Genomic DNA, 57,671 nt, shown 5'->3' with positions numbered 1-57,671 from the left:
CGCTGGTGCTCCCGAATCGACCGCGGTGGCGGGCACCGCAGTAGCCGCGGCGCTGGTGGTGGCTCTTACCACTGTCTTTGCTCGAGCCACACGTATAAAGACCGGCGAGAGCGGATAGTCCAGGTGGTGGAGGAGGAGTGGTGACTGTAGAGGACCGCGTGGTTGTCGTCGGGGCCGGCATTTCGGGTCTCGTGGCGGCGAGACAATTGCAGCGTGCAGGGCTGTCGGCTGTGGTGTACGAGGCGAGTGATGAGGTGGGCGGCCGGATCCGCACCGATATCGTTGACGGGTTCCAGCTCGATCGCGGGTTTCAGGTTTTGTTGCCGGCATATCCTGAACTACGCCGGCAGGCAAGCCTCACCGATCTGAAATTGCGTGCCTTCACGCAGGGAGCCGCAGCCGCCACAGAAGACGGTCTACGCTGGCTAGCTGGACCGTGGCACGGGCGGTCGGCGCTCAAAGGCAGTGTCTCATTTGCCCTTCGCTACCCAGCGGCTGCCGTAGCGCTTTCGGCCCTGGCGGCGCGGGACGCGGTCGCTCCAGCATCCTGGCTGCGTCGCCCGATCCCTCGCAGCACGGGCGAGGAGCTGCGGCGATGGGGAGTATCCCGAGGCGCCATCGAGGAAGTCATGCGGCCTTTTCTGGCCGGAGTATTCCTCGATCCGGCGCTCGAGACTCCAGCGCGGCAGTTCCACCTGATCTGGCGATGCTTCATGCGCGGCGGCGGCTCTGTCCCCGCCGATGGCATGCAGGCGCTCCCACGGCAATTGGCTGCCGATCTCACGGAAGGCTCAGTGATCACTGGCGCCGAGGTGGACGAAATCACCGAATCTGGTGTCCGTCTGCGAAGCGGGGAGGACGTTTCCGCAGCCACTGTCATTGTCGCGACCGACGGCAGCACCGCCGCTCGTCTCTTGCCGGAGGTTGCTGCTCCGCAATGGCATGCGGTCACCACTTTCTACTACCGCGCGCCGAACACCGTCTTCGATTCGCCGACCCTGCTGGTCGACGGTCGAAGCGAGCTTCTGCTTAACACAGTTGTGCTCAGCGATGCTGCCCCGGAGTACGCCCCGCCGGGGGAGGCGCTGGTGGTCGCGTCGGTACCGGGGCACGCAGATGAGTCGCTCGAGTCGGCCGTGCGTCAGCGGCTGGGCGAGCTATACGGCTCCACCCGCGGGTGGGAATTGCTCGCCACCTATCCGATTCCGCGCGCATTACCCGTCTCGAATCCGAACCAGAGCTTGCGGCAGTCCGTTCGGGTGCGGCCGGGCCGATACGTCTGCGGCGATCACCGCGATACTAGTTCGATCCAGGGAGCGTTAGTCTCGGGCCGCCGCGCGGCGACTGCGGTCCTGAAAGACCGCGGGATGCTACCGCAGTAGGGAATTCAGGGGGTCTCATGCCTTGAAGACTCGAACTCAGTGGTGTCGATGTCGTCGATTTCGCGATGCTGTGTGTCCTCATGCGGCATGTACAGCGAAACAGCAGGATCGTCGTCTGCGGCGGCTTCATCTTCGACTGCTGTTTCACCCTCAGTCTCCCCGGGCTCTGCGGCAGACTCGTCGCGGCGTGACGCGGAGATGCCCATGAGTATTCCGAAGCCAGCCGTCAGCAGCCCGAAGAATCCAACAAGCCAGGGAGCGGCAACGGAGACGGGACCGACACTCCACACGAGCCCCACCCGGTCACGTTCTTTCTGCGCAATCGAGAGCATGCTGCTCACTGTGCTGTCGGTGTATCGGGTGTCGTAAGAGATGACCGGTACCGCGACATCGTCCGGGCCGGTGCCGAAGAACTGAGTGACCTGCTCGCGCGAATCGACAATGACACCGCTCGCCGGTTCAACCCACAGATCGCGCGTGGTCGTTGAGAACCGATTCATGAACAGGATTTCACCGCCATCAGCGTCGCCCTCTTCGCTGACACCCCAGACATCGCGGGTAAGGCCGACTCGGTTCGTCTGGTCTCTTGTTGCCCGGAAGAGATCTACCGGCTCAAGTTCCTGCTGATAGTGATACACGGTCACACCGTCGATCGATGTTTCGTCGACAAAGTCGATTTCTGTGGTTGACCGCGACATCACATCAAAGAATGGGTAGCTCCGCTTTCCCGCGCCGTAAGGGAACTTGTACTGCAGGCCGTCACGTGGAAGTGCCTCAGCGGGTCGCTCCCGGTCTGTCTGGAGCGACCCCGCAGGGTCATTAGTCGGCAGCGCAGTAGAGCGATCGACAGTGACCCGGTCGATGCTCGCGCTAAGAAGACCTCGCCCGGGCGTCGTGTCTGCGCGCAAGAGGGTCAGGCCGCCCTGCAGCGTCGCGACATCACTGTCCGCTGGATCTTCGACTGTGACGTACAACTGCTGACGAAGTGGGATGTCCGCGTCGACTGCGTCCTCCCCGTCACCCGACAGCAACGCCGCCGCATCGAGGAATTCCCCGGTCCCCTCTGACACCTGAACTGCTTCGTAGTCGAGGGGCAGCTTCTTGAGTTTCGGGATCGTGTAGAGCGGAAGCAGTACAGCGCTGACAAGGAGGAAAACGCCGAGGCCCACGAGCACGGACGCGATCAAACGCTGCGAGCCCCCAAGGCGTGATGTCATTCGGTTTCTCCTCTGAAATCGTTCAGCGCAGTCGAGCGCGCCCCGACCCTAACAGGTTCCCAGCAGGAAACGTCGAGACGAAAGCACATCAGGGCTGCATGTTGGACTCAATTCGATACCTATCGCTGACCGGATATGTGTATGATCTGCTGTTCCCCGGCACACTGGATGGGAAATGAAGGTCAAGCAGCAGGAGCGCAGCCCCGATTTACGGCCTGCGGTCGCGGGGTCAGCGGGTTTCTTGCCCGCTTTCGAAGGGATGCGCGGCGCCGCTGCGCTCGGCGTGCTGCTCACCCACGTTGCATTCCAGACCGGTGAAGTTACCGATACGGTCCTGGGCCGAGTGTGGGGGAGATTCGATCTTTCGGTCGCCCTGTTCTTCGCGCTTTCCGGGTACCTGCTGTGGCGGCCGCATTCGCGTGCGGCGCGGGGCTTTTCGGATCCGCCACGAATTGCCCGATATGTCCGCCATCGGCTGGTTCGCATCATGCCGGCCTATCTCGTGGTGGTCATTCTTGTCCTGGTGCTGCTCCCCGAGGCGCGTACGTCGAACATGCAGGTGTGGTTCGCCAACCTGACGCTCACGCAGGTGTACACGCCTTTCACTCTCGTCGAGGGCCTCACGCAGATGTGGAGCCTGTCGGTGGAGATGGCGTTTTATCTCGCGCTGCCCCTCATCGCTGTCCTGCTTACACGGCTGCGCGGACGGTACGCGGGTTGGCGAATACCCGTGATTCTTCTCACGGCCGCCGTCAGCCTCTCCTGGAAGTATGTGCCGATCGAAACAGCCGCCGGGGTGCACCACGACAATTGGCTCCCGGGTTATCTGTCGTGGTTCGCTGCGGGGATGGTCCTGGCTGAACTGGCCGTGGCGCCCGCACCCGCGATTGTCAGGATCGTTCGCGCGCGGTTTGTGATGCCGCTAGCTGCGCTTACCGCGTTCGCGGTCGCGGTCTCGCCACTTGCAGGTCCACCAGGCCTGGTGGAGCTGCACCCCCGCGAGTACGCGGTGAAGATCTTCTGCGGAGCAATGCTCGGTTTCGCGCTGCTTGCACCGATCGCTCTTGCGGAACCTGGCCACAGGCATCGCATTCTCGCGAGCCCCGCCGGGCTCATGGTAGGGCGGTGGTCCTACGGGATCTTCCTCTGGCACGTCGCGATTCTGATGGTGGCGTTCCCGATTCTGGGCGTCCCAGCGTTCTCCGGTTACATGATTCCCGTGCTCGCAGTGACGGTGGCGCTGTCTCTGGCGGTCGCGTCGGTGAGCTACGCGCTGGTCGAAGAACCGTCACGCCGCGCGCTGCGCGGATGGGAAGCACGAAAAAAGGAACGCAGCGAGCGGTCCTCGGTCGTACGCGCGGGTCACGTGCTGCCGGAGCCTCGCCGCCAGGGCGGCAAGGCTGCGATCACGACAGCGGTGACGGCTAGAAAGGCCAGCAACTGAAGCCACCCCGAATGGCCCAGGTAGCCCGACGGGGCACGCCACGGGCCGGTGGAGAGTGCCGCTGCTGCGGAGCCCATTGCCAGCGCGGAAATCCCCGTGAGGAGGCGAGAAGCGGTAGCGGGTCCCCAACGCTTCGTCACGGCGACGGCGGCGGCCGCCAGAAGCGCGGCGATGGCTGTCCCGACCGGGCCCGCGATGACGTAGACAGCGATGAGTGCGCCGAACGGGGCGATGAGGTGCGGCCTCCACGGCGTAGCCGCTTCCCTGGGACGAGCGGGACGTGTGGGTATCACAGTCAGGAAGATGAGCGGCACAAGGAGGAGGAGGCCACCAAATAGTGCCGTGCGGTATATCTGGTCGTAGCCGAAGGTCAGCGTGACCTCGCCGGAAACCCCGGACGGCACGATCCAGCCCTGCTGCCACCCGTTGACCGGCACCGGGGTCAGGACCGTCCCATTGGAATCCGTGGCTATCCACGCCTCGTTGTAGCTTTCCGGCACACCGAGGATCCGGTCTGTGTCGGCAGCCGGGATCGCCACGGTACGTTGCGTTTCTTCCCAGTTCACAACGGCAGGTGCGACGGCCGTGACTGCGCCTGGTGCCGTAGGTTCGGCAGCGAGCGTCAGAGTGTCGACGATGAAAGGCGAGCCGGGGTCTGCCGTGACTTCTACCTGGCCTGCGGGCAGGGAAAGTGTCTCTTCCCCGCACAGTTCGGCGGGTACAGGGGCTCCGGCTCGAAGCTGGGAAGCCCTAGCCGAAATTGACATCGGGACACTCGCAGTGCCTGACGTTACTTGGGGGCCGTTCTCACAACCGATTTCGATGATTCGGTCTTCATCAGCTCGCTGGACAGGGATTTCATCGTCTTCACCGAGAACCGCTAGCTCAGCGAGACCCGGTGGCATGACAGGAGACCAGCCGAACAGATCCGGTGTTCGGACCTGTTCCCAGTCGGTCAGCGTCACAGTGACACTGCTCGTGACGCGTGGTTCCATCTCGATGACCGAGTCTTCGCCCGCGCGCAAACTTGCCGTGACAGCGCTATTTCCGTTACTGACCCGGACTTCTGTCGGTCGTGCGGGGGCCGGACCGGCAGCGGGCGTGATCCGGACGGCCCGCACCATCTCAGGCTCAGGGAGTCGCAGCGTAAGGCTGGGCCGCGCGTCATCGGCGGGAGTTGACCCCAGGGGGGCGTACCACACCGTAGTCGGGTCACCGTCTGCCGCAGCGAACGCGTTCCCGCGAGGATCGTCGATGCTGCTGGCGCCTTCGACGGAAAGGGCGCTCTCGTCCGTGAGAAGCTCATCGAGCCCATCGCCGGGGACAGCGCGGACCGTCATCTCTGGGGTCACTTCGACCGGCTCTTCGACAACGATACGGCGGTTCAATTCGCCTGCTTCTTCGGGGGCGAGGGCTAAGTCCGGCGCGCACAGGACCTGGTCTGGTCCGTCAACGCAGGCACGCCTGCCCGGAAACTCCTGACCCAATTCCCAGGCGGTGACTGGAGCCTGGGTGGTTAGTGGGGGCAGTGTCTGGATACGGCGAACGGGGACCTCACGACCGTTGGCTTCTACTGCGACGTTCGCGATGCCGAACTGATCCCCCCGCGTTCCAGTGTCGGTGCTTCGCGCAGTAATGCGAACCCAGTCAGTAGGACCCGCGGGGACTGCGACAGTGACCGGTTCTCCCGGGGACTCGACGATTGCGGTTGTCGACCCGTTTGGCGTAGTCACGTCGAGTACCCGTACGGTCGGGCCAATCGCCTCCGGGCTCGTCGTAACTCGTAACAGGACCCGCTCCAGCGGTTCGGGGAAATCCAGGCGCAGCCACTGTCCCACCGCAGCCTGAAAAGTGCTGCTCAGCCACGATGTGTCGGGATTTCCGTCCACCGCAGACGCCGGCCCACGCCCGGGCTGCACGGCACCAAGCTGGGCGGCGTCGCCCGCTGAGGAGGAAACGGTGACACTCGCGCCTTCGGACTCGGCGACGATGAGCGGGGCACTCGCGGCATAGTCGGGGACCCGGTTCTGGGTACGGCGCGGGTCCTCAGGCGCGAGCACCGCTGAGCGCTGGTGGTCTACCCTGCCGAAGTCGGTCTCGCGGGCTCGCGGGGTGTCGGTGACGGTCACCCCGCCGATCGGAAGCTCGGCACGTTCAGCGTCGCTGCTGATCAGAATGGGCACCGGCGCGCCGTCCGTTTCCGGTCTTTCGTTAATCCGGACGAGGCTCTCTGGGCCACCTTGAACGATCGGGACGGCATCACTGTCAACCAGGTACGGCCCTGATGGCCATTCGCTCCCCACCGTGACGCGGTAGATCTCCACCGCGGGGAGCGGAACACGCAACCCCGCGCCACGCACCGCCGTGTTGCGCGCCGCAGCGTCGCCAGAGTCACCGAATTCGGCGACCTTCTCGAACCCCGGAGAAGTCTGTAGCGACTGCCTAACCAGAAGGGGGGGAACCGTGCGCGACGTTTCGGGATCAAGATCATTTCTAACGACAAGGTAGCGATACCCTTGAGCGAGCAGTGCCGGTGCAAGCCCAGGGGACGACCGGCCGTCGGCCAGAACCCGCTGCATGGCGTCGAGCGACCTGATGCCACCGGGCGGAATCAGCGGGATCACATCCCGCACTCCCCATGGGGTCTGAGTGAGCGGCTGGAGTGGTTCATCGCGCGTCAGGCCCCAAGTCTGCGACCCGAACGGTGACGCGGGAACGACCAGTGCGCGGTCTGCTGTAGCACCGTCTCCTGAGTTGTCAGCGAGCCAGACGGCCGCCTGCTCCCAATGGTCAGGAATCTCGCTGTATGCGCCCCGCGGCGCGAGCTTCCCTGTCCACGCCACAGAAGTGGCCACGACGAGAGCAATGATTGTCAACGTGCCGACCGCGACGAGGGGGTGACGCTCCGGGCGGGCGAAGGCAGTCCGCCACTCGTCGCTCCGGACCGCACCCGGGAGCGGCACGCGTCCGAGCAAGTGCGCAATTCCAAGCACGATCGGTAACCTGATCAGCGGCTCGATCTTGTGAACGTTTCGCAGCGGCGCACCGCTGCCATCGAGGAACGCGCGGACCTGATCCGCAATGGGGGAGCCGAGATCCCCGGCGTAACCCGCCCCAATGCCGGCGAGGCCGACAACCAAGATGAAGACGAGCCGCCCTTTCGCTGGCATACCTCGCATACACAAGCCAGCTAGCCCAGCTGCCGCGACAGCGCCGGTTGCCAGCACGGTCACCGGTTGCGTCACAAGGGCTGCTCCAGCGACCCGGTCGGGTGACACGAACGGTGCCCAGCTGTCGGTTCCGCGCAGCACCTCGACCAGCGATGTCCAGCGCGTCGTCGTCCCCGCTGACTCGATATAGTCCAGGAACGGTGGACTTACCGCCCCCATGAGGAAGAGCGGGATCACCCACCACAGGGTCGCCATCAGGCCAAACGGAACCCACCATGCGGTGAATGTGAGCCAGCGCCGATTCGGGCGATGGGCAATCCACCAGAGCAGAGCGAGCGCGGCGCCGCCCGCCGTCGCGACCGCATTGATCGCGCCCATGCATGCCACCGCGAGAGCGGACCCAGCTGCGAGCTGCCACAGCGGACGACGTGATGTCCCGCCAAGAGCGAGTATCACGGGGAGCAGCGCCCACGGAGCGAGCATCATTGGTGTGGTCTCCGACGAGATCGCTCCGATGGTCGTCAGCACACGGGGTGACAGCGCAAACGCTGTCGCGGCGATGACACGCGAGGGGCGGCTGCCGATCCCTAGAGCTTCCGCAACACGGATGATCCCCCAGAATCCCGCCGTAAGGAGGAGCGCCCACCACAGTCGCTGTGCCACCCAGGCGGGGATGCCCACGGAATCGAGCACAACAAAGAATGCACCGTGGGGGAAGAAATAGCCGTAAGCCTGATTCTGTACCTGGCCGAAGGGTGACAGACTGCTCCACAAGTGTGCCGCGCGACCGAGAAAGCCCTGTGGATCGACCGAAAGGTCAAGCTTGGTGTCTGCAACAATCAGGCCAGGCGACTGCGCGAAACTGAGAAGCAGAGCAACGCCGAACGCAAGAAACAGCCCACGCCGCGGCAATGGACTGCATGATTGGCGGGAAAGCTCGGGTGTCAAAACCCCTGGATGCCCCGGTCGCTGCTAGCGCGTTCCGTATTCGGGCTGGTTCAGCAGACTGTCCTGTTCCTGCACCACACGGTCGATGTCGGGGCGTGCGCTCTGCTCGGCAAACGTCGTGCCCGTGATCACCAGAGCGAACGCGAGAGTCGTGCCCGCGAAGGCACTAATTGCCCCGGGGATCAAAAACCTCATATGAACTCTCCTCGTTGCTCTGCCTGACCAGATCCAGAGTAGTGCCTCCGGCTAGCATGGCCCAGCATTGCTGTGATGTAACCCATAGACGTGTCGAGCGTGTCCTTAGGTAGTTTTTAGCATCTTTTCACCCTCGGCGCTGAAAGCGCTGAGTAGTGTGCGCAGTTTCACCGTTGTTTCGGCGAGTTCGTCGTGCGGTCTCGAACCTCGGACAATCCCCCCACCAGCGAAAGCGCGGGCGGTGTTGCCCCGAAGTTCCGCACAGCGGATGGCCACCATCCACTCGCCGTCACCGGCCGCGTCACACCACCCGACCGCCCCAGCGTAGAAGCCCCGGCTGGCTTCGTGCTCATTAATCGCGCGCATCGCGGCATCGTGCGGGGTGCCGCACACCGCTGGGGTGGGGTGAACCGCCAGCGCAAGGTCCAGCGCTGTGGTTCCACTGTCGCGCAGCTCACCAGTGATCGGGGTGCCGAGATGCCAGACGTCCGGAGTGGCGAAGAGCGCAGGCGTATCCGCAATCGCGAGTTTCCTGCACAGGGGCGTGAGCCGGGCGCGCATCCAGTCGACGACGAAAGCGTGTTCGTGCTGATTCTTCACTGAGGAGAGCAGATCTGCGGCGCGGGCTTCATCGACGGCCGGATCTGTAGAACGCGCCGCCGTCCCTGCGAGCGGCCAGCACGAAACGGTGGTGCCTTCGCGGCGAATGAGGGTTTCGGGGCTAGCTCCGACCAGGTAGCTGTTGGTGTATGACGCACCCGCCGGCGAGAGGTCTGCGCAGAATCCGTTCCCCACGTGGTCGAGTTCGACAAGACGTGCGAGTAGCGACAACGGCGGAATGTCGGCACCACAACTCACGAGTACAGATCGCGCGGCCACAACTTTCTCCAGCACTCGCGCGTCAACCATCGCCAGAAGGTTTTCAACGACTCGGATGTGCTCACTAGGAGTGGGGCTTTCGGCAACGATGCGCCCGTGTGGAAGTGGTGGCAGACCAGGCGGAGCCTGCCACGGGCCGCTGTGAAACTCGTGCCGTTCGGGGCTGAGAAGAGCGCAGCGATCTTCTGCGCGGAAGGGGATCGCACCGACGACAATCGGGGCTGATCCGGTTCGCAGCGCAGACCGGGCTGCGGTGATATCCCCATAGGTGGCGCGCACCCCCGACGCGACCAGGGTTCGGTGCGGCCGCGACAGCACAAATCCGGCGTGATCCACATTGGTGAGTATCGCGTGACCGCTCGGCGGCGTGGGCGCCGGGTCTGGTGAGGTCAGCGTTCTTCGTTGGGCGGAACGATCAGAACCGGGCGGTGACAGTGCTTGAGTACCTGGTCAGCAACGCTGCTGTGCAGCAGTGCCCGAACACCCGTGGCACCGCGCGTGCCCGTGACGATGATTGCTGCGTCCAATTCGTCAGCGGCATCGACGATCGCCGCCCACACGGTGGTTTCCGTTTCGACACAGCGGCCGTCGGCCTGCAGGCCGGCCTCTTCCGCGAGCCGCACGCCCTCGGCGTTAACGGCCTTGGCGTCGGTGAGGGCAGCGTCTTCTTGCTGGATGTCGGGAACCCAACCTGGCTGCATCACGCCGCTGAGACCAGAGATGCGCGCAGCCTGCCGCGCCAACGGTTCCCAAGCGGTCACGACAAGCGCGCGTCCCGCGCTGAGAAAGTGCCCGGCATATCGAATCGCGCGTTGTGCGTTCTCGGAGCCGTCGTATGCGACAAGGATCAGATCAGCTGAGCTGGGCGCCATCGCTTCCCTCCCAACAACATGGTGCCTCGCGGGCAGCTATCGGACGAATCCGGCGATGCAGTCGAGCCTACCCTGCGCAGCCGTCGTTCGGCAGCAACCTCAGCCCGCGCCGGTAGGATTCGGTGCAGTCGGCCGAAAGGGAGAACGGATGAAGCTGTACAGCCGGGCAACGCGAGCGCTCGCACGACCCGTCGCCGCTGCTGCGATTGCATCGGCCCTGGCTGCGTCGACGCTGGCGTGCACAGCATCGGACACCGAAGAGGGTGGCGCACCGGCTACAGATACCTCGCCCGCAGCACTGACGACAGGCAATGCGTCACCGGCGCCGACGTCGGAACCGCCTGCGGTAGCGGCATGTTCATCCAGGGACGAGTTCCTTGCGCAACTCACCACACGCCAGAAGCTGGCACAGCTGCTGAACGTCGGTGTCACCGGGAAGGCTGACGCGCTGAGCGTGGTAAACGGCGAGAACATCGGCGGAATCTTCGTCACGAGCTGGGCCGACCCGAACTTCCTCGCCAGCGGTGAAGTCCGCGACGTGGCGGCGGAATCAGCAGTGCCGCTCATGGTGACGATCGATGAGGAAGGCGGGCGTGTAAGCCGCGCTTCCCACGTAATCGGTCAGGCGCCCTCGGCCCGTCAGGTGGCGCAGACACTGACGGTTGATGAGACTTACGAGCTGGCGAGGGAACGCGGTGGTGCGCTGCGCGAGCTAGGAGTCACTGCCGACTTCGCCCCTGTCGTGGATGTGACCGTCCAGGCTGACAGTGAGGTGATTGGGGACCGCGCATTTGGCGCCACCCCCGAAGCCGTCACGGAATACGCCGGAGCATATGCCCGTGGCCTGCGCGACGCGGGCGTCCTTCCAGTCCTCAAACATTTCCCCGGGCACGGGAGTGGGACGGGCGACTCGCACTATGAAGGTGTGACCACCCCACCGCTCGATGACCTCATCGAGTGGGACCTCGTGCCGTACCGCAACCTCATTGACGTGGGTGCGGCCGTCATGGTCGGCCACCTCACTGTGCCCGGACTGACCGAAGAGGGTCTGCCGTCGAGTCTCAGCCCGGCGACGATGTCGCTGCTCCGCGACGGCGAAGGCTATGGCGCTGAGCCTTTCGATGGTTTGATCTTTACTGACGACCTGGGAAGCATGCGCGCGGTCACGGACCACTTCGACATCACCGAGTCGGTACTTCGTTCATTGCAGGCCGGAGCAGATGTTGCCCTCTGGATCTCGACTGACGCGGTGACCGACGTTCTCGACCGCCTGGAGGATGCTGTCGAAAGCGGCGAGCTGCCGCTTGACCAGGTTGAACAGTCAGCGGTACGCGTCGGTGTTGCGAAGGGCCTCGTAGACTGCTGAAGTTTGATTGGGCACGTCCGCTGCCGTGATCCGCTCCACCCCGTAAACTTACCCCCGGGTAAGTTAGGGAAGTGTGGGTGGCACATCGATGACTGGACGGCCGAAGCGATTGCCGCGAGCGATCCGTGAGCAACAGATGCTTGACGCAGCGATCGATGTCTTCGCGGAGCATGGTTACCACGCGGCCTCGATGAACGCGATCGCTGCGCGCGCGGAGATATCCAAACCGATGCTGTATTTGTATTACGGATCAAAGGATGAACTCTTCGCGTCGTGCATCCGGCGCGAGAGCACGCGATTCCTCGATGCGCTCACCGGTGCAGCCGACCCGAGCCTGTCGCCGAGAGAACAACTGACACACGGAATCAGGGCCTTCCTAGGCTTTGTGCACGAGAACCGTCAGTCGTGGCACGTCATGTACCGCCAGGCGATGTACCAGAAGAGCTTTGCTGATCTCGTCACGGGCAGCCGCGAGCGCGCGATCGAACTCACCGCCTTGATCCTGCGGTCCAGCAGTCGGGAGCCGCACAGCAACGAGCAGTTCCGGCTGATGGCATCGGCGCTTATCGGTGCGGGCGAAGCGGTAGCGGATCGCATCGCCGATGGGTCAATTGACAAAGAAGCTGCCGTAGATCTTCTCGTCAACCTCGGCTGGCGTGGTCTCGCGGGGAAGAAGCCGCAGTGATGTAGCCGTACCCACCGTGGAGGTGGATTTGGCTACATCAGGTGATATGTGCCGGAAAGCGCAGAACGCCCCGGCCCCCACGAGGGGTGCCGGGGCGCTCCAAATACGCCGTAGAAACTACCGCGCCTCGATCTTCGCGGTCAGATGAGCATGTTCCTTCTTCGGGTGGCGCAGCGCGAGTTCCCACCCGCTGTCGGTCTTTCTCGTGAAGACGGCGACCTTGGCGGGAAGCAGCACCGGCTTACCGAAGTCGACGGTGTACGTCGTTGCATCGGGAACGCGGCCTTCCAGGATTCCAAGTGCCGCTGCGCAAGTCCACATTCCGTGTGCGATCACGGTGGGGAAACCGAACGCTTTCGCACCGATCTTCGACACATGGATCGGGTTGCGATCCCCCGATACGTCTGCGTACTTCGCAATCTGCTTGCCAGTCACCTTGATGGTGGTGGTGGGCAGTTCGCCAGCAGCGCCGGGAGCCTCGTCGATCTTCTCGGGCCGGGGCTGATCACTCAGGCTGGTCCGCTGCTTACGCAGGAACGTGCTGACCTGGCGCCACGCGAGTTCGCCCTCGATCGTGATCTCGGTGACCAGATCAACGAGCAGGCCGTTTCGATGTTCACGCATGTTCTCGGCGTGCACATCAATGGTGAGGGTTTCGCTCACGGAAATCGGGCGGATCTGCTCGATCTTGTTGGACATGTGGACCATGCCCATGGCGGGCAGTGGAAAGTCCTTCGAGACGAGCAGATTCATCACAGCCGGAAAGCTCAGCACGAACGGGTAAGTGATCGGCAGGGTGTCGCGCAAGCGCAGACTGCACACCTTCACGTATTCGGCGAGATTGTTCGCGTCGATCTTCACGTCAGCGATGCGAAGAGTCCGATCTGGGAGCCCTTCTGCCTTCGCACCGGGGAGCGGCAGCATGCCAAGAACTGCCTTGGCATAGTTCTGCAGCATGCCCTGCTGGTCGAGGATCTGAATGTTCTTTTCCGCCATCATGCACCCAGGAGGCTCTGGCCGCAGACGCGTACCGTGTTGCCGGTGGTTGCACTCGAAGCGGGGCTGGCAAAGAACGCGATCGTTTCTGCGACGTCCACCGTCTGACCGCCCTGGAGGAGCGAGTTGAGGCGGCGTCCGACCTCCCGCGTCGCAAGCGGAATTGCGGCGGTCATCTGCGTCTCGATGAAACCGGGCGCTACCGCGTTGATTGTGATTTCTTTCTTGGCAAGGTCGCTTGCCTCAGCGTCGACCATGCCAATGACACCGGCCTTCGAGGCTGCATAGTTGGTTTGCCCGCGGTTACCGGCAATGCCTGCGATCGACGAGACGTCGACGACCCGGCCGCCTTCCTTGAGGCCACCGTTCGCGGCAAGGGCTTCGGTGATGCGCTTCGGCGCGAGCAAGTTGACGCCGATGACCGAATCCCAGCGTGCATCGTCCATGTTCGCAAGCGTCTTGTCGCGAGTAATACCGGCGTTGTGCACGACGACATCGAGCCCGCCGAACCGCTCAGCGGCCTCTGCGATCTTCTCTGCGGCATCGGCAGCTGTGACATCGAGAGCGAGTGCTACGCCGCCGATCTTGTTCGCTACCTCAGACAGTGCGTCACCGGCTGGCGGAATGTCAGCCACGATCACCTTGGCGCCATCACGGGAAAGCACCTCAGCGATGGTCGCACCAATGCCGCGGGCGGCGCCGGTGACAAGCGCAACCTTCCCGTCGAGTGGTTTGTCCCAGTTCGCTGGAGCAGTGGCCGACTTCTCGTTGACTCGGATGACCTGAGCGTCCACGTACGCGGACTTCGCGGAGAGCACGAAGCGAAGCGGCGCCGCGAGGCCCGAGAAATCTGTCTTCGCCTTCGGTGAAACGTAGATCAGGTTGCAGGTGGCGCCCCGCCGGAGTTCCTTCGCCACCGACCGGGTGAACCCTTCGAGGGCGCGCTGAGCAATCCGCTCATCGGTCTTGCGAACCAGCTCGGGCGTCGTACCGACAACCAGGACGCGCGCCGACGGTGCGGTTTTACGCATCAGCGGCTGGAAGAAGGTGTAGAGCTGCTTCAGTTCCTCGATCGTTGTGATGCCTGTCGCATCGAAGACGATTCCGCCGAACTTTTCGGTGTCGTCACCGGCCAGCTCGTAGTCAGAAAGCAGATCGCGGATCGGTTCGACGAGACGCCCTGAACCACCCACCAGGAGCGGGCCGGGGAGAGGCGGCTCGCCCTCCTTGTAGCGGCGCAGCGTTTCAGGCTGCGGCAAACCGACCTTGCTCGCGAGGAATGCCCCCGGAGCGGACGAAATCAGTGTTGAGTACAGATCGGAGCTTCCCTTTTTAGACACGGGCCACCTCTCGTGAGTGATGTCACTCTGTTGCCATCTTTGCAGTTTCACTACCGCGTGGATTGCCGCCGTAAACGCCGTTGTGCATGGCGTTCGCCGGTTACCCCCCGACGCGTTGTATCCTGCACGAATGTACGGCGGAATACGCGGTATCGACAACCAACTTACCGGTGAGTAAGAATACGCGGTAGTCCAACACTCCCGAATTGTATGGAGACGCAAAGTGGCAACCTCGAAGGCTAACGCTCCCGAAGGGCGTCAGACCAAGCCCGTCGCGATTATCGGCGGCAATCGTATTCCGTTCGCTCGGAGCAACAAGACGTACGCCAAGGCTTCGAACCAGGACATGTTCACCGCAGCACTGGACGGTCTTGTCAGCCGGTTCAGCCTGCAAGGTGAGCGTCTGGGACTTGTCGCGGGCGGTGCTGTTCTCAAGCACAGCCGCGACTTCAACCTGATGCGCGAATCGGTGCTTGGTTCCGCGCTGTCGCCTTACACGCCTGCGGTCGACGTTCAGCAGGCATGTGGCACCGGTCTCACCGCACTGAGCATCGTCGCCGACCAGATCGCGCTCGGCCGCATTGACGCTGGAGTCGGCGGTGGCAGCGACACAACCTCCGACGCGCCCATTGCGCTCAACGAGGAACTCCGCGGCGTTCTCCTGGACCTCAACCGCGCGAAGACCGCCGGCCAGCGACTGAAGCTGCTCGGCAACCTGCGTCCGAGCCAGATTGTGCCGTCAATCCCCGAGAACGGTGAGCCCCGCACTGGCCTATCCATGGGTGAGCACGCGGCGATCACTGCCAAGGAGTTCGGCGTCAGCCGTGAGGCGCAGGATGAGCTGGCGGTCGCTTCGCACCAGAACATGGCGTCGGCGTGGGACAAGGGTTTCTTCGACGACCTCGTCACGCCTTACCTCGGTTTAGCTCGCGATGACAACATGCGTGGAGACTCATCCGTGGAGCGGCTCGCGAAACTGAAGCCGGTCTTCGGTGTCTCGCTCGGCGACGCGACGATGACCGCAGGAAACTCGACACCACTGACGGATGGTGCGTCAACGGTGCTGCTGTCGAACGACGAGTGGGCCGCGGAACGCAACCTGCCGGTACTCGCGTACCTCCGCGACTACGAAACAGCTGCGGTTGACTTCGTCCATGGCCCCGATGGCCTGCTCATGGCGCCAACCTATGCGGTGCCCCGCATGCTTGCGCGCAACGGCCTCACACTTCAGGATTTCGACTTCTACGAGATCCATGAGGCGTTCGCGTCTGTCGTGCTCTGCACCCTCCAGGCGTGGGAGTCCGATGAGTACTGCAAGGAGCGCCTCGGCCTCGATAGTGCTCTCGGCAAAATCGACCGGAGCAAGCTGAACGTCAACGGGTCGTCGCTTGCTGCGGGACACCCGTTCGCAGCTACTGGTGGCCGCATCGTCGCGTCCGTTTCCAAAATGCTCGCTGAGAAGGGCTCTGGCCGCGCACTGGTTTCCGTCTGCGCTGCAGGTGGGCAGGGTGCAGTCGCCATCATCGAACGGTAAGAGTTTCGCCCTGAATCGTGAAGGACTTTCCCTCGTGCGGAGGGAAAGTTTTTCACGATTTTTCTGTAGGTAACACGACCGCGGTGCTGTGCGATACGCAAGTAGTCCCGCGCTGACATCCGACCCCCGACCCGGTGGAAGCGCGGGATTCTTCGTTGTGTGACACCGGGAGCCGATTCGCCGGCTTCTCCGGGCAGCGCTTACGCTAGAGCGGAACTGGGACAAAGCGCGTGTTCTTCAGCGACACCCGTATGGGGAGGCAGGGGTAGGCACAGTGGCAGGCAATGATCAAGGTGGATCAAAACGAGGTTTCCGCACGATCGTCGTCACCCTCGCTGGGCTGATCGTCATTGCCGCCGTCGCGTACATCCTCGATTGGGTAACCTCGAGCGGCAAAATCCCGAGGGGCGTTACGGTTGCCGCCGTTTCAATTGGGGGTCTGACGCCTGAGCAAGCTGAAGCCCGGCTGCGACGCGAGATCGAGCCGCGCATCGACGAGCCGTTCACGGTGGTAGGCGGGGACGTGCAAGTGGACCTCCTGCCGTCCGAATCAGGGCTCAACCTGGACTGGGACGCGACTGTGGATAGGGCGGGCAGTCAGCCGATCAATCCGCTGACTCGATTGATGGCGCTATTCCGTGAGCGCGAAATCGGATATGTCAGCGCGGTGAACGACCCCCAACTCGATGCTGCACTTGATGATGTGCGCGAAGAGATCGACCGCGAAGCCGTGGAAGGGGACATCGAATTCGACGGTGCAACACCAGTCGCGGTTGAACCACTCGATGGGCTTGTCGTAGAGCCAGAACGAGCGCGCGAGGTGATCATCGAGAACTGGCTGGCTCGCGAACCGGTCGAATTGCCTGTTGAGGTGGACGAGGTCACGGTCACCCCGGAAGGGGTCGAAAGCGCGATGCGTGAGATCGCGGAGCCCGCTGTCGCGACATCCCTCGTCGTCATCGGCGAAGATGACACGGAAGCTGTGCTCGAGCCCGAGGAAGTTGGGGACTTCCTCAGTTTCCAGCCCGATCAGGATGGTGGCCTCGAACCTCTCTATGACGTCAATGCGGCATCCACGATACTTTCGCCGCAGCTCGCGGACACCGAATCTCCAGCGGTGGATGCGACAGTGCGGGTCGGCTCGGAAGGTCCGGTCGTTGTGCCGCACCAGGACGGGCGCGGCGTGGATTGGGACGAGACATTCACCGATATCGACAATTTGATGCGTGAGACGTCGAACCGGACCGTGACCGCCACGTACAGGACCACTGACGCTCAGTTCACGACTGAAGAAGCTGAAGAACTGGGTATCAACGAAGTCATCGCGGAGTTCACGACGGGTGGATTCACTCCAAATTCTGGTGTCAACATCCGGCGCGCGGCAGAGCAAGTCAACGGAGCCGTGATCAAGCCGGGGGAGACCTTCTCACTCAATGATCACACTGGTCCGCGCGGCTACGCGCAGGGTTACATTGACTCCGGCATCATTTACAGCGGGCGTCCGTCAACAGCGGTCGGCGGTGGCGTCAGCCAGTTCGCGACGACCCTATACAACGCGGGATACTTCGCGGGTCTCGACGATATCGAGCACACCGAGCACAGCTATTACATTTCTCGCTATCCCGCCGGCCGGGAAGCAACAGTGTTCGAGGGCTCGATCGACCTGCAGTTCCAGAACCCGTACGACACCGGCGTCCTCCTCGAAGCGTACGGAGACATGTCCTCGGTGACTGTCCGGGTGTGGGGCACCAAGACGGTAAACGTGGAGTCCATTAACGGCGGACGCTGGGACTATACGCAACCGCGGCGGATCGTGCTCCCGGCTGGGCCGAACTGCCAGCCCAGTAGTGGCGGGCAGGGCTTCACGACAAGCGATACGCGTGTGATCACCGACGCGAACACCAACGAAGAGATCTCACGCGAGACACGAACAGTGACGTACGAGGCGCAGCCCGTCGTTGTGTGTGAACAGCCGACTCCGCCGCCCGCGCGGGAGCGCGACAGCGACGATGACGACGACGACAACGGTGCCCCGAGTGCCCCTCGGGACGACCCGGCACCCGAGCCGCCTCCCGCCGGAAACGGTGATGAACCGCCAGCTGAGCCCGAAGGTGAGTGAGGACCGAATGACAGTGGCCGAAACGTACTCAGCGCTCGTCGCTCGTGAGAGTGGCGATGGTGTGGTCTTAGCCGCGGAGGAGCGCAACGAATCTGATTTGCCGGCAGGCGAACTCACCATCGCGGTTCATTATTCGAGCGTTAACTTCAAGGATGCGCTCGCGGTGAGCCCGCGCGGAGGGGTAGTCCGGGAATACCCCATTGTCCCGGGCATCGATCTAGCAGGCGAAGTAGTTGCGTCAGAACACCCCGGCTTTGTCGCTGGTGACCTGGTGCTCGCCCACGGGTATGAGATCGGGGTCAGCCGCGACGGTGGATTCGCGGAATTCACGCGCGTACCGGCTGATTGGGCAGTGAAACTCACCGCCTTGTCACCTAGGGAGGCCGCGACAATTGGCACCGCCGGTTTCACCGCCGCGTTGAGCGTTGCTGCGCTGCTGGACAATGGCGTGACACCAGAGTCGGGCCCGGTGCTGGTTACCGGCGCGACTGGAGGCGTGGGCAGCGTCAGTGTGGACCTGCTTGCTGGACTGGGGTTCGAAGTTGTTGCGTCAACTGGTAAGTCCGATGCCCATAGCCTGTTGCGTGAACTCGGTGCAGCTCGGGTAATCGGTCGGCTTCCGGAAGATCCTGACGCCAAGCCGCGACCCCTCGGCCGGTCGGAATGGGCTGCCGCAGTCGATTGCGTGGGAGGGGCGACACTCGCATACGTGCTGAGCACGATGAGGTACGACGGTGTCGTCGCGGCAAGCGGCCTCACCGGTGGCCCCGGGCTCAACACGACAGTGTTGCCGTTCATACTTCGAGGAGTTCGCTTAGTCGGTATCGATTCGGTGCAACTGGGTATCGAACGTCGGCGTGAGGTGTGGGCGCGGCTGCAGACGGACCTTCGCCCGAAGCACCTTCAACTCGTCACGAACGAGGTTGCCGCGCGCGACGTTAGTGACGTCCTCGCCACCATCAAGAAAGGTGGGGTGACGGGTCGGACCGTGGTGCAGATCCAGGGTGGATTCTGATCCTCTTTAGACCTTGAGGGCTGGGTGCAGCCTCTTCATCGTCCACTCTTGTTGTCGCCGCGCAGAGATTGCCGCAACCGCGATCGACGCGACGAGCAGCCCCACCAGTACAGCGACGGAAGTCCAGAGTCGGCCGTCTGCGCCGCCGATGATCAGCTGCCGCAGTCCACTGACCGAGTAGCTCATTGGTATGTACGGGTGTATCACCTCGAACAGTCGGCCCGTCGTTTCCGTCGGGTAAAGGCCACCCGCGGATACCAGCTGGATCATCAGGAGTGCCAGAACAGCGACGCGCGCTGTGGACGAGCCAAGCACCACAAACACTGCCTGAGTGAACGCCAGGAAAGAAAGGCCTGTGAGCACGAGGAATCCGAGCATCCCAGGGCCGTTGCTGGGTTCGAGACCGATAAGATAGCGGATCACGGCGTACATCACGACCCCCTGCGCGACGCTGATCACCGCCGCTGGCCAGTACGACGCCAGCACCGTCCGAAGCCCGCCCAGGCCGGCCGCGAGCGCACGAGTCTGAATGGGCCTCATCACCATCCAGATAATGAACCCGCCGATGAACAGTGCGAGCGAGATAAAGAATGGTGCTACGCCGGTACCGAAGTTCGCAGCGGAAGCCAGGTTACGCTGGTCGAGTACCAAAGGCCCACCGATAACCTCTGCGCGCCCGGCCCGCTCCCGCTGGTCCCATTCGGGGATCTGCTGAGCTCCTTGCGCGAGGCCCGTGGCGAGCGCGTTCGCACCATCATCAAGCTGCGCCGTACCGGCACCGAGTTGCCCGACCCCGTCCACCAGCGCGTCGCCGCCTGTGGCGAGCAGCTGAAGACCAGCGCTAAGTTCGCCTGCGCCTGCGTTGAGCTCATTGGCTCCGTCCCTCAACTGGATGATCGCGTCGGTCAGTTCGCCCCCGCCGTCAGCAGCGAGCGCTAGCCCGGTGCGGAAGGGGCTAGTGGGATCTCCGAGCTGGAATGCGAGTTGCGCCGCTCCGTCGCGCAACCTGCGAAGATCGCTCAACTCGTTTGGTCCCAGACCTTCGCGGTCGATCTGTGCCCGCAGGTTCTCGAGCTCCCTAGCGGCGTCGTGCACTGCAGGGTGGGGGACCGCGTACAGGTGGTCCGCCTTGAGTTGGATGAGTCCAGTTATTTCGGCTTGCCGTGCGCCGAGGACATCTAGCTGGTCAACGAGCAGGCTCACTGCCTGACTCAGCTGAATAGCGCCATCTCCGAGTTGCCGCGCGCCATCCTCGAGTTCTCGCAGCCCCCCAGCTAGGGGCAGTACACCCTCAGCGAGCTGATCGACCCCGCTGCTGAGCTGGCCGGTGCCGTCAGCAAGTGCTGACGCTCCTTCGCTCGCGGTTCGCAGGTTCGTCGCGAGGAGGTTCGCGCCATCATCGAGTTCCGCAACGCCAGCACGGAGTTCCCCAGTGCCACCTGCGAGCTGTCGGCCTCCGTCCGCCGCCTCGACTAGGCCGCCCCGCACGGTTTGCAGACCGAACAAGACCTGATCGACTGCCTGAGCACCGATTTGCTCGGAGAGGACGTTGAGGATCCTGGACATCGCTGTTTCTGCGATTGTCGTGCCGATCGCGCTTGTTGCGTCGTTGTAGGTTACGTTGATCACCGCGCGGCGTGGATTCTCACCTGACGGTGATGTCACTGCTTCACTGAAATCTGTGGGGAATTCAACCGCAAAGTAGTATCGTCCGTCTTCCACTCCGGCCTGCGCTTCCGCGAGGGATACGCGTTCCCAGCCGAGATCTCCGCGCCGGACCAGTTCTCGTGTGACTTGCTCACCAACGCGTACGGTCACCCCGTCGACTAGCGCGCCGTAGTCGCTATTGACTATCGCCACAGGCATCCGGTCGACGTTGTCGAGCGGATTCCAGTACGCCCAGAGGTACATCGCCCCGTACAGCAGGGGCAGGAAGATGATCGCGACTAGGGCCAGGCGTGGCAGGCGTTCCCGGCTGAACCTCCGGAGCTCGGAGCCGAATGAGAATGCAGCAACCATGTCAAAGTCTCCGAATAGCCTTAGCGGGCAGCCTGCGGCGTGCGGCGAGTCTCGGTGCCGGGGTCGAGGTGACAGATCGTCTGAGGGTCACCGATGCTGTCCGCCGCCGTAGTGACGACTGCGCATGTTGACGCTATGGCCCTGAGCCGTTCCGTGAAGTAGACCCTGTCTGCGTTGCTTTCAATCTGTTCGAAATCGTCAACGGCGAGCAGGTAGGGGTCTCGAATCAGCGCGAGGGAAACCTGCAATAGCAGACGGTCGAGTTGGCCTAGCTCCCAGATGACCGTGTTTGCGGAGGGGATTGCCCGGTCGCCGAACACCAGTTCGCACACGTCAGCTACGGCAGCGTCCTTCACCTTCCGCACCGGGCGATACCAGGGTGCAGCCCACGTACGGCGCTCCCGGATCGCTTCACCGACGGTCACCGCCTCGTCGAGATCGTCGATTTCGGCGAACCCCGCGATCGCCGTGTACGACCGAATACGGCGTCCCTTCTTCGGATAGGGCAGGCCCAGGATCGTCAGGTCTCCGGTGGCTTGGCGCATGCGGCCAGTGATGGTCAGTAGCAGGGACGTCCGCCCTGAGCCAGGTGGGCCCTGAATGACCGTTAATTCTCCGTCAGGAACATCGAAAGTGCACGGCCCGTAGACTCGCCCCCGCGCACCTTTCAGCTCAATCCCTCGTGCGGACACGACTGGAGGCTCACTTCCGCCCGCATCATCGTGCTGGGAATCGTCCGCGTCAGTCATGTTTGGTGATCTTTCCACGTTGAGCACTGCTCGGCAGCGTAGTCCTCATCCTCGGACTAAGAACGAGCGGGGTGTTGCTGCGCTAGCGCGCAGCAACACCCCGCTCAGTGGAGAGAAAACTCTAGCCGGAAGCGATCAGAACGCTGCCTCGTCGAGTTCCATGATGTCGAGATCGATGTTCGCCAGAACCGTACGGATCGCGTTGATCTCCGGAAGGACGTTCTTGGCGAAGAACGACGCCACGGCAACCTTGCCCTCATAGAAGGCCTTGTCCTTGTCGCTGGCGCCCTTGTCGAGCGCAGCAAGCGCCACTTCCGCCTGGCGGAGCAGCAGCCACCCGATAAGGAGGTCACCGACCGACATGAGCAGCCGGACCGAGCCAAGACCGATCTTGTACAGCTCCTTGGTGTCTTCAGCGGCGCCCATAAGGTGCTCGAAGAAGGTGCCCAGCACCGCCTGAACGTCCTCGAGCGCGGCACCGAGGAATTCCCGCTCGTTCTTCAGGCGGTCGTCACCGTTCGGGTTATCGATGAACTGCTTGATCTCGCCAGCGACATGCGTCAGGGCGACGCCCTTGTCGCGCGCGATTTTCCGGAAGAAGAAGTCGAGCGCCTGGATGGCTGTCGTGCCTTCGTAAAGCGAGTCGATCTTCGCATCACGAATGTACTGCTCGATCGGGTAGTCCTGGAGGAAGCCGGACCCGCCGAGTGTCTGCAGCGACTCGGTGAGGTACTGGTAAGCACGCTCGGAGCCGACACCCTTAACAATCGGGAGCAGCAGATCATTGATGCGGAACGCGAGATCCTTGTCGGCGCCGGAGACGATCTTGGCGGCTTCAAGGTCCTGATGTGCAGCGGTGAAGAGGTAAACAGCGCGAAGGCCCTCGGAATACGCCTTCTGCGTCATCAGGCTGCGGCGAACGTCAGGGTGCCGGGTGATCGGTACGCGCGGGGCCGTCTTGTCGGTCATCTGCGTCATGTCCGCACCCTGCACGCGCTCCTTCGCGTACTCGAGAGCGTTCAGGTAACCGGTTGAGAGGGTCGAGATCGCCTTGGTGCCGACCATCATGCGAGCATGCTCGATCACCTCGAACATCTGGGCAATGCCGTCGTGAACCTCACCGACGAGCCAGCCCACCGCTGGTTTACCGTGCTGGCCGAATGTCAGCTCACACGTCGACGAAGCCTTCAGGCCCATCTTGTGCTCGACGCCGGTCACGAAAACGCCGTTGTGCTCGCCGTATTCGCCGGTCTCCCAGTCAACGTGGTACTTAGGCACGAAGAACAGGCTCAGTCCCTTGGTGCCTGGGCCTGAACCTTCAGGGCGGGCGAGGACGAGGTGCATGATGTTGGGGAAGAGGTCATCGGAGGTCGCGGAGGTGATGAATCGCTTGACGCCCTCGATGTGCCAGGTGCCGTCTTCCTGCTGCACAGCCTTCGTGCGTCCGGCGCCCACGTCGGAACCAGCGTCGGGCTCAGTAAGCACCATGGTGGCGCCCCAGCCGCTCTCGACGACGTGCTCGGCCCACTTCTTCTGCTCTTCGGTGCCGAGGTGGTACAGGACGTTCGCGAACGACGGTCCCGCCTGGTACATGAACGCTGCAGGCTGCGACCCGAGGAGCATCTCAGCGATCGCCCACACAACGGTGCGCGGAGCGGGGATACCGCCGATTTCTTCGGCAAGCCCCATGCGGTACCACTCGCCATCCCAGAGAGCCTTGAAGGACTTCTTGAACGACTCGGGCAGTGTGACCTCGTGGGTTTCGGGGTCGAATACCGGCGGGTTACGGTCTGCGTCGGCGTAGGCCTCAGCAAGAGGACCCTCAGCCAGTCGCGCAACCTCGGTCAGCATGTCACGGACAGTGTCGGTATCGAGGTCACCGAACTCTCCCGACTTGAGGACATCGTCCAGCTGCAGGAACTCGAAAAGGTTGAACTCCAGGTCACGGACGTTGCTCTTGTAGTGGCCCATTCTTAGCTCTCTCCGTTGAGATTGATGCGGTCGCTATACCGGCTTGGCTAGTCATTCTGTAACTACTCGCCAGTAACTTAGCTCAGTTTACGTGGTAGATCCGCTGCTGCCAATACGCCATCTTGCGAAGTGGTTCACAATCAGGTAGCGACTGTGCTTCCCGCAGCGCCCCGATAGGCCCGTCCAGGCTCACGCATGCGGGTAGCTGCGCGAATCGCTCGAACGGTGGGAACGAAGACCACTGCCGCAACCAGTGCCTCAGCGAGGAGGAAGGACCAGCCGACGGCGACAAGGCCGTATTGACCAGCGAAAATGGTCGCCCCGAGCAGCAACGTTGCGGTGCTCAAGAACTGGCTTGCGATCACTTTCCGGTAGTCCCTGCGGAGCTGGGAGAACGCCCCGTAGAACGCTTGCAGCGCAAGAAACGGGATGGCTGCCGCGGCCAGGGCCAATAGGGGCCCACCGTATGTGCGATAGTCCTCACCGATGATGCCCAATCCGGTCGGCGCAATAATCGCGAGAAACATTGTGCTGGCCAAGGTGGCCAGCACCAGGACGAAGCCGAACCGGTAGGTGAGGCCCGCCAGGTCCGTTGCGTAATCACCTGCTGCTGTGACGAACGGGCCAACCGTCGCCGACATGAGAACCGCCAACATCATCACCAATGAAAACGTCACGATGTAGTACCCCGCCTGCTCTCTTCCGAGAGTGACCATCACGATCAGCGGCAGGAGCGCCGGAACCAGGGCTGCTAGCAGGGCTGGAGCGAAAGACTTGCGGAAATCGCGCAACAACTGGCCGCGGCGGATTTGCCGGGGAGCGATCTCGGTCAGTTTTGTCGTGCCGATGCGGGACATGATTGCGACGCTCAAAATGGGTACCAGGATCGTCACCGGCAAAAACCAGGCGAGAACCACACCAATCGTGCCGAACGGCACCACCGCGAAAAGCGGAAGCAGCAGCAGTCGCATCATCGCATGGCTGACGTTTGCCAACGCTCCCCATCGAGCGCGACCCAGTCCCGAAGCGGCAGGGTCGTACAGCATCGAGATCGACAGAATTGCCACCAGGACCGGGAACATGGCGACTTCAGTGGGGCTGCCAAAAAGTAGACTCCGGGGTGCGACGATCACAAACGCAGTGCCCGTCACGAGGCTTGCGGTGAACACCGCGTAGTGACTGCGGAAGAACCAGCGCATCGCCAGCGACCCCGACATTGGCAAGTATTGTGTCGCGAGCGTCCCCATTCCGAAGTTGGATAGTGTGCTTAGGCCGAGCGCAGCACCGATGACGACGCCCGCTGATCCGACATCCGCCGCGCTGTAGAGGAACGCTGCAACCACCCAGAAAATGAGGTTCGACATCGCGCCGAAGACGTTCGACGCGAGGGACACGAGTGAATCCGCAGCGAGGACGCGCCGGGAAGGGAGTGCCCCGGCCGCCACCGAGGACGATGGCTCCCAATCTCCAGACCCAGCGATTTGCACGATTTGAGTCTAGGGGCAGCACTGCGGCTACCGGCTGTAGACGAGTGTTGTGATCGCCTCAGTTTTCGTCGCGTGCCTTCCGGGATATAACCCGTCTATCGTTGTCGGTTCCGTCACGGTCGCGCCAGACATCGAAGCCGTACAGGACAAGAAAACCGATGCACATCGGGATCGCCACCAGCAAGATCAGTGGCTGCCGCACTTCAGGAAAGACGACTGCGATCGCGGTGACAGAACTCAGGAAGACGGCGGAGATGATGACGTAGAGAATTACGTCACCGGTGCGTGGACCTTTAGATGCCATAGATATCGCCTTCACCGGCCATATTTGCGCTTCGTGCGACTCCGGCCCACTAGGACGCCGACCGCAAGCCCGAGTGCGAAGATGATTGAGAGTGCGAGCCACATCGGCCATTCCAGGCTGAGCCACAGCACGCTTATTGAAACGCGGACTGTGTTCTGGAATATCAAGATCAGCGCGAGGACGGCGAGCACTAGCGCCGCGACCCGTTTCGCGGTGAACAGGGAAGTCTTCTCTTTGCCTGGCGCGGTCATTTCCAGTCCTTTCGCGCGGCGTATTAGCCACATCGTATGACGAATCCGCGTCGTCGTGGGCTTCCGGCTGATTATTCAGGTACGTACCGCCGTCGGGAAAGTAGGGGCACCCGTGGGACCTAGGGGCACGAGTGGGCAGTTGTGTAGTCATTCTGGCGCCGAAACTCGCGCATAACCGCCCACTTGCCGGAAACCCGGGGCATGGACTTCGGGCGAATCCCCGCTACCCTCTAACGGTGCTGCTTTCTGACCGCGATATCAGAGCTGAACTCGCCGCTCGCCGCCTCCAAATCGAACCGTACGACGATTCGCTCGTGCAGCCCTCAAGCGTCGATGTGAGACTCGACCGGTACTTTCGGGTTTTCAACAACACCCGGTACACGCACATCGACCCGAAACTGCGGCAGGACGAGTTAACGTCGCTGGTCGAGGCGCCTGATAATGAGCCGTTCGTACTGCACCCCGGTGAGTTCGTTCTCGGTTCGACACTCGAAATCTGTACGTTGCCGCACGATCTTGCCGGTCGGCTTGAAGGGAAATCATCCCTGGGGCGGCTTGGGCTTCTGACCCACTCCACTGCAGGATTCATCGATCCTGGTTTCAACGGCCACATCACGCTTGAGTTGTCCAACGTCGCGAATCTGCCGATCACGCTATGGCCGGGCATGAAGATCGGGCAGCTGTGTTTGATCCGTCTTTCAAGCCCAGCAGAGCATCCGTACGGCAGTGCCAAAACCGGGTCGAAGTATCAGGGGCAGCGCGGCCCCACACCGTCGAAGGCGTACATGAACTTTCAGTAGGTGTCAGCATTTCGGCACATCTACCGCCGCGGCGGCGTCCGTGGCCAGCGGCTGGACAGGGACTCGCGCCCCACCAGGTTCGTGTCGCCTTGAGGACGACGTTAAGAAGCCGGTTCGGACCGTCGAGAATGTAGCGTCGCAGGAGCCGACCCGCTTCTGGGTTAATCGGGGATCCGTGCCCCCTGAACAAACTTCCATAGCGCTCGGTGAACGAAGGTGACCCGCTCGATCTGTTTGACAGCGTCTGGCACTGGCCATTTATAGGTGACCGCTCGCTAGCTGGAACTTGATCATCAGGAACGGGTTGCGCTGAGAAGAGTCCTAAGACCCCACTCTAGATCGGTGATAGGGTATCGGTCCTCTATTCGTCAGTATCCGGGCAAAGAGCCGTGTGATCAGCAGCGGTGTGTGCCATGCACGCGGCGATCGCCGCACCCTAGGCGGTCGAACGCTGCTTTGCCAACGTGCTGCGCTCCCTCATGCCGAGGCTCCCGCCGGCACAACAGGGGAGAGTCCGGAGTTGCGCTCGCACCGTCGTTAGCCCTCGCTCAAAGACCGCGCGTGCGAGTTCCCGAGGTTTGTGTGCGATTGTGACAATTGCTCTTCCGGAGCGACCGGCGCACCCTGGATTTCCGGACTCTCTGCATAGTTTCGGGGCGGGCCCATTCGTTCGAAAAATTGTCGTGCGTTCGAATTAACTTTCTCGCTCTGCCGGGCGTGGCCTTCGCACCACGGCTACCTTTGGTTGCGCCGCCCTATTTTCCCGATTTTGCGAAAGGCCCCCTAGATGCCGTTCTCACGCCCCGCCACGATCGCATTGGCGACTGCCGCAGCTCTCCTTATCCCTACTGCAACCGCTGCTGCCGACACCGTCGAAGCCGACGTCGATATCAGCATCACCGGCTACATCCTCGACGTATCCATCGAGAATGCGCGTGTAACGCCCGGCGGCCAGTACGCGACGGACTGTACAGTAGTCATTGCTGGCGGACCCGGAATCATCTTATCGATCCATTTTCAAGAGGGATCACCCTGGCCCGGGGAAGACGGGGTTCTTGTCCCCCATGGCTTTACCCACCCATTCTCTGAGGGTTCAGGAGGCGGCACGGCGGACCTCGCCCCTGTTTTCAGTGACCTCGCCGAGCTGATCAGCATTCCGCAATCGGCGCTCGAAGGTGATTATTTGTTCACCACATCCTGCAACTCGCTGACGGCGTCAAACACCGTCGACACGCGATCCCTTCGCATCCCGTCCAGTGGAGGTGGCGGAAGCCTCGATTTTGATTTTGTCGGAGGCCTCTTCGGCTCCATCTAAGTCGGTACGCCGAGACTGCCCCGGTAGCCGGGTAGGCGCTGCCGCATGATTCCACATCTGGAGATGCGTTGACGCACTTCCGCTGCATTCCTAACTGACCAGTCCGCGTACTACTTTGGACGCGCGCGCAGGAAGCGCTTCCTGAGGGGCGGAGGCTGCCGTGGCGGCGACAGTCGGTCTCGCGGCAGGCGAAGCGCAACGCTCGGTGGGCGCTGAGAATGGATCTCCTACCACCACCGCTCCGACTGCGGAGGAACTCCAAAGGGTCGTACCTTCACCAGCACCGACGGAGAACCAGACGAGCAGCGTCCCAAAGCCGACAAAGGCACCGGCCGTCCCACCGGCTACGAGCGCGGAGAGCCGTTGCTCATCCTCCAAACGTGGGCCAGCATACGCAAAGCACGCGGCTTCGTAGGTACTTGCGCCCAGCGGGCAGCGCCATCTCCTTCCGTGCGGGTATTAACTTAGTTTCAATAGCTTGCGCACAATAACGGGCAGCTCGATGGAAAATCTGTGCACGCGTGTACCTCGCAAAGAGATTTCTTCGTGTGGCGCACCGAGTATGTCCAAATTTTCCGCGACCCGGTCTTTCCAGGGCTGGGGGTCGCCCCATGTGCCGTAAAATTTAAAAGGAGTGAGCAGGACGGGGTTGAGCCCACCTGCGACAGCGTCCCATAGTGCAGCGCCAACCCCCGGATAGTTTGGGTGCAGATAATCGTCCACCGCGACGATGCCTTGGGGCTTGAGCAGCACCCTGGCAGAGGCAATGTCTTCTTTTGCGTGCTCGTACTGGTGCGATGCGTCGACGTGAACGAACTTGTGGCTGCCGTGACTGGCGTGGTCGGTGATAACTGAGCTGAGACCCTGGATAGTGACTGGCAACTCCGGGTGGAACCTTAAGAAGTTTTCACGAAACTTCTCGATACTGATCTTCGGTGCGAAGATCTTGTTTTCTTCCCGATTATCGTCATCAGAGGCTGGGGCTCCAAAAAGGTCCACGACCGTAAGAACCTCACCCGGTCGCATATAGCTTCCGATGAGGACTGCGCTTTTGCCGAGGTAGACGCCAATCTCAGCGGCATCTCCTCCCCCGCAAAGGTCATCAGCCTCATTAAGGAGAAACTTGAAAATTTTCTGGTCGAGCCGTGAAAACCAGCCCTTAATCTTTTTTAGTTTCTTGGGAGTGATTTCGGTGGCCATGGGCTGCGATGGTATCAGCGACACCCGGGCCATTACCGAGATCGGCGCTCCCGTCGCCGTTAATTTTCCGGACAAACGTGCAATTAGGTGAGATACGAACGCCCTGGCGGACGAAAAGACCTCTACCAGGGCGTTTCTGTGTGAGCCGATCCTGCGGCGTGCGGGTTCGCTACGTGGCTACCCGCTAGGAGGTGGAGGTGCCCTGGAGGTGCTGATGCAACCCCAGGGCGTGCCTGCTATTCGTCGGTTGCGTCGCCTGCGTTGCCGATGCAACTTGCGGTAGCGAAGGGTCCACTGGAGGTCTGCTCTGAAATGACCTGTTCACCCACCCGGATGCGGCAGGTGATCTGCCCACCCGTGTCGTAATCGTTGCTCGCCGAAAGCGAAACAGTCTTGCCGAGACCAGCGATTGTTACGTCGGTCGTCCACGGGAGGGCGACGTTTGTGTCTTGCGCGGTGTTGAAATCGCGGCCCGAGTAGGTGATGGAAGCGCTTTGCGTGTCGCCCTCGACCTCGTAGGTGACAGTGACTTCGCGCTCCGACTCCCTGTCGAGTTCGGTCGCGACCCCACCAATCAGTGCCATGCAGCCGCCGAAAATTAGCACGAAGAACAGGATGATTCCGCCGAGAATCCACGGCCACTTCTTCTTTTTCTTGGGTGGCTGCTGGTAGTACCCCGGTGGTGGCCCGTACTGCCCGCCCTGGGGTGGGTACCCGCCGGACTGCCCGCCTTGCGGAGGGTACGGCTGGCCGCCCTGCGGATACTGCCCCGGATTGGGTTGTCCGGGATTCGGTTGCTGGGGTGGGGGCTGATCTGGCACTGGCGATGGCCCTTTCGTTCACGGAAATGACGCGAGTATGACATTGGCGTTCGTACGCTTACGACAAATCGCCACGAGTGATCGATTTATTACAGGGCCGTGCCAGAGACGTCGTGATGCAGGCAGGTTTACCGCAGCGGGGTAGATCTATTTCTGCACTTTGCCCGTCTCGAACCAGCCCACCAGTGTCACCGCGAGTATTACAGCGGCTTCGGCCTCGTCTTACGTTACGTTCGGCACAGCTATGGCGGACGACCCGCCATGTCGGTCGTGCTGCCCGGTCCACAGCTCGTCTACACGCCGTGCGGGAGGTGCTGTGGAGGTGCCAGCCGTGTCCCCAAAGCATGAACCCCAGCCCAGAAACACGCTCTGAGCTGGGGTTTTGCATACGAGCCGATGACGGGAATCGAACCCGCGTATTCAGCTTGGGAAGCTGATGTTCTGCCATTGAACTACATCGGCGCGCGGCCTAAGTGGCTGCGGCTGCCGAGTCTAGCAAGCTTTCCGCAGCCATGTGTAGGCGGCACGCTGGTGGTTCAGCCGGGTGACTCTTCGTCGTCGGGAGTGGGTATCGAGCAGACCGTGACGGATGCTCCGGTCGGGTCACTGAAGCGCGCAATTCGACCGTATTCGGTGTCGAATGGTTCCTGGAGGATTTCCCCGCCAAGTTCTGCTGCTTGCTGAAGGGTCTGGTCCGTGTCGGGTGTTCCGAGATACGAATGCCAGTGCGACGGAACCCCCTCGGGAAGCGTGTCAGATGCGTCGAAGAGTCCGCAAACCTGCTCCCCGTTCACCACGACCGTCTCGTAGCGGAAATTCCCATCCTCATTGTTGAGTGGTTCGTATTGCCAGCCGAAGACGGTGGCGTAGAAGGTGCGGACCGTGTCGAAGTCACGGGTGTTGAGTTCGAACCACACGGGGGCACCGGGTTCTGCGATCACACCGAAGCCGTCCTGCTGGTCAGCCTCCCACACGCCCAGTGTCGCGCCGTCGGGGTCAGCGATGATCGCAAAGCGGCCTTCTGGCCCCACGGTCGTGGGCTCCACAAGAACCTTCCCGCCTGCTTGTTTTGCCGCGGCAGCAGCGGTCTCGGCACTTTCGACCGCTATATACAGGACCCATGTATCGGGAAAGCCCGAGTCGGCGGTGTTGGCGCCCATACCCGCGACGGGTTGTCCATTGAGGTAGAACATGACGTAGTCTTCGCTGCCCTCGCCGGATCGTTCCGAACTCCACCCGAAAAGGCCGGTATAGAAGGGCGTCACGAGGTCTGGCTCAGAACTCATGAGGTCGATCCAGCATGGCGTGCCGAGTTCGGAAGAATCTCGGTGCGGCATATTCGCTCCTTCGAGTTCAGAGTGACGTGGCTCACGTCGAAGCCTACGCCTTGAATGTGTACCCGATCTAGGAGTGCCCAAACGGTGCGGTGTTCCGTGATCTGATTCACGACAAGTGATCGGATGAACTTCAGAATGAGGATGCCTTCCGTTCACGCAGCGCCCATATTGTCCAGTCATGTCGATTCGGATGGCTGTTTTCGGAACGGGCTACCTCGGTGCGACTCATGCCGCGTGCATGGCGGAACTGGGCCACGAAGTGCTTGGTGTCGATGTTGATGCTGAGAAAATCGAACGTTTGCGTTCTGGTGACGTGCCGTTTTATGAGCCGGGACTCCCCGAAATCTTGCGGCGAAACATTGACAATGGCCGCCTCTCGTTCACAACGTCGTACGAGGAAGCCGCCGAGTTCGCCGATGTTCACTTTCTCGGCGTTGGCACGCCACAGCGGCGCGGTGACTACGGCGCGGATCTGAAGTACGTCCATGCGGTGATCGACACTCTCGCGCCGTTACTGCGAAGGCCAGCCCTGATCGCCGGTAAGTCGACGGTGCCCGTCGGGACCGCATCGGACCTCGCTGAACGTTTACGACAGCGAGCGCCCGCCGGGGATGACGTTGAACTGGCGTGGAATCCCGAATTCTTGCGCGAAGGCTATGCGGTCAAGGACACGCTCGAGCCTGACCGGATCGTCGTCGGGGTCAAACCAGGTGGGCAGGCCGAGGCGCTGCTCCGAGACGTCTACGCGACTGCACTGCACGCCGGTACGCCGTACCTCGTGATGGATTATGCGACCGCTGAACTCGTGAAGGTCAGTGCGAATGCCTTCTTAGCGACGAAAATTTCGTTTATCAATGCGATGGCCGAGGTCTGCGAAGCAGTCGGTGGTGATGTCACATTGCTCGCTGACGCGATTGGATTCGACGACCGGATCGGCCGCAAATTTCTCAACGCCGGTCTTGGCTTCGGCGGAGGGTGCCTCCCTAAAGACATACGCGCGTTCATGGCGCGCGCTGGGGAGTTGGGTGCCGATCAGGCGCTGACATTCTTGCGCGAGGTCGACAGCATCAATATGCGGCGTCGCACACGAATGGTTGAACTCGCCACCGCGGCTAGTGGCGGCTCACTGCTGGGGAAAAACGTAGCGGTACTCGGAGCGGCGTTCAAACCGCAATCTGACGATGTGCGTGATTCACCGGCGCTGAATGTCTCCGGCCAGATGCAGCTCAAAGGTGCGAACGTCAGCGTCTATGACCCCAAGGCGATGGATAATGCCCGCAAGATCTTTCCGACGCTGGACTACGCCGAATCGATCACTGATGCCTGCGAAAAGGCCGACATCGTGCTGGTTCTCACGGAATGGCAGGAGTTCCGCGACCTCGACCCGGCAGCTCTCGAGGGTGTCGTGAGGAAGAAGGTCGTGGCTGACGGACGCAACTGCCTGAATGCGCCGAAGTGGGCCGAAGCAGGCTGGACCTACCGCGCATTAGGGCGTGCCGCCGCATAACTCCTGTGCCTAGTGTTGCGATTTGACTGCGAACGGGAACGTTTTCGCATCTGAAGGGATTTGTCCCCGCACACTAACTCCCATGTGACTCGAGCAAGTTGCTAGCTCGCAGGGGAAGGGACAGTAAGTGGGAACGGTTCTGGGGATCGCAGTGGATGCGCGGCATTTACGCTCCGCGCTGCGCTACCCGGACGGTTCATGCGACGAGCAGACCGTCCCCGTCGGTAGCGAAGGTATAGGGAATGCGGTGGCGACCGCTGTCTCGCTGATGCAGGAATGGGCGGGGCCGATTCGGTCCGTGGTGGTCGCCAGCCCGAACCTCGAGCCGATCCAGTCGATCGAGGGTGCGCTTGGGTCGAACGAGGGTCGTGCGCTGCAGTTTGTCGATCTCGCGGCCGCGCAGTGGGCTTACCTGCTGGAGATTGGTGTCTTCATCGCACGCGGGGACGTCATCCTTTACAGTCTCGGCGACAACTCTGCGACCGTGAGCATCGTCGACCCGGAGTCTGGAGAGACCGTCGCGCGGGACTACCACCCGTACATGGGTCAGCGAGCTATTGATGTCGCGATTCAGCAAGTGAGCGGTTCCCGGCATCGCGTCGACGAGATGAGGAAGCTGCTCGCGGACCGCGCGACCGCCAATGTGGGTGGCGTCACAGTGCACCGCACCGATGTGACCGCTCGACTTGCAAGCCTCGCCGAGCAGTCCTTTCAGGCGGCGCTTCAGCTAGCCGAGGATGCGCAGCGCGACGTGAAGTCGATCTACTTGATCGGCTCGTCGGCCGTCCTCCTCGCGCCCATTGCGCGGAACTACCGTAGCGTTCCCATCATCGTCCCGGAAGATCCCGGCGCTGTTGCCGCAATCGGAGCGGCCAGCCTGGTTACCGCGGCGCGCGCTGCAGAACAGACTGGCACGACTCCGGCGACCGGTGTTGCGGTGGTGAAAGCTGCGCGAGTCAGCGGACAGCGGCGGCCAGCTGGCGTGTACCGCAGATCACCTAACTCGAGAAAGCTCATCGCAGGAGCGGCGGTCATCGCGCTCTTCGCAGGCGTCGGGCTTGGGGTCCACCTTGCCGCAACGTCGGCGAACGACTTTGAACGTCTGACGGCGCCGGTTGAAACTCCCGAGCCTGCAGAGAGCACAGGAGCGAGTTCCGGCGACTCGGCTGACTCCGCACGCAACCACGTCGACCGTGCGGAACCAGAACCGGTACCGGAGGAACCTCCGCCACCACCCGCACCCCTCCCTGATCCTCCCGCTCCGCCGCCGCCCCAGCCGGTCGAGCCGCCAGTTGAACCGGTGGCTCCGCCCGCTCCACCTGCGCCTCCTGCAGAACCGCTGCCAGCAGAGGTGGTCGAGCCGCCGGAGAATGTGCCCGGACGCGAGGAAGCGGCACAGCCCGTTGCGCCGGAGGACGAAGGCTCCCAAGCGGAGGGCCCGGATGGCGAAGCGAGTGATCCCGAAGACGAGTCGAATGGCGAAGATCAGCCGGACAGCGTTGACGAAGACGTGGTGACCGAGGTCCCGCTAGGATTCTGAACACAGCAGCGCGCGTACTATCCTTAGCATCGCGGGAGCCCGTTCTGAGGGCCCGTGAGGATGTCCGCCTGTCAGTGTCGCGGGACGGCTGGGTCTGTGAGAGGTCTGTACCAATACGGCGTGTCCCCGCGATTAGACATTAGTGCTGCAGGGAATCATTGTCCGCGGCGCTGCTGATGGCGTTTCTTCTTCAGAGCGGGGGCATGGTGGCGGCGACACTCGGTATCGCGCTGGGCGAGGCCAATGTGCGCTGGGCTCTGCGCACTTCAGACGGTGGAGTCGAGTACGGGTCCTTACCCGCGGCCGGGCTCTCGAATGAGCAGGTGCGGCAGTTCATTGCAGGCATCGAACGCCAGCACCGGTTGGCTCTGGCGGACGAGGGTCGGTTGCGGATCGCTGAGCCCGCCCCACACGGTCTGCTCAGCGAACTAGAGTCGGCCGGATACCGGCCGATGCTTCTACCGGGAGGCTCCGCGGCATGGGCCGGTCTAGCTGCTTCGGTTGATCTCCCACCGGAGGGGTACATCCTTGTTTGCGACATCGGTGCTGCTGCGATTTCGTACTCCTTCGTCGATGCCGCTAGTGGAGACGTAGTCAATCGCGTCGTCGACCGGGCGGCGGGCGGAGACGCGTTTGATGAGGCGATCGCCGCCCATATTCGCGATACATCCTTCGGTGTGACGCGAGATATGCACAGCCAGGCCGTGGAGATAGCGAGGGAGCTCAAGGATTCGCTGTCGCGCGGCAGTCCCGCTTCGGCAATTATTGCGGAGCAGCCCATCTCCCTCACCGCTGAGCGCCTCGCAGAGATTTTGACGCCAATCATCGCGGCATCGTTTGCGGGAGCTGCCCGTACAGTCGCCGAGTCGGACGTGGCTGTTGCAGCTGTCGCAGTCGTAGGCGCAGGCGCTCAACTTCCTTTTGTGACAGGTCTGGCTGGCGAGTGGTTCCGCGTCCCCGTCTTCCGGCCGACCGACCCTGCATACGCGGTAGTTCTGGGGCTGCTGTCTGAGACACCCTTCGGTGGTACTGCAGTGGGTGCAAGACACCGCCGATTTCCGGCGTGGACGGTAGCGCTGGCCGTCGGTGTTTCCCTCACTGCTGCCGTGGGTCTAGGGCTTGTACTTGCTTCCGAGGTCAACTCCCAATGGGACAGCATCATCCGTGACCGTCAAGGTGCGGTGACCGTGCCGCAGCGAGATCCGTACCCATCGCAATCAGATGTGAACCGGACCCCGCGCACGGAATGGATGGCACCGATCCCTACCCTTGCTCCCACCAGGACCTCGGATACTGTCGGCACCACGCCGCCACATTCGCCAACGACGACATCCGCGTTGTCCACGGCCGAGCCATCAGTCACGAGCGCAGAGCCCACCTCGCCGCAATCCACGCCCCCTGATTCCACCGCGCCGACGGCTGTCGCGCCAGACCCGACCCGCACCCGAGAACCCACAACTGTGGTACCAACGACCCGCCCGCCGGCCGCAGATACGCCTCCGGTGACCGCGCCCCTCGTGCCAGATCCGACCTCTATCGGATCCCCGTCCCCACCTGACGCCGAGCCAGATCCGGATCCGGATCCCCCGAGTGGCGCTGCCGCCGACGAGCCAAACTCCGTCGAGGACTACTGAGAGTAGTTGGCGAGGAAGTTCCCGATCCGCTCGATCGCTGTCGTCAGGTCCCGTGAGTAGGGGAGGGTGACGATCCGGAAGTGGTCAGGTTCCGGCCAGTTGAAACCGGTTCCCTGCACGACGAGGATTTTTTCGTGAAGCAGGAGGTCTTGCACGAATTGCTCGTCATTGTGAATCTCGTAGACCTCCGGGTCAATCCGCGGAAAACAGTAGAGTGCACCTCTCGGTTTTACGCAGCTGACCCCCGGGATCGAGTTCAACCGCTCCCACGCAATGTCGCGCTGTTCCAGGAGCCGACCGCCCGGAAGGACGAGTTCGTCGATACTCTGATGGCCACCCAGTGCGACCTGAATCGCATGCTGTGCAGGGACATTCGGGCAGAGCCGCATGGACGCAAGTAGGTTGATGCCTTCCAGGAAGCTTTGCGCATGATCCTTCGGTCCTGTGATCACAAGCCAACCAGACCGGTAGCCCGCGACCCGGTACGCCTTGGACAGACCGTTGAAGGTCAGCGTGAGTAGGTCAGGTGCGAGCGTGGCCAGTGAAACATGTTTCGCGTCGTCGTAGAGGATTTTGTCGTAAATCTCGTCGGCGAGGAGCAGGAGCCGGTGCTTTCGCGCGAGGTCGACGATCTGTCCGAGGACGTGGTCAGAATAAACCGCCCCGGTCGGGTTGTTCGGGTTGATGACCACGATCGCCTTGGTCTTCTTGGTGATCTTGGCTTCAATATCGGCGACGTCAGGGTTCCAGTCGTCCTCTTCGGAGCACAGGTAGTGAACTGGTGTGCCTCCGGCGAGGCTCGTTGCCGCTGTCCACAACGGGTAGTCAGGAGCCGGGATGAGCACTTCGTCACCGTTGTCGAGCAGCGACTGCATCACCATGACGATCAGTTCGGACACGCCATTGCCGAGGAAGACATCGTCGACGTCGAACTCGGGGAAGCCAGGTATCAGCTCGTACCTTGTGACGATCGCCCGGCGCGCGGAGAGGATCCCCTTCGAGTCGGAGTATCCCTGCGCATACGGCAGCGCGGCGATCATGTCGCGCATGATGACGTCAGGTGCCTCGAAACCGAACGGTGCAGGATTGCCAATGTTGAGCTTGAGAATCCGGTGCCCCTCCGCCTCGAGACGCGCCGCGTGCTCATGTACGGGACCGCGGATCTCGTAGAGCACATCCTGGAGCTTGCTGGACTGCTGCAAGACTCGTGGATGGTAGTGGTGCAGGTGCAGTGGATCGTTTCGGCTCACGTGCCTATCGTGCCACCGTTGTCGAACGAATTTGTGCGGCGGGGCGGGATTGTGACGCACCCAGCGGGTAGTTTTGCCGCTTATTCAATCGTTCACCACATTTTCGGGGCGTCCGCACGGGCCCTGGCTGTGGTGTGGAGCCCGCTGGTGATGTGAGACCGTCACCGATCCGCAGCGGGGTGTCGCGACGGGCACAATACGGCCTGTGGACAACTCCTGAACACGGCGCTACCACTGCATTCCTGTGGATAACTCGCACCGAGCGCCGGATTTGTGGCTATTAGTGGGATGCGTGACTTACGAACGGATCACCAAGCACAGACGGCTCCTCGTCAACCGAATTAACCCGTCACGACGCAAGCGCAATTGCCGGACGCGGGAGCTCGTTCGGTTGCGGCCGGATTGCTACGTGCCCCGACGAGAGTGGGAAAAGCTGCGTGCAGAAGATCGCCACATATTGCGCGCGCTGGCAGTCTATGAGGGCCAGGAGCGTACGGATGCTGTTCTGAGCCATGTCTCCGCTGCCTTGATACATGGCCTGCCAGTGTGGGACATCCCTCTCGATCAGGTTCATATCACGAGATGTGGAGTGACAGGAGCGCGAAGCGAACGGACGAGGCGTGTCCACGTGACGACGCTCGCTGTCAGACACGTGACGACTTGTGCGGGCATTCGGGTAACGTCCGCCGCGCGAACCGTCGTCGATATTGCCCGCACGGTGCCGTTTGAGCAGGCAATCGTAGTCGGTGATGCAGCGATGCGCAGCGGGCTGGTGACTCGGGACGCGCTACACGAGGTCCTTTCCGATTTGGGTGGTGCGCACGGAATCGGTGAGGCGCGAAAGGCAGTGAAGTTTCTTTCTGAACGCAGCGAAAGCGTGGGGGAGTCGCGCAGCCGGGTACTGTTCCATGCCTTCGGCCTTCATCCTCAGAGCCAAGTGCGCATCATCGATGGTTCAGGGCGATTCATCGGGCGCGTGGATTTCCTGTTCGCTCCGGGGGTCATCGGCGAATTCGATGGGTTGAGCAAATATGGAGCGTTGTTGCGTCCAGGTGAATCCGCATCGGATGCTGTGGTTCGCGAGAAGCTCCGCGAAGACGCTCTGCGCGAGGCGGGATGGATCGTCATTCGGTGGACGTGGGCGGATCTACGCGAACCCGAGCGCCTGATTGCGAGAATTCTCGAGGCGCTCGATAGAGCAGCGAAGCTGCCGCCGCCTAGGGGAATAAGCATGGTGGGCGACTAGGGCCCCGTCCACCACCTTTTTGTGGCATCCGCACGGGTTATGTCTGTGGTGCGGAGCCCGAAGGCGGTGTGAACGCTGGCAACCGCAATGCAATGTGGGCCCCGGATCTGACGAAGATCCAGGGCCCACATTTCGGGTCACCTATTGCTTGCTACCGGGCTTCTTGGCGCCCGGCCGCATCGCGAGGCCTCTCGGCTTCGCAGCAGGCGGGGTGGAAGGCGCCGGTTCCGAAGCTTTCTCCTCGGTGGTCGACGCTTCCTCAGGCGCAGGCTCAGCAGGCACAGGCTCATCCGCTGCAGGTTCAGCAAGGCTGGCCTTAGCCGGTGCGGCCTTACCCGGCGCCTTCTTGGCCTTCATCTGGAGCCCACCGGTGCGGATCGGCTTCGGTGGCGCCGAAGCACCACTATCAGCGGTGTCGTCAGCGGGAGCTTCTGATGAGATTGCCTCGGGCTCAGGCGCTGCGCTAGCGGGCTCGGCCGATGACTCTTTGGCTGGTGCCGCCTTGGCGGGAGCCTTTGCGCCGGGCTTTTTGACTGCCTTCATCTGCAGTCCGCCCTTAGCCGGAGCCTTCGCTGGTGTCGCTTGGCTGGCTTCCTCCGCCGCGTCGGCTGGTGCCGCCTTGGCCGGAGCTGCCTTTGCGGGTGCCGCCTTGCCGGGTGCCTTCTTGGCCTTCATCTGCAATCCACCCTTGGCGGGCGCCTTCGCAGGCGTTTCCGCCTCGGACGCCTCCGGTGCAGCAGCCTTCGCGGGCGCGGCCTTTCCAGGTGCCTTCTTGGCGCCCTTCATCTGAAGTCCACCCTTGGCCGGCGCCTTCTTCGCGGCGGGTGCAGCCTTAGCGGGCTCTTCCGAAGCCGGCGCAGCGGGGGCCTCGGCTGGCACCATCGAAGCTGTGGTCTTCGGCGCCGCCGTCGCTGCTGCCACTGCCACCTTGGCGGGGGACCGCTTGGAACCCACAGTGACAGTGTCGGGAAGCCCGCGCTTGACGGAGTCGAGGAGCATCATCGCCACGTCGACAACCTCGACGCCTTCACCCTGGCCAGATTCCTGGCGTGCAGTGACGCCATCCGACAGCATGACGCGGCAGAACGGGCAGCCTGTCGCGATCTTCTTTGCCTCAGTCGCAAGGGCTTCGTCGGTGCGCTCCACGTTCACGCGCTTACCGAGGTGTTCTTCCATCCACATACGCGCACCGCCGGCGCCGCAGCACAGTGAGCGTTCCCCGTGACGTGGCATTTCGTTGAGCGTTGCGCCGGACGCTGCGACGAGTTCACGGGGCGCCTCGTAGATCTTGTTGTGGCGGCCCAAGTAGCACGGGTCGTGGTAGGTGGTGTTGTCGGCAGGTTCCGCGACGGGGATGAGGCGCTTGTCGCGTACCAGCCTGTTGAGTAGCTGCGTGTGGTGAACGACCTCGTAGTCGCCGCCGAGCTGTGGGTACTCGTTGCCGATGGCGTTGTAGCAGTGAGGGCATGTCACAACGATCTTGCGCTGCTTTTCGGCGCGGCCTTCGAACACGTCGTTGAAGGTCTCGATGTTCTGCTGTGCCAGCGTCTGGAACAACAGTTCGTTACCGGCACGCCGAGCTGAATCGCCCGTGCATGTCTCGCCGGTGCCGAGCACCATGAAGTTGACGCCGGCGATGTGAAGGAGCTCAGCCACTGCACGGGTCGTCCGCTTCGCGCGGTCTTCGTATGCACCTGCGCAGCCGACCCAGAAGAGGTATTCGGTGTCGCCGAAGTCGCCTTCGTAGACGGGCACCTCAAAACTGAGGTCTTCCGCCCACTTCAGCCGGTCACCGGCATTCTGGCCCCACGGGTTGCCCTTGACCTCGAGGTTCTTGAACAGGCCTGCGAGTTCGGATGGGAACGACGACTCGATGAGCACCTGGTAGCGGCGCATATCGATGATGTGGTCCACGTGCTCGATGTCAACCGGGCACTGCTCGACGCACGCGCCGCACGTGGTGCAGCTCCACAGCACCTCGGGGTCGATGATCCCGTCGGTGGCAGGGTCTCCTGTGGATTCGCCTACGAGCGGACGTCCAGCCTCGATGCGGGCGTCCTCGGGAATCTTTGCTAGCTTCGCTTCGTCTGGGTTGCCGTCGCTGTCGACGAGACCGATTTCCTCGCCTGCCATGTCCTTCCGGCCGCCCGCCAGCAAGTAGGGCGCCTTGGCGTACGTGTGGTCACGCAGCGCCAGGATCAGCAACTTGGGCGAGAGGGGCTTGCCCGTGTTCCAGGCAGGGCACTGGGACTGGCAGCGCCCGCACTCGGTGCAGGTCGTGAAGTCGAGCAGTGCCTTCCATGAGAAGTCTTCCGCTTTGCCCGCCCCGAACGAGTCCGTTTCAGGGTCTGCCTCTTCGAGTTCGAGGACTTGACCGTTGGACATCATCGGCTTTGCGGCGCCGAGGGCGACCCCGCCATCGTCTTCACGCTTGAAGTAGATGTTGAAGAACGCGGAGAAGCGGTGCCATGCGACGCCCATGGTGATGTAGCGACCGACGATAAGGAGCCAGATAAGGCCAGAGAACAGTTTGATGACCGCGAAAATCGAGACCAGGAGCGGCTCTGCAGGCAGCAGTTCAGCGACCCAGCGTGTGAAGAAGTATTCGACGTTGCTGCCGCCGTACACCGCGTACTTGGAAGCGCGGACGAAGATGACGCCGAGACCCTCGACCAGGACGACCGCTTCGACGAAGTAGGCCTGCCAGAAGCTCGATCCGGCGAAACGCGACATGCGATCAGGCCGACGCGGGTGGTTGCGCTGGCGAATGATGATCAGCGCGATGATGCCGACCACGATGCCGATGCCCAAGACCTCCATGAGGAAGCTCCACGGACCCCAGTCGCCGATGAACGGCCAGTGGAAGTGCGGATTGAACGCTTCGCCGTACGCCTCGAGCCATGCCGCAGATCCGAGCAGGAAGCCCACCATCACAAGCCAGTGCGCCCAGCCAACGGTGCGGAACTTGTTCATCCGGGTATGGGCTGCGAACTCGACCATGAGTTGCTTGAAGCGCGGCAGGATCGGGAACAGGCGTGTTCCGTCAGGCTGCCCCAGCCGGATTGTCTGGACCATGCGCCACGCGCCGGAGAAGAAGATGATCCAGCACGGGATACTGAGAACTGCGGCTATGGTGCCGAGCGTCAGCGTCACCGAAGTCACGTCGCTCATGTCGTCGTGGCCTTTCTGTCATGGCGGCCTGGGCAGCCTTTGCCCGGGGCCGTCGCATCCCTCCGCGCCTATATTACCCGCCAGTAACTGTCCTCTTATTACTCGCTAGTAACTTAGCCTGGGTTTGCTTTTCTTTCGCGGGCGAGAATGAACGCGTATCTCGGGCCCGAAACTGAGTCACCGGGTCGGGGTCCTGGGATATGCACACACTCGTCTGACCTAACGGTATTACCCAGCGCAATTCGGCTTTCGCACAGGCAGACCTAACTTCGGTAACTGACACGTAAAGCGCACCTCCCACTGCGGGCCCGCTGCCAGGGATGGCGACGGGCCCGCAGCGGAGTTCGCGCAGCTCAGGATACGTTCAGGTGAACGCCTGGGAGATTTGCGAGGATATCGTTGATGGGTGTCGCGTAGAGCTGGGGCGATTCGCCGAAGAACCCAGTTTCGCGAACCGCGTCTGCGCAAGAGGTGAAGTCTCCGACGTCCGACGCACTCGAAACCCCGACCGCGCGCGTCCCGCTGATGATTGCGCCGCCGCTGTCACCCTGCAGCGCGCAGATGTCGGACGTGAAGGCGTTGTCGAGTGTGCGGGAACCCACATCAATTCGCAGGTTCGTCGATGTCACCACCCCACACGTGAAACCCGTTGTCAGTCCTGACTTACACACCGGCATGCCCACGACGGGATCCGCGGTGCCGGTCACGTGCACGTCATTGCCTCCCCGGACTCCTGCGGTACGGAAGAGGTCGGCGTACTCGTCGGAAATGGTGACGATGCCGTAGTCCGCGCCGTCCATCGTGGTTTCGGTAAAGCTGCCGAACTGCTGGCCATCGAGTGGGCCACCGAGGAAGGTCGCGGGCACTCGCGCGGTCTCCGGGCCGTCAGGGTTGCAGTGCCCGGCGGTGATGTTAACGGCAGTATTGTCAGGGCCGGTGCCATTGAAGCCGAGGGAGCAGCGAAGCTGGTTGCCGGGCTGACCAGCGAGAAAAGCATCGCCACCCATGGCTTGATGGTGACGCGGTGCCGCGGGCCCAGATCTGCCGAGCGGCACTTCTTCGGTGCTTTCCCCAGGGATGATGTCGTTTGCGGGGGTGAAGAGAATCCCCACGTCCTGCAAGAGCGAAGGCAGATCGAATAGATCCGTGAGACTGCCATTTCCGGTATCGGAAACTCCGACGACCACGCTGTTTCGCATCAGGTCAACCATCATGCCGCGGAACAGGCTGCGGAATGGTTCCGCCAACGTATCGATCCAGTCAGTCAGCGCGGTGGCGTCGCGGTGAAGTTCAGACTCAGATCGCGCCACGTTCATTGCCGCGAAGCCCTCGTCTTCGACTCGCTCCGCAAGCGACTCTGTGGTGACTGCAATTGTGGGTGTGCTGCCTTCCATCCATGCGCCCCCGAACTCCCCGGGAAACTCAGCGCGCAGTCCCGCCGCGAACTCAGCCAGTTTTTGGGCTAGGTCAGAGCGTTCCAGAAACTCTTCGGCGCTGATCCCGAGGTCGCGTTCAAGCGCGGCCGTAAGCTCCGGGGGCAGCGTGCTCCCGGGTGCGGTGGGTTCCGCCACTCCGATTGCTGTCCCCGGGAGTAGCGCGGTCAGCACTGCTGCGCTGACGAGAGCGGTCCGTCTAACAAATGACGTACGCATTAATGACGTACCCATCCCTTTCTGGGCGGTCCGGAGAGTGGCGGCACGGTGTAACGAGCCATGTCTCCGGATCACTCTAGGTAGCCCGAAGGGCCTGCGGCAGAGATGAGTCCGATAAGTCATCTATTTGTGACCGACTGCTGTCAGACAGGATGACAGCAGTCACATAGAGCTAATTTTCGGGCACTGTCACGCCTGGTGATTCATCTGAGGGAAGCCCATCGAGCGCAGCATCGACAGCATCTCACCGCGGCTCTGGGCTCCGATGCGCTGCCGGATCCGGGCGACGTGATGCTCTACCGTTTTCGGGGCTATGAAGAGACGCTCGCCGATTTCTCGGTAGGGGAACCCCTGGACTACGAGGCTGGCGATTTCGGCTTCGCGAACGCTGAGACCCCCGGGAACTCGTGACGCGGGGGCTGCTGGTCCGTTCGCCGGATCGGGTGCCATAGCACCCGAAGCACCGGTCAGTTTCAGCGTGCGCGCAAGTTGTAGCAGCGAAGCAGCCGCGCGGGGGTCATTCGAGCGGAATCCACCTTCCGCCGCGAGGCGGGCGCCGTCCCAGCTGTGGCCCGCGCCCGCGAGACCGCGTGCGCTCGCCTCTACGTCGGCTGGATTGAACTCTCGCGCGAGAACGCGAATCCAGGACTTTCCGGCTGTCGCAAGTGCGGCGGCATACTCGCTCGCATGCGCGGCGGCACCGAGATGGTGTGCGTGCGGAACCAAATCGTCCGGTCTGTCACCAATGATTGCGGCCTGGACACCGCACCAATGAAACGGTGCGGCCCACAGTATCGGGGACCCCAGGTCTTTCAGCACAGTTCCCGCTTGATCGATGAGGTGTGTCACCTCGGACTGTAGAGAAAGATGTGCGGATGCGATCCAGAGTTCCCCAATGGGGAGCAAAGAGAAGAGGTCCGCCGAGCACGCGGCGATGACAGGACGGGCGGCCGTCCAGCACGTGTTGAGATCGGCTGCGTTGTCCGCTCGGCGCGCAAGGCCCGCGCGCAAGCCGTACTCGAACAGTCTGTCGCGGGCCGACGGGAGCGGATGGGCGGTGGCGGCGCGCAACCGAGCCGTTGCTGCAGGGATGTCGCCCGCCAGCATGGATGTCCATGCGCTGAGTAGCTGTAGGCGAGCGGTAACTGCCGCTTCGGGCCGGTGATCTGCGAGTGACGCGGCGAGGATCGATTCGGCGGCTGCAAGGTCCCCACAATGCAGCGCCGCCGTCGCTGCCAGTGCCGCCGCATGGTCTGGCATGGCTCGCCGCACTGGCGGTGGGGAGAGCATGGAGACGGCGCGCGCGAGCATCGCGATCGAAGACTTGCCCGAGCCGCTCATCGACGCGCCGATACCTTCAGCGAGAAGTCGCAGCCCCTGAGCGTAGGTCGTTGGGATAGTCGGAGCTGCCTGCTGCAGGACGGTCCGCGCGGTCTCCCCATCCCCAGCCGCGTACAGGACGATGGCGGCGATCGGAGCGTCCGCGCCTGCACGGTCAGCTCCGAGCCATCGGTACAGATCGGCGGCGTGTGCGACCATTCCGCGTGATGTCGCGACAGTCGCTGAGATGCGGATCGCGTCCGCGAGGTCCGCGCACTGGCGCCCGTCAGTACTGAGTGCACGGTTGGTTACGGCGTCAGCGAAGTGGAGTGCACCGCCGTAGTCGCTCGTTCGCGCCGCGACCTCCGCTCGCTGGAGCGCGAAGTCGGCGAGCGAAGCTCCGGCTGCGTACGCGGCGTCGAGCAATGTCGCCGCCTGATTCGGGTCTGTGTCTGAGCATCGCTCGGATGCGCGGATCAAGTAGGACGCAACCTGGGGGTTGACGACGTGGTATTGCGCGAACGTGAGCGCGGCTGCGGTGGTCAACGCGTGGGACGAGGCGAGCGCGCTGGCGGCATGCGAGCGTAGCTGTGCAAGCTTGGTAGGGCCAAGCTGGTCCGTGAAGCAGGCTTTCAGTTGCGGAGTGACTTTGTCGTGATCGAGTAGCAAACCGCTATCGCGGGCTTCGTCAAGGAGCTCCGCAGCCTCATCCGGCGAAACCCCGAGCGTTTCGGCCACAATCGGCGCAGCAGTCGCGAACTCTGCGGCTGCGACAGCTTGCTGGACGAGTGCGGGCAGCTCCGCGAACCGCCGTGATACCCAGGCCTGTCCGGCCTCGTCGATCACGCGGGCCGCGTCGGGAAGGACCGCCCGCCCGTGCTGGAGCATCGTGAGCACTTCGTGCACGCCATCCGGCTGTCCGCCGGTGATGGCCATGATGGCTGCGATGTGGTCACGGCGGAGATCGTGACCAAGAACCTCCCTCGCGCGCTGGGCGACCCTCGGGGAGGTCATGGCACCGAGGGTGAGCGCGCTCGATCCTGAGGTGCTGAGCAGCCTTTCGATGATGCGGCGGCTACTCCTTGGGCGTGCAGTTAGCAGCACGCTGGTATCTCTCCGACGCATGATCGCTTCAAGATCAGCCAGTGCTGTCGGTCCGCAACGATGAACATCGTCGACGAGCAAAACGGACCCGGCCACCGCATCAATTGCACCGATGTTCTCGAGAGAGGTAGTGACGCGGGCTCCGGTTGCCTCGAATGCGCTCCGGGCGATCCGCAACGCACTCGTTTTCCCGCTGCCCGCAGTCCCGAGGATGATGCGGTGGACGGGCCGGCTTGCCGACTTCCGAATCGCCTCCAGGAGTTCGCTGATTGACTCGTGCATCGCAGACGAAATCAACTTATCGTGCACTCCAGTGGACGTGAGGTGGATGTCTTTCAATGCCGTCAACGGCCCGTCACCCCGCCGAGTATCCCGCCCACAGTATTCAACGGCGAACTGATCGCATTGCCGACTCCGCCAGCGGCGCCCTCGACCGTGCCAGTTAGTCCACTGACGGTGCCTGTTACTGGTGCTGTCACCCCTCCAGTTACCTGCCCGACAGGTCCGGTGGCTGCACCTCCGACTGTTTCGGTGACGCCACCTACTGCTTCGGTCGCGCCTTGCATCACTGTGCCTGCGGTCTGCCCAACACCACCTGTGACACCTCCAGCGGTTTGACCGAGGCCACCTGTAGCTGACTGCACAGTCTCGGTTGTTCCCCCGACAACGCCGCCAACAGTATCGGTGACTCCAGAAACCCCCGAGTTGACTGGAGCGAGAGGGGCGCTTGGATTAGGAATTGGCGCAGGACTGCTGGGAGGCGGTGCCGGTGGAGCGGGAGGTGGGGAAAGACTCGGCTGAGTGGGCGGCGGCGTGCCAGCGCTGGGTGGTGGAGGGGGCGTGTGAGGTGTGGTGGGCGAGTTGGGGGCAGGCGCGGGGGTTGAGCCGGTCACTTGCTCTGGTTGGGTCGGAGTTGTCGGAGCCGGTGCCGCGTCGGGGCCCGGTGACGCTTCGACGGCCTGGCTGGGCTCTGCACTGCGCGGCGTCGCAGCAGTGGATTGAGTTTCAGTGACGCTTGACTGCCGTGAATTAGCTGTTTGCCCGGCAGCGGAGTGTATTCCGCGCGCGGACGGAGTTGTCGTTCGCGGCGCGGTGCCAAGGATCGACGATCCTGCGGACGCTGGAGACGCGCTGACAGCGCGGGCGGCGCGATCACGCGTGGGAACCTCGTCGACAGTCGGCGCCATAGCCGATTCAGTTGTCTCAACGACGCTGCCGGCTGAGGACGTCATAGGAAAGAAGGACGTGCCCACGCTGAGCGACCCCGCTGCGAGAAAGACGACAGCTGCGGCGGCCGCTGCCACGGCGGTTGCCCGGCCAATGTTCTTCCGTGATGCGGCGCTTTCAATTGTGGGGAGGATCGGTGGAACTGGCTTGCGAGCGCCTGACCTCTCAAGGGGTTTTGGACGCGCTTGTGCCTTCACGCTCGGAGCAAGTGGGATGGCGGCCGTAAATCCGCGGGCTGCCATAAGTCCTGCGCCTGTCGCTACGGCGAGTGCAGGCTCCAATGGGAGGTTGATGGGGAGCCGGAACTCTCGCGCGAGCACCTCGGTAATCAGCGGTGTTGACGCTGCGCCTCCGGCGAGCACTATTCGCGTCAAGTCAGATTCGGTTACACCAGCTTCCCTCAATGCCTGGTGCGCAAGCTCCGCGATACGTTCACACGAACCATAGATCAGTTCCTCGAACTCACTCCGAACCACACGGAGCTCTCGTTTGTGCCCCGAAATCTCGCTAACTAGCTGCGCAGTGGTGCGCGAGGAAAGCATCTCCCGAGCGCGCCGCACCTGATCCCGGAGGCGTGCGAGACTCGCGAGCTCAGTGTCTGCAGACGGGACGCGAGTGGAAACCTGGCGGATCTCCTCGTCGCTAAGCAGGTGCGGGAGCACGTGGGTGAGCAGCAGATAGTCGAACCAGTCACCACTCACTTCACTCGTGCGAACCGGCGTTCCCACTACCGTCGGCGCGGGGCTGCCTTGGGTGCCCGCGCTGATATCGAGGTATCTCGCACCGAGATCGATCACAAGTGTGTAGCCCTCAGCAGCGCCGTACTCCTCATCGGCAAACGCGAGCAGGGCATCAGGCTCTGTTATCAGAGTCGGCACAGTTGTGCCCGTAGCCTGGAGCGCCGAACGCAGCGCGGCACGCGCATGAGAGGACCAGGAAAACGGGTGGGCGAGTGCCACCGCCGCCCCTGCGGGGGCGGCTGCGTCCTGAATGAGCAGGCTCGTGGCGGCGGCGGCCAGAGTTGAACCGGCGACACTCTTTCCGCCAGAGACAGTGATGTCAACAGGGTCGCCAACGCGTTCAATGTAATCGCGAATAGATACCCGTGCGCGCTCGCCCGCGTTCCTTTGTACCGCTTTGTCAAAAAAAGAAATAGCCCCGTCGGGGGAGAAACTCAGCGCAGAGTCATGAGTAGTTGAAGCCTTCACGAAACGAGCTGCATTGCTTACGCGTATATCTTCTCCCGCGGCGCCAGGCGGCGTGCTATTTGAGCCTCGGCCTGTGAGGGATACGGCGGTGCACTGAGCGGTTCCTATGCTCAAGCCGAGACCAATCAAGGCGCTCACCTCTCGTTTTGCGACGTTCTAGCACGCACCCCACGCCGCAGTGGCAACGTTCCCGTCCACCATCACAGCGCACTCCACGGGTGTGGTCCAGGACACGACAAGAGTACCGGGCAAATCCCCTAATGGGGATGCTTCCCCTAACTTCCCACCCCCTAATTGGGCGAAGTCGATCGAGGGATCGCCCCCGTTGGTGCGCGTGCGAGAACGGCGAAGAATCGCATGTGGAATCGAATCCCAGAGAGCTGTTGTCATTCACGGACGAAATGAGGGCCGACGAAATGTCGCTTACCGCAGGCAATCCGCTGGTCGCATTGATCCTCTGGCTCCTTCGGGACGGGGATGCGCGGGATCAGTTCCTCGCTGATCCCGCGTGCTTCCTCGAGCAGCATGGGATAGCTCCGTTCTGTCGTGCTGATATCGATGCGATCGCACCTCTGATCTGCGGGATCGGTGGCTTCGCCGGAGCGCCAAGCGCGTTGTCGGGACATCTCTGTCCCGCAGGCTGGTCGGGCGCATCCCAAGCTGTAGCAGGCGGAATAACCAAGTTGGTCAACGTGGTTAGCCCGGGGCATCCGTCTTTGGCGAAAGGCGCTCCCACGATTGTGGGGCCGAGCACCACCGGCCCCACAATCGTGGGTCCGACGACGGTGGGTCCGACAATCGTAGGTCCGACGATTGTTTCCCCTGGTGGGGGAAGCGGAGCAGGAGGCGGCAACGTCGTCTTCAATCCGGTGATTGCGCCCGTTATCGCGCCGGTTATTGCTCCAGTCATCAACCCAGGTGCGCCGGGTGGAGGTGGCGGAGGCGGCGGGGGCACTGCCGCGCCAGTTACCAACGTCAACAACAACACGAACAACAACATCATCACCACCCCGCCCGGAGGCGGTGGTGGTGATACGACGATCATCATCAACAACCCGCCCGGCGGTGGGGGCGGGGACGTCACCGGTCCGGTGACGAACATCGGAGACATCGGGAATATCGGCGACATCGGTCTGGGTGATATCAGTCTGGGCGACATTGGGCTTGGTGACATAAGCCTCGGCGATATCGGTAACCTGACCGGCCCGATCCTCACCGACATCCTGACGTCCGGTATCACTCTCTCCGAAATCCTTCCCGTCAATCTGCTCAGCGACAACGTCTTCGGCGATCTCATCAGCGCACCGTCGATCGGCGACCTCACCGACATCGGGAACTTCGTTCAGAACCTCACGAACATCGGTGTTATCGATCAGTCGCTCGCAATCGGCGACATCATCAACAGTCTTGCCAATATCGGAGATGTCACAGGGATCGGTCCCGTCGGTGACTTCCTGCAGGACATCGCGTTCCTGAACGACCTGACCGGTATCGGGCAGGTCGGTGATTTCTTGCAGAACCTCACCGGGATCGGCTCGATCGACCCGTCACTTCTGCAGAACATCACCGGCATCGTGCAGGACGTCAACCTCACAGATACGGATGTTCTCAGCAACCTGGTAAACGTTGGCGACTTCTTGTCGAACGTCTCTGGCATCGGGGACGTCACAAATATCGGACAGGTCCTCCAGAATTTCGCCAACTTCGGTGATCTGACGAATGTCGGGCAGGTCGGAGACATTCTGTCGAACCTCGTCAATGTCGGCGACCCATCCTCCGTGATCGGGGACATTCTCACCAACGCTGGTGACCTCAGCGGGATCGGCGAGATCGGCAATATTCTGTCTGGTCTCTCCCAGATCGGCGACATCAGCAATATCGCGAATGTCGCCGACGTTCTTCAGCAGTTCGCCCAGATCGGGGACCTCAGCGTCTTCAACTCTGTGCTCGACGGGCTGACAGGCGTATTCGACCCCACCGTCACCTTCAACGACCTCGTCGATGTGCTCTCGAACATCGGCGACATCAACACCTTGAACGCGACGCTCACGGACGTCCTGAACGATTTCACGGGCATCGGCCAGATCGGTGATGTGCTGTCTGGTCTCGTCGGTCTGAACAACGAGGGCGCCCTGGGACAGATCGGCGATGTGCTCACGGCTTTCGGGAACATTGAGAACCTCAATGCCATCGGTGACGTTCTCAGCAATATAGGAAACGGATCAGGAGTGGGTGAACTCCTCACCGGAGACGTCACAGCGATCAACCAGATTGGGGACGTGCTCTCCAACATCGGTCAGATCGGTGACGGCGCCAACTTCACCGCGATCGGCTCCGCGCTAGAGAACATCGCCAACATCACGGACCCGACGATTATCGGTCAGATCGGTGATTTCACGAACGTCGGCAACCTGACAGATGTCGGCCAGATCGCGGGCTTCTTCCAGGACATCGCACAGCTCAGCGACATCAGCGTGCTCTCGCCGATGTTCGAGAACATCGCTCTCTTAAGTGACTTGATCGACGCAGGCGATGTCACCGCGCTCAATCAGATCAACGAGATCCTTACGAATGTCGCGAGCGGCAATGAGCTCACTGATGTTCTTTCCAACATTGCGCTGATCAGTGACCCCACCGTGATCAGCCAGGTCGGTGAACTCCTGAGCGGCAACCAGCTCGGCGACATCACCGGCATCGCAGGCGACTTCGGCAACGTATCTGACGTCGTCACGAATCTCCTATCAGACAACCAGCTTGGTGATTTCGCTGGTCAAATCGGTGATGTTCTTTCCGGAAATGAGGTTGGCGACGTGATTTCAGGTATCGCGGGAGGAAACCAGGTAGGTGACGTGCTTTCAGGCATCACCGCACTGAACGACGCGGCAGCAGTAGGGCAGGTCGGCGACATTCTCTCCAACTTCGCCCAGGTCACCGACAACACCGTGATCACGCAGATCGGTGAAGCTCTGTCGGGAAACCAGTTCGGGGATGTCCTGTCGAATCTCGCACAGTTCGACCCGGTCGTCCTCGGTCAGGTTGGCGATGTGCTTTCTGGCTTCACCGCGTTCAGCGATCCCGCCGTGATTGGTCAAGTGGGAGACATCTTGTCGGGCAACGTCGGAGCTATCGGCCAGGTTGGCGATGTCCTCTCGAATCTTGCCTCGGCTGGTGACATCGCAAGCATCGGTGCGATTGGTGACGCCCTGCAGAACTTCGCGAACCTGTCTGATACTTCGCTGCTGTCTGACCTGATCAGTGCCGGTGATTTCACTGCCGTCGGACCTCTTTTTGAGAATCTTGCGCAATTGGGTGACGTCAACAACCTGAGCGTCATCGGTGACATTCTGTCCGGAAACGTCGCACAGGGCGGGGATGTCCTCAACAACATCGCAAACGCCGATGGTGTCACACAGTTCGGTGACGTGCTTTCCGGTATCGGCAGCGGGAACCTTGCCCAGATTGGCGACGTACTGAGCGGCAACGTTGCGCAGCTCAGCGACTTCAGCGATTTCGCGCAGGTAGGTGACATTCTCTCGAATCTGGGCGCGCTCAATGACCCTGTGCTGATCGGCCAGTTCGGTGACATCCTTTCCGGCCTGGCATCAAACAACCCAGTCGTCATCTCCGACGTTGCTGAAATTTTGTCGGGCAACGCAGCTCAGTTCGGTCCGATCACAACGTTCCTTGGTGACATCGCGAGCATCTCCGACTCGACGATTCTCGGGCAGATCGGTGACGTTCTATCGGGCTTCGGCAACATGGAAAACCTCAGCGGTATCGGTGATCTCCTTTCTGGAAACAATGGCGATATCCTTTCGGACCTTGTCGGTATCGGTGACGGCAACGGCATCGGCCAGGTTGGGGATGTGCTGTCCAACCTGGCGACCGTGAGCGACAACCTCAACGTCGGTGCGCTCGGAGCCGCACTGCAGGACATCGCATCGATCGGCGACCCTTCCGCAATGTTTGGTGACATCCTTTCGGGCGATGTGCTCTCCAACATCTCCAATTTCGGTGATCTCGGGCTCGCGGAACTCAACCAGGTGGGTGCGTTCTTCCAGGACATCGCCCAGGTGGGGGATCTGACGGCCATCGGCCAAGTCTTCGACAGCCTGGTCAGCCTCGGTGACGTCGCGAACGTTGGCGAGATCGGCGACGTTCTGAGCGGATTCGGCCTGTTCAATGATGTGCTGTCGAACCTCGGCTCATTTGGTGACAACGCCACGATTGGTTCGCTCGGTGCAGCGTTGCAGGATTTCGCCAATATCAGTGATGCCGCGCTTATCGGCGATGTTCTGAGCAACATCGCTAGCGGTGATCCGTCAGCGGCCTTGGGAGACGTCTTGTCGAACATCGCGCAGCTCGGAGATATTACCGACAACACCGTCGTGGGCGAGGTCGGCGACGTACTGTCGAACTTCGCCCAAATCACTGATCCCGCGATCATCAACGACTTCAGCGAAGCGCTTTCTGGTCTCGGATCTTGGAATCAGCTCGGCGATCTTCTCGCGGGCAACCAGTTCGGGGACGTTCTGTCCGGCCTCGCCCAGATCGGGGACCCCACCGCGATTGGGCAGCTTGGCGATGTTCTGATTGGTATCGGAAACATCGAAAACCTCGGGCAGTTCGCAGATGTGCTGAATGGTGATCTGTTCTCCGGCAACGTCGGTGAGATCGGAGATGTCCTTTCGCAGCTCGCGACCCTCGGTGACACCGCCAACCTCACTGCAATCGGCAACACCCTGCAGGATTTCGCCAACATCACCGATCCGTCTGTGCTGAGCGACATCCTCAACCCATCCAGCGATATTGGAGACGTACTCTCCGGATTCACGACAGGCGACTTCGGCCAGCTCACGGCCTTTTTCAGCGATCTCGCGGACATCGGTGACATCAACGTGATAGGTGATGTGCTGAGCAACGTCGCACAGCTCAGCGATATCGCGAACGGGAACGCCATTACAGACGTCCTCAGTGGAATTGCCGGTGGTAACGAGATTGGGGACGTGGTCGGCGGCATTGCCAACGGCGACAACGGCGTCGGTCAGATTGGCGATGTCGCGGCCATTTCTCTCGCTCAGATCAGCGACGTTCTGAACGGCAATCAGTTCGGTGACGTTCTCTCCGGTGACTTCGGGCAGATCGGTGATGTGCTATCTGGACTCACGGGAATCTCGGATCCGGCTGTCATCGCTCAGGTCGGTGATGTTCTCACAGGTCTCGCCGGAGGCAACGACATCAGCGACGTGCTCAACGGTCTGACGACTGGAGATTTCGTATCAATCGGCGAGATTGGAGATGTCCTCAGTGGCATCGCCAACGCAGATAATGTTGGGCAGATCGGCGATGTGCTGAGTGGGTTCGGCAACCTCGAGAATGTGGGCCAGTTCAGCGAGATCCTTTCCGGCCTGGTCGGCGTCGGGGACTTCGCGCCCGTCACCACACTCGGTAGCGTCCTTCAGGACTTCGCGAACACGGGCGATATCAGCCAGGTCGGCACGTTCTTTGAGAACATCACCCAAAACGGTGACCTCAACGTTCTCAATCCGGTACTGGAGAACATTTCAACGCTAAGTGACTTCGGGAATATCACCGATATCAGTGACGTGCTTTCCGGATTCGGAAACATCTCGGACCCAACGATCGTCGCGCCGATCACCGACGTGCTATCGGGTGTCGCAAACATTTCTGACCCCACTGTGATCGGTCAGGTCGGTGACGTCCTCTCGGGCCTGGCGTCAGGCAACGAAGTGGGCGATGTGCTATCTGGCCTTACAGGCATCGGTGACGGGAACTCGATCGGGCAGCTCGGCGACATCCTGAGTGGGTTGGGATCCTTCGGTGATGTCAACGGTATCGGTGAAATCAGCGACGTCTTGTCAAACTTTGGTGGTTTGGCGAACATCGGTCAGGTCGGGGATATCCTCTCGAACTTCGATGCGATCAGCGACAACCTGAATATTGGGTCGCTCGCCGCGACCCTGCAGAATGTCGCACAAATGGGCGACTTCGCACCGTTCCTTCAGGATGTTGGGCAAGTCGGGGACATCGCGGGCATCAGCGCGGTGTTCGAAAACCTGTCTGCGCTGAATGAGATCAGCAACGTCGGTCAGATCAGTGACGTGCTGTCAAATATCGGCAACGCGAACGAGGTCGGTGACGTCTTGAGCGGGCTGGCCAACGCAAACCAGCTCGGTGATGTGCTATCCGGCATCGCGAACGTCTCCGACCCCTCTGTCCTTGGGCAGATCGGTGATGTTCTCTCCGGTTTCGGCTCAGGCAATGAGATCGGAGATGTCCTGTCAGGTCTTGCAACAATCACCGATCCCATTGTCCTCGGTGAAGTGGGTGACATCTTGAGCGGAATCGCGAATCTCGACAACACACAGATCGGCAACGTTCTTTCGGATCTGGTTGATGCGAGCGATTTCGCGAATGTTGGTCAGATCGGTGATGTGCTCTCCAATCTTGCCGGTGCGGGCGACTTCACCAATATCGGACAGATCGGCGACCTACTCAGCAATTTCGGAACGATTGGCGACAGCTTCAATATCGGTGAGATTGGCGCGGTCCTGCAGGACATTGCCCAGACTGGCGACATCAGCCAGCTTGGAGCCTTCGTCGACACCCTCGGCCAGATGGGTGATCTCAACGTGCTCAGCCCGGTCTTCGAAAGCATCACTGCGCTGAACGACATCAGCAATATCGGACAGATCGGAGACGTGCTCAGCAACTTCGTGGAGGCAGGAAACGCGAACCAGCTTGGTGATGTTCTGTCGGGCATTGCGAATATCTCTGACCCGACGGTGGTCGGCCAGATCAACGACGTACTGTCGAGCTTCGGCAATGCCAACGACGTCAGCGATGTGCTGTCAGATCTGATTGCGGTCGGTGACAACGCCACAATCGGCCAGATCGGGGATGTGCTGAGCAGCATCGGATCCTTCGAGAACGTGGGTCAGATCAGCGAGTCCCTCAATGACCTCAGTGCGCTGAGCGACAACCTCAACATCAGTGAACTAAGTGCGGTACTGCAGGACGTCGCGCAAACTGGTGACATTGGCCAGTTCGCGGCATTTCTCCAGGATGTCGCACAGGTCGGAGACATCGGACAACTTGGTGCGGTGTTCGAAAACCTCTCAGTACTCAGCGATTTCGCCAACTCGAGCGACATCGGGGATGTGCTATCCGGCAATGCAAACCCAGTGACGGAGATCCTTCCCGGCGACTTCTCGGACATCGGTCAGATCAGCGACGTTCTAAACGATTTGTCTGCGCTGAACCCCGCAGTGGTGGGCCAGGTAGGCGACGTGCTCTCGGGCTTTGGGAACATCACGGATCCCACGTTTATTGGTCAGTTCGGAAATGTACTGAACGATCTCGTGGACGCGGGCAACGAGAACCAGTTGGCGCCCCTTCTCTCAGATCTGATCGAGGTCGGTGACGTGACGAACATCGGTCAGTTCTCCGACATCCTGAATGACCTGTCAGCGCTTAACCCGTCGGATATCGGTCAAGTCGGGGATGTACTCTCTGGCCTGTCGGGAATTGACGCGGGTGATGTTTCCGGCATCGGTGACGTTCTGTCGGGCAACGCGGGCCAGTTTGGCGATGTCCTTTCGAGCCTGGTCGCACTGAGCGACACGGTGGACATCGGGAACCTCGGCGGCGCCCTGCAAGATTTCGCGAACATCAGCGACTCCACCGTTCTGTCCGACCTGTTCAATGGCCTCGCTGGCGGGGACCCCTCAGCTGCTATAGGCGACGTGCTATCAGGGATCTCTGCTGGCGACATTGGCTCGATCACCGCCTTCTTCGATGACCTGGCTCAAATCGGTGACTTCGGCGACGTCTCCGCTGTGTTCGACAACATCTCGGTGCTGGGTGACATCCTTTCCGGCAACGATATCGCTGGAACGATCAGCGACATCGCCAGCGGCAACGCGGTGTTCGGTCAGGTCGGTGACTTCCTCAACGGCGTCGGGACCATCTCTGACCCATCGGTGATCGGAGAGATCGGTGATGTTCTCTCCGGGTTGAGCGCTATTGGTGACCCAACGATCATTGGCCAGTTCGGCGACGTGCTGTCAGGCATCGTTTCCGGCAACCAGATCAGCGACGTACTTAGCGGTGACTTCGGCCAACTCGGCCCGATCAGTTCAGTGATCGGTGATCTGACAGGAATCTCCGACCCGACGGTGATCGGTCAGGTAGGTGACGTTCTCTCGGACCTCGTGGACGCGGGCGACATTACGAACATCGGGCAGGTCGGTGACCTGTTGTCCGGCAATGCAGGGGAGATCGGCGATGTGCTGTCGAATCTCGCGGCGCTGAGCGACACCGTCGACGTCGGCAACCTGGGAGCGACGCTCCAGGACTTCGCGAATATCAGTGATCCGTCAGTGCTAAACGACGTAATCGACAGCGTGATCAACGTGAGCGGTGACCCGTCTGTAGTAATCGGAGACGTGCTCTCCGGACTTTCTGCCGGTGACATCGGATCGCTCACCGCGTTCTTCGAGGATCTAGCCCAGGTCGGTGACTTCGGGAATGTCACAGCGGTGATCGAAAACCTCGCCACTCTTGGCGACTTCGGCAACATCGGGCAGATCGGCGATTTCATCGCAAACATTGGCGAGATACCCGGTCTTGGTGATCTTCCGGGGCTGGGTGATCTTCCGGGACTTGGGAATCTTCCTGGTCTCGGTGAGCTTCCCGACTTTTCAGACGTGCTCGACCCCAGCGTGATTGGTGATCTCACAGGAGGTATTGGTGCAGTGGAATTCGTAGGTGATATCTCCGGCAGCTTCAGCGGTGCAGCTGAAGCCGTCGCAGGGGTTGCTGGGGCGGCAGCTGGTGCGGCTGAAGGAGCCGCCACCGCCGCTGGCGCTGTAACGGGAGCGTTCGCTGCAGTCGGTGAAGCGGGTGGCACGCTGTCGGGCGCGTTCGACGGGTCCGCTGGTGCAGCAGCGCAGGCAGCGGGCGCCCTGTCCGGTGGCGCTACTGCACTCGGTGATGCCTCGGGCAGCCTTGGCGGCGCGTTTGCGGGTGGTGCTGAGGCGCTCGCAGGTGCTGCGGGTGGCGCTGCAGGAGCCGTGAGTGGCGCGGCAGGCGCAGCCGCTGGGGCCACGGGTGCGCTAGCTGGCACAGCAGGCGCAGCTAGTGAGGTTGCAGGCAATCTCGGAGGCGCGTTCGCTGGTGGGGCTGAGGCTGTAGGAGGTGCCGCTGGAGCACTGGCAGGTTCAGCGGGTGCAGTTAGTGACGCCACGGGTGCGGTAGCGGGCAGTGCTGGCGCGGCCGGGCAAACCGCAGGAACCGTTGCGGGGGCTGCCGCTGCCGCTGCGGGCGGCGCTGCCGCCGCTGCCGCCGGCCTGGCAGCAGTCGCTGCGGGGGGTG

General features: G+C 62.0%; 36 protein-coding genes and 1 tRNA gene (2 of these 37 cut by a window edge). 15 read left to right on the top strand and 22 right to left on the bottom strand.

What is annotated here, in order from left to right; all coding sequences use genetic code 11:
• Nucleotides 1-118, top strand: the final stretch of a protein-coding gene (locus AS9A_RS19720; RefSeq protein WP_013808906.1) for a hypothetical protein. It extends 680 nt beyond the left edge of the window; only the last 118 of its 798 coding nucleotides appear in the window; its start codon lies beyond the left edge, outside the window; it ends in the stop codon at nucleotides 116-118.
• Between the two features lie 22 nt (nucleotides 119-140).
• Nucleotides 141-1,382, top strand: a complete 1,242-nt coding sequence (locus AS9A_RS19715) for an NAD(P)/FAD-dependent oxidoreductase (RefSeq protein WP_013808905.1) — start codon at nucleotides 141-143, stop codon at nucleotides 1,380-1,382.
• A 5-nt stretch (nucleotides 1,383-1,387) separates the two neighbouring features.
• On the opposite strand, the gene AS9A_RS19710 is transcribed toward AS9A_RS19715, so the two are convergent.
• Nucleotides 1,388-2,599, bottom strand: coding sequence for a DUF3068 domain-containing protein (locus AS9A_RS19710; protein WP_013808904.1), 1,212 nt, complete (start codon nucleotides 2,597-2,599; stop codon nucleotides 1,388-1,390).
• 175 nt (nucleotides 2,600-2,774) lie between these two features.
• Between AS9A_RS19710 and AS9A_RS19705 the strand changes: the two genes are divergently transcribed.
• Complete coding sequence (locus AS9A_RS19705) at nucleotides 2,775-4,043, top strand: acyltransferase family protein (protein WP_083826613.1); 1,269 nt, start codon at nucleotides 2,775-2,777, stop codon at nucleotides 4,041-4,043.
• On the opposite strand, the gene AS9A_RS19700 is transcribed toward AS9A_RS19705, so the two are convergent.
• From AS9A_RS19700 to AS9A_RS19690, 4 genes are all read right to left on the bottom strand, one after another.
• Nucleotides 3,962-8,125 (bottom strand): alpha-(1->3)-arabinofuranosyltransferase domain-containing protein, encoded by a 4,164-nt coding sequence (locus AS9A_RS19700; RefSeq protein WP_013808902.1) that lies wholly within the window; start codon nucleotides 8,123-8,125, stop codon nucleotides 3,962-3,964. The genes AS9A_RS19705 and AS9A_RS19700 overlap by 82 nt on opposite strands.
• A 60-nt stretch (nucleotides 8,126-8,185) precedes the next feature.
• A complete protein-coding gene (locus tag AS9A_RS23455; RefSeq protein ID WP_013808901.1) occupies nucleotides 8,186-8,356 on the bottom strand; it encodes a DUF2613 domain-containing protein in 171 nt (56 codons plus the stop codon).
• A gap of 105 nt (nucleotides 8,357-8,461) precedes the next feature.
• Nucleotides 8,462-9,571 (bottom strand): isochorismate synthase, encoded by a 1,110-nt coding sequence (locus tag AS9A_RS19695; RefSeq protein WP_013808900.1) that lies wholly within the window; start codon nucleotides 9,569-9,571, stop codon nucleotides 8,462-8,464.
• A 53-nt stretch (nucleotides 9,572-9,624) separates the two neighbouring features.
• Complete coding sequence (locus tag AS9A_RS19690) at nucleotides 9,625-10,107, bottom strand: universal stress protein (RefSeq protein WP_013808899.1); 483 nt, start codon at nucleotides 10,105-10,107, stop codon at nucleotides 9,625-9,627.
• 148 nt (nucleotides 10,108-10,255) lie between these two features.
• Between AS9A_RS19690 and AS9A_RS19685 the strand changes: the two genes are divergently transcribed.
• Together AS9A_RS19685 and AS9A_RS19680 are read left to right on the top strand one after the other, a co-directional pair.
• Nucleotides 10,256-11,473 (top strand): glycoside hydrolase family 3 N-terminal domain-containing protein, encoded by a 1,218-nt coding sequence (locus AS9A_RS19685; protein WP_013808898.1) that lies wholly within the window; start codon nucleotides 10,256-10,258, stop codon nucleotides 11,471-11,473.
• A gap of 88 nt (nucleotides 11,474-11,561) precedes the next feature.
• Nucleotides 11,562-12,158, top strand: a complete 597-nt coding sequence (locus AS9A_RS19680) for a TetR/AcrR family transcriptional regulator (RefSeq protein ID WP_013808897.1) — start codon at nucleotides 11,562-11,564, stop codon at nucleotides 12,156-12,158.
• A 117-nt stretch (nucleotides 12,159-12,275) separates the two neighbouring features.
• Here the strand turns inward: AS9A_RS19680 and AS9A_RS19675 are convergent, their stop codons facing one another.
• Together AS9A_RS19675 and AS9A_RS19670 are read right to left on the bottom strand one after the other, a co-directional pair.
• Nucleotides 12,276-13,154, bottom strand: coding sequence for a MaoC/PaaZ C-terminal domain-containing protein (locus tag AS9A_RS19675; RefSeq protein ID WP_013808896.1), 879 nt, complete (start codon nucleotides 13,152-13,154; stop codon nucleotides 12,276-12,278).
• Entirely contained in the window at nucleotides 13,154-14,494 is a 1,341-nt protein-coding gene (locus tag AS9A_RS19670; protein ID WP_013808895.1) for a 3-oxoacyl-ACP reductase, read from the bottom strand. The genes AS9A_RS19675 and AS9A_RS19670 overlap by 1 nt, the downstream gene beginning before the upstream one ends.
• A gap of 223 nt (nucleotides 14,495-14,717) precedes the next feature.
• Between AS9A_RS19670 and AS9A_RS19665 the strand changes: the two genes are divergently transcribed.
• The 3 genes from AS9A_RS19665 (at nucleotide 14,718) to AS9A_RS19655 (ending at nucleotide 19,162) form a co-directional block, all read left to right on the top strand.
• On the top strand, nucleotides 14,718-16,028 hold the full coding sequence (locus AS9A_RS19665) for an acetyl-CoA C-acetyltransferase (RefSeq protein WP_013808894.1): 1,311 nt from the start codon (nucleotides 14,718-14,720) through the stop codon (nucleotides 16,026-16,028).
• 274 nt (nucleotides 16,029-16,302) lie between these two features.
• On the top strand, nucleotides 16,303-18,147 hold the full coding sequence (locus AS9A_RS19660) for a VanW family protein (protein WP_013808893.1): 1,845 nt from the start codon (nucleotides 16,303-16,305) through the stop codon (nucleotides 18,145-18,147).
• A gap of 7 nt (nucleotides 18,148-18,154) precedes the next feature.
• Nucleotides 18,155-19,162 carry an oxidoreductase gene (locus AS9A_RS19655; RefSeq protein WP_041452263.1) on the top strand — a complete coding sequence of 336 codons (1,008 nt, stop codon included), beginning with the start codon at nucleotides 18,155-18,157 and terminating at the stop codon, nucleotides 19,160-19,162.
• 6 nt (nucleotides 19,163-19,168) lie between these two features.
• On the opposite strand, the gene AS9A_RS19650 is transcribed toward AS9A_RS19655, so the two are convergent.
• From AS9A_RS19650 to AS9A_RS19625, 6 genes are all read right to left on the bottom strand, one after another.
• A complete protein-coding gene (locus AS9A_RS19650; RefSeq protein WP_013808891.1) occupies nucleotides 19,169-21,181 on the bottom strand; it encodes a YhgE/Pip domain-containing protein in 2,013 nt (670 codons plus the stop codon).
• Nucleotides 21,182-21,201: 20 nt separating this feature from the next.
• A complete protein-coding gene (locus tag AS9A_RS19645; RefSeq protein ID WP_049793798.1) occupies nucleotides 21,202-21,930 on the bottom strand; it encodes an ATP-binding cassette domain-containing protein in 729 nt (242 codons plus the stop codon).
• A 135-nt stretch (nucleotides 21,931-22,065) separates the two neighbouring features.
• On the bottom strand, nucleotides 22,066-23,901 hold the full coding sequence (locus tag AS9A_RS19640) for an acyl-CoA dehydrogenase (protein ID WP_013808889.1): 1,836 nt from the start codon (nucleotides 23,899-23,901) through the stop codon (nucleotides 22,066-22,068).
• 140 nt (nucleotides 23,902-24,041) lie between these two features.
• Nucleotides 24,042-25,388, bottom strand: coding sequence for a lipopolysaccharide biosynthesis protein (locus AS9A_RS19635; RefSeq protein WP_148262515.1), 1,347 nt, complete (start codon nucleotides 25,386-25,388; stop codon nucleotides 24,042-24,044).
• Nucleotides 25,389-25,446: 58 nt separating this feature from the next.
• Nucleotides 25,447-25,692, bottom strand: a complete 246-nt coding sequence (locus AS9A_RS19630) for a hypothetical protein (protein ID WP_013808887.1) — start codon at nucleotides 25,690-25,692, stop codon at nucleotides 25,447-25,449.
• 11 nt (nucleotides 25,693-25,703) lie between these two features.
• On the bottom strand, nucleotides 25,704-25,943 hold the full coding sequence (locus AS9A_RS19625) for a LapA family protein (protein WP_013808886.1): 240 nt from the start codon (nucleotides 25,941-25,943) through the stop codon (nucleotides 25,704-25,706).
• A 236-nt stretch (nucleotides 25,944-26,179) separates the two neighbouring features.
• Here AS9A_RS19625 and dcd point away from each other — a divergent pair, with 236 nt between their 5' ends.
• Both dcd and AS9A_RS19615 read left to right on the top strand, forming a co-directional pair.
• Nucleotides 26,180-26,743 (top strand): dCTP deaminase, encoded by a 564-nt coding sequence (dcd, locus tag AS9A_RS19620; RefSeq protein WP_013808885.1) that lies wholly within the window; start codon nucleotides 26,180-26,182, stop codon nucleotides 26,741-26,743.
• Nucleotides 26,744-27,530: 787 nt separating this feature from the next.
• Complete coding sequence (locus AS9A_RS19615) at nucleotides 27,531-28,058, top strand: hypothetical protein (protein ID WP_013808884.1); 528 nt, start codon at nucleotides 27,531-27,533, stop codon at nucleotides 28,056-28,058.
• A gap of 459 nt (nucleotides 28,059-28,517) precedes the next feature.
• Here the strand turns inward: AS9A_RS19615 and AS9A_RS19610 are convergent, their stop codons facing one another.
• The 4 genes from AS9A_RS19610 to AS9A_RS19595 form a co-directional block, all read right to left on the bottom strand.
• The gene (locus AS9A_RS19610) at nucleotides 28,518-29,258 is read right to left on the bottom strand and encodes a class I SAM-dependent methyltransferase (protein WP_041452261.1); all 741 of its coding nucleotides are present in this window, start codon (nucleotides 29,256-29,258) and stop codon (nucleotides 28,518-28,520) included.
• A gap of 236 nt (nucleotides 29,259-29,494) precedes the next feature.
• Nucleotides 29,495-30,079 (bottom strand): MmpS family transport accessory protein, encoded by a 585-nt coding sequence (locus tag AS9A_RS19605; RefSeq protein WP_013808882.1) that lies wholly within the window; start codon nucleotides 30,077-30,079, stop codon nucleotides 29,495-29,497.
• A 391-nt stretch (nucleotides 30,080-30,470) separates the two neighbouring features.
• A tRNA-Gly gene (locus AS9A_RS19600) sits at nucleotides 30,471-30,541 on the bottom strand.
• Nucleotides 30,542-30,615: 74 nt separating this feature from the next.
• The gene (locus AS9A_RS19595; RefSeq protein WP_013808881.1) at nucleotides 30,616-31,416 is read right to left on the bottom strand and encodes a VOC family protein; all 801 of its coding nucleotides are present in this window, start codon (nucleotides 31,414-31,416) and stop codon (nucleotides 30,616-30,618) included.
• 178 nt (nucleotides 31,417-31,594) lie between these two features.
• Here AS9A_RS19595 and AS9A_RS19590 point away from each other — a divergent pair, with 178 nt between their 5' ends.
• The 3 genes from AS9A_RS19590 to AS9A_RS19580 all read left to right on the top strand — a co-directional run bounded on the left by AS9A_RS19590 (nucleotide 31,595) and on the right by AS9A_RS19580 (nucleotide 36,097).
• Nucleotides 31,595-32,923, top strand: coding sequence for a UDP-glucose dehydrogenase family protein (locus tag AS9A_RS19590; RefSeq protein ID WP_013808880.1), 1,329 nt, complete (start codon nucleotides 31,595-31,597; stop codon nucleotides 32,921-32,923).
• A 127-nt stretch (nucleotides 32,924-33,050) separates the two neighbouring features.
• Nucleotides 33,051-34,463, top strand: a complete 1,413-nt coding sequence (locus tag AS9A_RS19585) for a hypothetical protein (protein WP_013808879.1) — start codon at nucleotides 33,051-33,053, stop codon at nucleotides 34,461-34,463.
• Between the two features lie 176 nt (nucleotides 34,464-34,639).
• Nucleotides 34,640-36,097, top strand: coding sequence for an Hsp70 family protein (locus AS9A_RS19580; RefSeq protein WP_041451237.1), 1,458 nt, complete (start codon nucleotides 34,640-34,642; stop codon nucleotides 36,095-36,097).
• On the opposite strand, the gene AS9A_RS19575 is transcribed toward AS9A_RS19580, so the two are convergent.
• Nucleotides 36,091-37,347 (bottom strand): pyridoxal phosphate-dependent aminotransferase, encoded by a 1,257-nt coding sequence (locus tag AS9A_RS19575; protein ID WP_013808877.1) that lies wholly within the window; start codon nucleotides 37,345-37,347, stop codon nucleotides 36,091-36,093. The two genes, AS9A_RS19580 and AS9A_RS19575, sit on opposite strands and share 7 nt — an antisense overlap.
• A gap of 628 nt (nucleotides 37,348-37,975) precedes the next feature.
• On the opposite strand from AS9A_RS19575, the gene AS9A_RS19565 reads away from it, so the two are divergent.
• Nucleotides 37,976-38,593, top strand: a complete 618-nt coding sequence (locus tag AS9A_RS19565; RefSeq protein WP_013808874.1) for a PDDEXK family nuclease — start codon at nucleotides 37,976-37,978, stop codon at nucleotides 38,591-38,593.
• Between the two features lie 141 nt (nucleotides 38,594-38,734).
• Here AS9A_RS19565 and AS9A_RS19560 read toward each other — a convergent pair whose 3' ends face one another.
• The 4 genes from AS9A_RS19560 to AS9A_RS19545 all read right to left on the bottom strand — a co-directional run bounded on the left by AS9A_RS19560 (nucleotide 38,735) and on the right by AS9A_RS19545 (nucleotide 48,275).
• Nucleotides 38,735-41,755, bottom strand: a complete 3,021-nt coding sequence (locus AS9A_RS19560) for a heterodisulfide reductase-related iron-sulfur binding cluster (protein WP_041451236.1) — start codon at nucleotides 41,753-41,755, stop codon at nucleotides 38,735-38,737.
• A 362-nt stretch (nucleotides 41,756-42,117) separates the two neighbouring features.
• Nucleotides 42,118-43,416 carry a S1 family peptidase gene (locus tag AS9A_RS19555; RefSeq protein ID WP_041451235.1) on the bottom strand — a complete coding sequence of 433 codons (1,299 nt, stop codon included), beginning with the start codon at nucleotides 43,414-43,416 and terminating at the stop codon, nucleotides 42,118-42,120.
• 189 nt (nucleotides 43,417-43,605) lie between these two features.
• Nucleotides 43,606-46,188 carry a LuxR C-terminal-related transcriptional regulator gene (locus AS9A_RS19550; RefSeq protein WP_013808871.1) on the bottom strand — a complete coding sequence of 861 codons (2,583 nt, stop codon included), beginning with the start codon at nucleotides 46,186-46,188 and terminating at the stop codon, nucleotides 43,606-43,608.
• Nucleotides 46,185-48,275, bottom strand: coding sequence for an Hsp70 family protein (locus AS9A_RS19545; RefSeq protein WP_041451234.1), 2,091 nt, complete (start codon nucleotides 48,273-48,275; stop codon nucleotides 46,185-46,187). The genes AS9A_RS19550 and AS9A_RS19545 overlap by 4 nt, the downstream gene beginning before the upstream one ends.
• A 416-nt stretch (nucleotides 48,276-48,691) precedes the next feature.
• On the opposite strand from AS9A_RS19545, the gene AS9A_RS19540 reads away from it, so the two are divergent.
• Nucleotides 48,692-57,671, top strand: the 5' portion of a protein-coding gene (locus AS9A_RS19540; RefSeq protein ID WP_041451233.1) for a hypothetical protein. Its footprint extends 4,019 nt past the window's final position; 8,980 of the gene's 12,999 nt are visible here — the first part of the coding sequence; it begins with the start codon at nucleotides 48,692-48,694; its stop codon lies off the right edge, out of view.

This window comes from Hoyosella subflava DQS3-9A1, from assembly GCF_000214175.1.
GTDB classification, from domain to species: domain Bacteria; phylum Actinomycetota; class Actinomycetes; order Mycobacteriales; family Mycobacteriaceae; genus Hoyosella; species Hoyosella subflava.
Note: the sequence above shows the minus strand (reverse complement) of the source record. Positions and strands in the feature narration are given on the sequence as shown.

Coding starts and splice junctions, on each gene's coding strand:
- AS9A_RS19595 (WP_013808881.1), bottom strand. CDS start 31,416: ATGCCGCACCGAGATTCTTCCGAACTCGGCACGCCATGCTGGATCGAC.
- AS9A_RS19615 (WP_013808884.1), top strand. CDS start 27,531: ATGCCGTTCTCACGCCCCGCCACGATCGCATTGGCGACTGCCGCAGCT.
- AS9A_RS19655 (WP_041452263.1), top strand. CDS start 18,155: ATGACAGTGGCCGAAACGTACTCAGCGCTCGTCGCTCGTGAGAGTGGC.
- AS9A_RS19645 (WP_049793798.1), bottom strand. CDS start 21,930: ATGACTGACGCGGACGATTCCCAGCACGATGATGCGGGCGGAAGTGAG.
- AS9A_RS19690 (WP_013808899.1), bottom strand. CDS start 10,107: ATGGCGCCCAGCTCAGCTGATCTGATCCTTGTCGCATACGACGGCTCC.
- AS9A_RS19640 (WP_013808889.1), bottom strand. CDS start 23,901: ATGGGCCACTACAAGAGCAACGTCCGTGACCTGGAGTTCAACCTTTTC.
- AS9A_RS19555 (WP_041451235.1), bottom strand. CDS start 43,416: ATGCGTACGTCATTTGTTAGACGGACCGCTCTCGTCAGCGCAGCAGTG.
- AS9A_RS19650 (WP_013808891.1), bottom strand. CDS start 21,181: ATGGTTGCTGCATTCTCATTCGGCTCCGAGCTCCGGAGGTTCAGCCGG.
- AS9A_RS19625 (WP_013808886.1), bottom strand. CDS start 25,943: ATGACCGCGCCAGGCAAAGAGAAGACTTCCCTGTTCACCGCGAAACGG.
- AS9A_RS19710 (WP_013808904.1), bottom strand. CDS start 2,599: ATGACATCACGCCTTGGGGGCTCGCAGCGTTTGATCGCGTCCGTGCTC.
- AS9A_RS19630 (WP_013808887.1), bottom strand. CDS start 25,692: ATGGCATCTAAAGGTCCACGCACCGGTGACGTAATTCTCTACGTCATC.
- AS9A_RS19580 (WP_041451237.1), top strand. CDS start 34,640: ATGGCGTTTCTTCTTCAGAGCGGGGGCATGGTGGCGGCGACACTCGGT.
- AS9A_RS19610 (WP_041452261.1), bottom strand. CDS start 29,258: ATGGCCACCGAAATCACTCCCAAGAAACTAAAAAAGATTAAGGGCTGG.
- AS9A_RS19705 (WP_083826613.1), top strand. CDS start 2,775: ATGAAGGTCAAGCAGCAGGAGCGCAGCCCCGATTTACGGCCTGCGGTC.
- AS9A_RS19590 (WP_013808880.1), top strand. CDS start 31,595: ATGTCGATTCGGATGGCTGTTTTCGGAACGGGCTACCTCGGTGCGACT.
- AS9A_RS23455 (WP_013808901.1), bottom strand. CDS start 8,356: ATGAGGTTTTTGATCCCCGGGGCAATTAGTGCCTTCGCGGGCACGACT.
- AS9A_RS19685 (WP_013808898.1), top strand. CDS start 10,256: ATGAAGCTGTACAGCCGGGCAACGCGAGCGCTCGCACGACCCGTCGCC.
- AS9A_RS19675 (WP_013808896.1), bottom strand. CDS start 13,154: ATGGCGGAAAAGAACATTCAGATCCTCGACCAGCAGGGCATGCTGCAG.
- AS9A_RS19680 (WP_013808897.1), top strand. CDS start 11,562: ATGACTGGACGGCCGAAGCGATTGCCGCGAGCGATCCGTGAGCAACAG.